General features: G+C 68.8%; 50 protein-coding genes (1 of these 50 only partly in view). 19 read left to right on the forward strand and 31 right to left on the reverse strand.

Going from position 1 to position 56,418, the window contains the following annotated elements:
• The 7 genes from ENSA5_RS06115 to ENSA5_RS37120 all read right to left on the reverse strand — a co-directional run.
• A partial coding sequence (locus tag ENSA5_RS06115) for a hypothetical protein (protein ID WP_146155384.1) occupies positions 1-598 on the reverse strand: 598 nt, incomplete at its 3' end.
• Positions 599-660: 62 nt separating this feature from the next.
• Entirely contained in the window at positions 661-2,172 is a 1,512-nt protein-coding gene (locus tag ENSA5_RS06120) for a hypothetical protein (protein WP_181197426.1), read from the reverse strand.
• A 23-nt stretch (positions 2,173-2,195) separates the two neighbouring features.
• Entirely contained in the window at positions 2,196-3,056 is an 861-nt protein-coding gene (locus tag ENSA5_RS06125) for a hypothetical protein (protein ID WP_106390689.1), read from the reverse strand.
• Positions 3,053-4,489: a serine/threonine protein kinase gene (locus ENSA5_RS06130; protein WP_106390690.1), complete on the reverse strand. Its 1,437-nt coding sequence runs from the start codon at positions 4,487-4,489 to the stop codon at positions 3,053-3,055. Before ENSA5_RS06130 ends, ENSA5_RS06125 begins: the two co-directional genes overlap by 4 nt.
• A complete protein-coding gene (locus tag ENSA5_RS37110) occupies positions 4,486-6,192 on the reverse strand; it encodes a serine/threonine-protein kinase (RefSeq protein WP_106390691.1) in 1,707 nt (568 codons plus the stop codon). Before ENSA5_RS37110 ends, ENSA5_RS06130 begins: the two co-directional genes overlap by 4 nt.
• Before the next feature lie 147 nt (positions 6,193-6,339).
• Positions 6,340-8,394 (reverse strand): CRTAC1 family protein, encoded by a 2,055-nt coding sequence (locus tag ENSA5_RS37115; protein ID WP_181197427.1) that lies wholly within the window; start codon positions 8,392-8,394, stop codon positions 6,340-6,342.
• 178 nt (positions 8,395-8,572) lie between these two features.
• Positions 8,573-8,722 carry a hypothetical protein gene (locus tag ENSA5_RS37120; RefSeq protein WP_181197428.1) on the reverse strand — a complete coding sequence of 50 codons (150 nt, stop codon included), beginning with the start codon at positions 8,720-8,722 and terminating at the stop codon, positions 8,573-8,575.
• Positions 8,723-9,213: 491 nt separating this feature from the next.
• Here ENSA5_RS37120 and ENSA5_RS37125 point away from each other — a divergent pair, with 491 nt between their 5' ends.
• Positions 9,214-10,416: a hypothetical protein gene (locus tag ENSA5_RS37125; protein WP_181197429.1), complete on the forward strand. Its 1,203-nt coding sequence runs from the start codon at positions 9,214-9,216 to the stop codon at positions 10,414-10,416.
• Between the two features lie 16 nt (positions 10,417-10,432).
• The gene (locus tag ENSA5_RS35660) at positions 10,433-11,839 is read left to right on the forward strand and encodes a Vgb family protein (protein WP_181197430.1); all 1,407 of its coding nucleotides are present in this window, start codon (positions 10,433-10,435) and stop codon (positions 11,837-11,839) included.
• Positions 11,840-11,986: 147 nt separating this feature from the next.
• Here the strand turns inward: ENSA5_RS35660 and ENSA5_RS06150 are convergent, their stop codons facing one another.
• The gene (locus tag ENSA5_RS06150; protein WP_106390693.1) at positions 11,987-12,643 is read right to left on the reverse strand and encodes a hypothetical protein; all 657 of its coding nucleotides are present in this window, start codon (positions 12,641-12,643) and stop codon (positions 11,987-11,989) included.
• A 10-nt stretch (positions 12,644-12,653) separates the two neighbouring features.
• Positions 12,654-13,676, reverse strand: a complete 1,023-nt coding sequence (locus tag ENSA5_RS06155) for a YHYH protein (RefSeq protein ID WP_181197431.1) — start codon at positions 13,674-13,676, stop codon at positions 12,654-12,656.
• A 453-nt stretch (positions 13,677-14,129) separates the two neighbouring features.
• Between ENSA5_RS06155 and ENSA5_RS06160 the strand changes: the two genes are divergently transcribed.
• Complete coding sequence (locus ENSA5_RS06160) at positions 14,130-15,209, forward strand: YHYH protein (RefSeq protein WP_106390695.1); 1,080 nt, start codon at positions 14,130-14,132, stop codon at positions 15,207-15,209.
• Between the two features lie 506 nt (positions 15,210-15,715).
• Here ENSA5_RS06160 and ENSA5_RS06165 read toward each other — a convergent pair.
• The 4 genes from ENSA5_RS06165 to ENSA5_RS06180 form a co-directional block, all read right to left on the reverse strand.
• Positions 15,716-16,108, reverse strand: a complete 393-nt coding sequence (locus ENSA5_RS06165; RefSeq protein ID WP_106390696.1) for a VOC family protein — start codon at positions 16,106-16,108, stop codon at positions 15,716-15,718.
• Between the two features lie 309 nt (positions 16,109-16,417).
• A complete protein-coding gene (locus ENSA5_RS06170; protein ID WP_106390697.1) occupies positions 16,418-17,254 on the reverse strand; it encodes a class I SAM-dependent methyltransferase in 837 nt (278 codons plus the stop codon).
• Between the two features lie 71 nt (positions 17,255-17,325).
• Positions 17,326-18,561, reverse strand: a complete 1,236-nt coding sequence (locus tag ENSA5_RS06175; protein WP_106390698.1) for an FAD/NAD(P)-binding protein — start codon at positions 18,559-18,561, stop codon at positions 17,326-17,328.
• 239 nt (positions 18,562-18,800) lie between these two features.
• On the reverse strand, positions 18,801-19,700 hold the full coding sequence (locus tag ENSA5_RS06180; protein WP_106390699.1) for a class I SAM-dependent methyltransferase: 900 nt from the start codon (positions 19,698-19,700) through the stop codon (positions 18,801-18,803).
• 1,148 nt (positions 19,701-20,848) lie between these two features.
• On the opposite strand from ENSA5_RS06180, the gene ENSA5_RS06185 reads away from it, so the two are divergent.
• Positions 20,849-21,838, forward strand: a complete 990-nt coding sequence (locus ENSA5_RS06185) for a hypothetical protein (RefSeq protein ID WP_106390700.1) — start codon at positions 20,849-20,851, stop codon at positions 21,836-21,838.
• An 834-nt stretch (positions 21,839-22,672) separates the two neighbouring features.
• On the opposite strand, the gene ENSA5_RS06190 is transcribed toward ENSA5_RS06185, so the two are convergent.
• Complete coding sequence (locus tag ENSA5_RS06190) at positions 22,673-23,662, reverse strand: ribonuclease Z (protein WP_106390701.1); 990 nt, start codon at positions 23,660-23,662, stop codon at positions 22,673-22,675.
• Between the two features lie 145 nt (positions 23,663-23,807).
• Here ENSA5_RS06190 and ENSA5_RS06195 point away from each other — a divergent pair, with 145 nt between their 5' ends.
• From ENSA5_RS06195 to ENSA5_RS06210, 4 genes are all read left to right on the forward strand, one after another.
• Entirely contained in the window at positions 23,808-25,223 is a 1,416-nt protein-coding gene (locus ENSA5_RS06195) for a dihydrolipoyl dehydrogenase (protein ID WP_106390702.1), read from the forward strand.
• Positions 25,224-25,261: 38 nt separating this feature from the next.
• A complete protein-coding gene (locus tag ENSA5_RS06200; protein ID WP_106390703.1) occupies positions 25,262-25,831 on the forward strand; it encodes a hypothetical protein in 570 nt (189 codons plus the stop codon).
• A 15-nt stretch (positions 25,832-25,846) separates the two neighbouring features.
• Entirely contained in the window at positions 25,847-26,473 is a 627-nt protein-coding gene (locus ENSA5_RS06205) for an SNARE-associated domain-containing protein (RefSeq protein WP_106390704.1), read from the forward strand.
• Between the two features lie 155 nt (positions 26,474-26,628).
• Entirely contained in the window at positions 26,629-27,222 is a 594-nt protein-coding gene (locus ENSA5_RS06210; RefSeq protein WP_146155387.1) for a putative signal transducing protein, read from the forward strand.
• A gap of 26 nt (positions 27,223-27,248) precedes the next feature.
• Here the strand turns inward: ENSA5_RS06210 and ENSA5_RS06215 are convergent, their stop codons facing one another.
• The 4 genes from ENSA5_RS06215 to ENSA5_RS06235 all read right to left on the reverse strand — a co-directional run bounded on the left by ENSA5_RS06215 (position 27,249) and on the right by ENSA5_RS06235 (position 32,611).
• The gene (locus tag ENSA5_RS06215; protein ID WP_106390706.1) at positions 27,249-28,727 is read right to left on the reverse strand and encodes an alpha/beta hydrolase; all 1,479 of its coding nucleotides are present in this window, start codon (positions 28,725-28,727) and stop codon (positions 27,249-27,251) included.
• Positions 28,712-29,881, reverse strand: coding sequence for an alpha/beta hydrolase (locus tag ENSA5_RS06220; RefSeq protein ID WP_106390707.1), 1,170 nt, complete (start codon positions 29,879-29,881; stop codon positions 28,712-28,714). The genes ENSA5_RS06215 and ENSA5_RS06220 overlap by 16 nt, the downstream gene beginning before the upstream one ends.
• Before the next feature lie 53 nt (positions 29,882-29,934).
• Positions 29,935-31,071 (reverse strand): hypothetical protein, encoded by a 1,137-nt coding sequence (locus ENSA5_RS06225; RefSeq protein WP_181197432.1) that lies wholly within the window; start codon positions 31,069-31,071, stop codon positions 29,935-29,937.
• A 106-nt stretch (positions 31,072-31,177) separates the two neighbouring features.
• Positions 31,178-32,611, reverse strand: coding sequence for an Ig-like domain-containing protein (locus tag ENSA5_RS06235; RefSeq protein WP_106390710.1), 1,434 nt, complete (start codon positions 32,609-32,611; stop codon positions 31,178-31,180).
• A 184-nt stretch (positions 32,612-32,795) separates the two neighbouring features.
• On the opposite strand from ENSA5_RS06235, the gene ENSA5_RS06240 reads away from it, so the two are divergent.
• Positions 32,796-34,412 (forward strand): NAD-dependent epimerase/dehydratase family protein, encoded by a 1,617-nt coding sequence (locus tag ENSA5_RS06240; RefSeq protein WP_181197433.1) that lies wholly within the window; start codon positions 32,796-32,798, stop codon positions 34,410-34,412.
• Between the two features lie 15 nt (positions 34,413-34,427).
• Here ENSA5_RS06240 and ENSA5_RS06245 read toward each other — a convergent pair whose 3' ends face one another.
• Positions 34,428-34,958: a hypothetical protein gene (locus ENSA5_RS06245; RefSeq protein ID WP_106390712.1), complete on the reverse strand. Its 531-nt coding sequence runs from the start codon at positions 34,956-34,958 to the stop codon at positions 34,428-34,430.
• A gap of 68 nt (positions 34,959-35,026) precedes the next feature.
• Positions 35,027-35,686, reverse strand: a complete 660-nt coding sequence (locus ENSA5_RS06250) for a sterol desaturase family protein (RefSeq protein ID WP_106390713.1) — start codon at positions 35,684-35,686, stop codon at positions 35,027-35,029.
• 170 nt (positions 35,687-35,856) lie between these two features.
• On the opposite strand from ENSA5_RS06250, the gene ENSA5_RS06255 reads away from it, so the two are divergent.
• Entirely contained in the window at positions 35,857-38,655 is a 2,799-nt protein-coding gene (locus tag ENSA5_RS06255; RefSeq protein WP_106390714.1) for a serine/threonine-protein kinase, read from the forward strand.
• 48 nt (positions 38,656-38,703) lie between these two features.
• On the forward strand, positions 38,704-38,877 hold the full coding sequence (locus ENSA5_RS37130) for a hypothetical protein (protein WP_181197434.1): 174 nt from the start codon (positions 38,704-38,706) through the stop codon (positions 38,875-38,877).
• A 46-nt stretch (positions 38,878-38,923) separates the two neighbouring features.
• On the opposite strand, the gene ENSA5_RS06260 is transcribed toward ENSA5_RS37130, so the two are convergent.
• Genes ENSA5_RS06260 through rpsB form a run of 5 tightly spaced genes read right to left on the reverse strand, consistent with a single transcriptional unit; the run spans position 38,924 to position 42,377 of the window.
• Positions 38,924-39,433 (reverse strand): hypothetical protein, encoded by a 510-nt coding sequence (locus ENSA5_RS06260; RefSeq protein ID WP_106390715.1) that lies wholly within the window; start codon positions 39,431-39,433, stop codon positions 38,924-38,926.
• Positions 39,433-40,002 carry a ribosome recycling factor gene (gene frr / locus ENSA5_RS06265; protein WP_106390716.1) on the reverse strand — a complete coding sequence of 190 codons (570 nt, stop codon included), beginning with the start codon at positions 40,000-40,002 and terminating at the stop codon, positions 39,433-39,435. The genes ENSA5_RS06260 and frr overlap by 1 nt, the downstream gene beginning before the upstream one ends.
• Positions 40,003-40,036: 34 nt before the next feature.
• The gene (gene pyrH, locus ENSA5_RS06270; RefSeq protein ID WP_106390743.1) at positions 40,037-40,777 is read right to left on the reverse strand and encodes a UMP kinase; all 741 of its coding nucleotides are present in this window, start codon (positions 40,775-40,777) and stop codon (positions 40,037-40,039) included.
• Positions 40,778-40,803: 26 nt separating this feature from the next.
• The gene (tsf, locus tag ENSA5_RS06275; RefSeq protein WP_106390717.1) at positions 40,804-41,454 is read right to left on the reverse strand and encodes a translation elongation factor Ts; all 651 of its coding nucleotides are present in this window, start codon (positions 41,452-41,454) and stop codon (positions 40,804-40,806) included.
• 23 nt (positions 41,455-41,477) lie between these two features.
• Positions 41,478-42,377 (reverse strand): 30S ribosomal protein S2, encoded by a 900-nt coding sequence (gene rpsB, locus ENSA5_RS06280; protein ID WP_181197437.1) that lies wholly within the window; start codon positions 42,375-42,377, stop codon positions 41,478-41,480.
• A gap of 339 nt (positions 42,378-42,716) precedes the next feature.
• Here rpsB and ENSA5_RS06285 point away from each other — a divergent pair, with 339 nt between their 5' ends.
• The 4 genes from ENSA5_RS06285 to ENSA5_RS06295 all read left to right on the forward strand — a co-directional run bounded on the left by ENSA5_RS06285 (position 42,717) and on the right by ENSA5_RS06295 (position 47,594).
• Entirely contained in the window at positions 42,717-43,217 is a 501-nt protein-coding gene (locus ENSA5_RS06285; protein WP_106390719.1) for a hypothetical protein, read from the forward strand.
• A 42-nt stretch (positions 43,218-43,259) separates the two neighbouring features.
• Positions 43,260-45,356 (forward strand): tetratricopeptide repeat protein, encoded by a 2,097-nt coding sequence (locus ENSA5_RS06290; RefSeq protein ID WP_106390720.1) that lies wholly within the window; start codon positions 43,260-43,262, stop codon positions 45,354-45,356.
• Entirely contained in the window at positions 45,346-45,471 is a 126-nt protein-coding gene (locus ENSA5_RS39105; protein ID WP_258182753.1) for a hypothetical protein, read from the forward strand. The genes ENSA5_RS06290 and ENSA5_RS39105 overlap by 11 nt, the downstream gene beginning before the upstream one ends.
• Before the next feature lie 188 nt (positions 45,472-45,659).
• A complete protein-coding gene (locus ENSA5_RS06295) occupies positions 45,660-47,594 on the forward strand; it encodes a serine/threonine-protein kinase (protein ID WP_106390721.1) in 1,935 nt (644 codons plus the stop codon).
• A 78-nt stretch (positions 47,595-47,672) separates the two neighbouring features.
• Here ENSA5_RS06295 and ENSA5_RS06300 read toward each other — a convergent pair whose 3' ends face one another.
• Positions 47,673-48,146 carry a response regulator transcription factor gene (locus ENSA5_RS06300; RefSeq protein WP_258182758.1) on the reverse strand — a complete coding sequence of 158 codons (474 nt, stop codon included), beginning with the start codon at positions 48,144-48,146 and terminating at the stop codon, positions 47,673-47,675.
• 192 nt (positions 48,147-48,338) lie between these two features.
• Between ENSA5_RS06300 and tesB the strand changes: the two genes are divergently transcribed.
• The gene (tesB, locus tag ENSA5_RS06305; RefSeq protein ID WP_106390723.1) at positions 48,339-49,214 is read left to right on the forward strand and encodes an acyl-CoA thioesterase II; all 876 of its coding nucleotides are present in this window, start codon (positions 48,339-48,341) and stop codon (positions 49,212-49,214) included.
• A 132-nt stretch (positions 49,215-49,346) separates the two neighbouring features.
• Here tesB and ENSA5_RS06310 read toward each other — a convergent pair whose 3' ends face one another.
• Complete coding sequence (locus ENSA5_RS06310; protein WP_106390724.1) at positions 49,347-50,279, reverse strand: C40 family peptidase; 933 nt, start codon at positions 50,277-50,279, stop codon at positions 49,347-49,349.
• A gap of 56 nt (positions 50,280-50,335) precedes the next feature.
• On the opposite strand from ENSA5_RS06310, the gene gloB reads away from it, so the two are divergent.
• The 3 genes from gloB to ENSA5_RS37135 all read left to right on the forward strand — a co-directional run bounded on the left by gloB (position 50,336) and on the right by ENSA5_RS37135 (position 53,809).
• Positions 50,336-51,205, forward strand: a complete 870-nt coding sequence (gloB, locus tag ENSA5_RS06315; protein WP_106390725.1) for a hydroxyacylglutathione hydrolase — start codon at positions 50,336-50,338, stop codon at positions 51,203-51,205.
• Positions 51,206-51,442: 237 nt separating this feature from the next.
• A complete protein-coding gene (locus ENSA5_RS35670; RefSeq protein WP_146155388.1) occupies positions 51,443-52,408 on the forward strand; it encodes an RpnC/YadD family protein in 966 nt (321 codons plus the stop codon).
• A 387-nt stretch (positions 52,409-52,795) separates the two neighbouring features.
• Positions 52,796-53,809, forward strand: a complete 1,014-nt coding sequence (locus ENSA5_RS37135) for a hypothetical protein (protein ID WP_181197436.1) — start codon at positions 52,796-52,798, stop codon at positions 53,807-53,809.
• A gap of 269 nt (positions 53,810-54,078) precedes the next feature.
• On the opposite strand, the gene ENSA5_RS06340 is transcribed toward ENSA5_RS37135, so the two are convergent.
• The 4 genes in view from ENSA5_RS06340 to larC are tightly spaced (each overlapping or abutting the next) and all read right to left on the reverse strand, a layout consistent with a single transcriptional unit that may run on beyond the window.
• Entirely contained in the window at positions 54,079-54,720 is a 642-nt protein-coding gene (locus ENSA5_RS06340; RefSeq protein ID WP_146155389.1) for a High-affinity nickel transporter, read from the reverse strand.
• On the reverse strand, positions 54,720-55,514 hold the full coding sequence (larB, locus tag ENSA5_RS06345; protein ID WP_106390731.1) for a nickel pincer cofactor biosynthesis protein LarB: 795 nt from the start codon (positions 55,512-55,514) through the stop codon (positions 54,720-54,722). The genes ENSA5_RS06340 and larB overlap by 1 nt, the downstream gene beginning before the upstream one ends.
• On the reverse strand, positions 55,511-56,332 hold the full coding sequence (gene larE / locus ENSA5_RS06350) for an ATP-dependent sacrificial sulfur transferase LarE (protein ID WP_106390732.1): 822 nt from the start codon (positions 56,330-56,332) through the stop codon (positions 55,511-55,513). Before larE ends, larB begins: the two co-directional genes overlap by 4 nt.
• Positions 56,332-56,418, reverse strand: the end of a protein-coding gene (gene larC / locus ENSA5_RS06355) for a nickel pincer cofactor biosynthesis protein LarC (RefSeq protein WP_106390733.1). Its footprint extends 1,131 nt past the window's final position; the window shows 87 of its 1,218 coding nt (coding positions 1,132-1,218); its start codon lies off the right edge, out of view; its stop codon occupies positions 56,332-56,334. Before larC ends, larE begins: the two co-directional genes overlap by 1 nt.

Genomic DNA, 56,418 nt, shown 5'->3' on the forward strand with positions numbered 1-56,418 from the left:
CCCCAACCCTCAAGTCATCCCGATCCAGCAGCACCCCCCCCGCCACAGCCCCGACCAAACCCAGCGACCCAAGCGCAAACCCAACGTACCCAGCCGGCCCCGGCGGCATCGCCCGCGGACCTCGCCCCGCACCCGACTGCCGAACCGACGCCTCTCCACCATCAACCTCATCCCGCGCCACAAGGGCGCGAGCGGCAGCCTTCGGCAGGATCGCCAGCCCCGCGCCAACGAGCTCCGCGGCCGTACAGCGCAGACAAGTACGCGCATCCCCCCGCTCGAGCACATCACCATCGTAGAGCGCGACCGAGTGGACCACATAAACCGGAGCCTTCGGGTTGGGCTGACCGATCTCGACCCGGACAAAGAGCTCGGCCGACTCGGACTCGACGACGATGAGCCTGAGCTCATCGACCGCCGCCGCGAGCTGCCCGTCGAGCTCGACCTCGACCGCGGCCCGCGTGTCCGTCGGCAGCGAGTCGGCGACGAGCTCGACGTGGGCGCTGACCGGCGGATCCTGGCCCCACGCGGGCGATGAGAAGCCCAGCGCGCCGATCAGCGCGGCGGCCAAGACGAGCTCAGGGTCGATCTTCAAAGGCATTGGGGTATCTCCGGCCAGGTGGTCTCAAGGCAGTCAGGTGGTCTCAAGGCAGTCAGGTGGTCTCAGGGCAGTCGGTCGGCGCCGGCGAAGTCCGGCGTGGGGTCGGCGGTCGGGCGCGTGGCCCCGTCGATGTCCGTGCATGGGTCGCCGCTTCGCCAGGTCGCCGCGGTCGAGATCTCGCTCGGGTAGCTGTCGGGGTCGAGGTGGAAGTCGCCCTCCTGGAAGTCGACGAACCAACTGCCATCGAAGTCGACGCCCGAGCTGGCCTCGGTCAGGGTGTCGACGAGGTCGAGGTTGGGGCAGTCGATCTCTGCTTGCTCGACGAGCGAGACCACGATGCTGTTGCGGATCGTCGAGTCGCTGCCCTCGGTGCACACGAAGGCGCGCGAGTCGCCGGACCCCGCCGCGAGCGTGGTGTAGACGACCGACGCCGCGCCCTCGACGACCTCGATCGCAACCTCGTTGAAGGTCGCGCCGCCCACGAAGCTATTCGCGATGCTCAGGGTCCCGCCGTCGTCCACGCGGACCCCGCCGCCGTTGTTGTTGACGATCCTGCACTGCTCGACCCACGCCTGGCCGCCGTCGATGTCGAGGCCGCGGCCGTCGTTTTGGGTCCCCGCGATCTCGACGCCGCGCAAGTACAAGACGCCCGAATCGGTCACGGCGATCGGCACGACGCCCGGGTCCCCGGTCCCTTCGAGGATCGGGCGCTCACCCTCCGCGGCGAAGATCGCAATCGTCGAGTCGACCTCGTTGGATTCCTCGTAGGGGTCTAAGCCGGCTCGCTCATGCAAGATGATCAGGGCCTCGTCGCCGACCTCGTCGAGCGCGTCGCTCAGATCGCAGTAGGGCTTCGCCGCGCTGCCCTCACCGTCGCCGCAGTCGAAGTCACCGTCGACGTGAACCACCGCAGCGGGGTCGAAGCAGCTCCCGACCGCCAGGTGGCACGCGCTGTCCGGGCATTGATCGTGAGCGCTGCACCCCACGCAAGCGTGGCTTTGCGGATCGCAGACCGGGGTCAGCCCCACGCACAGCTGCGCCTTGGCTTCGGTGCACGCCACGCACGCGTCCGCGAGGCAGACCGGCAGCTGGGGGTCGAACTCCGCGCATGCGCCGTCCGGGTCGTCGGTGCCATCGCAGCCCACGCATGCGCCGGTGTTCGGGTCGCAAAAAGGAGCCGCATCGTCGGTGCAATCGGCCGGACCCACGCAGGCCGCGTCGCCGTCGCCCGTGTCGCCGTCTTTGTCACCCTCACCCTCACCCTCGGGCGTGTCACCGTCGCCGTCGCCGGCCGTCAGACACCAATCGCCGATCGTCGCGTCCTCGTTACCTCCACACGGATAGTGGCAATCGGCGGCGGGCTGCTCGGCCACGCAGCCGTAAAATTCCTCCGATGAGGCGTCGCAGGCCGCCGACGTGCAGAACCCTCGGGCTTCCCCATAGCGCTGCGCGCAGCTTCGATCGCCCTGGTCGTAGCGGCAGTGCTCGGGGTTCGGCTCGGAGGTCACGCACGCCGAGGCCACGAACCCGAGCGAGAAGCCAACACACAAGACCAACATGGATTGCTTGAACATGACGAACGCTCTCGAGACTTGGACTAAAATTTCCCCGTGACGCCGAGACCCACGCCAGCGCGGCTGAACACGGGGTAGACGCCGGCCTCCTGAACCCGCCCCTGCCTGCGTTTTTTCGCTTGTCGGCCGAGGTCGACGGCCAGCATCGTGACCCCCGCGACCAGGGCCGAGCCCCCGACGCCAAGCAGCGCGTAGCCCGGGGACAAATGGTCCGTCGTCTCACGGAGCTCGCGCGCGCTCGGCTCGACGATCACGCCGCGACCGAGCTCGATCCCGGCGCCGATCAGCGCGCCAACCCCCAGCCCGGCGATGATCGAGCCCGAGACGCCCAGGCCCGTGATCCTCCGGGGCTCGCGGGGCTCGCCGCGGTCTCCGGCGCCGAGCGTTTCGTCTGCGCCGCGCTCGGGCCGAAGCACCTCGACAGGCTCGACAGCCTCGAATTGCGCGACCTCGGCGACGAGCGCCGCGAGCAGAGCCGGCGTGTGCTCGTTGAGCACAGGCAGCAGCCGAGCGTCGACGCACATGTGACAGTCGACCCACTCGATCGCGGCTTCACGCCGGTCGCCGTCGATGAACTCGAAGTGGATTCCATAGTCGTACTCGCCCGAGGGCAGCTCACGAAAGCGAAGCTCGAGGGTCACCGCGGCGTCGCCACCTTCGACGATCTCGAATTCAGCCTGCGCGATCCGGGGCCCAAGCTGCTCGCGGATGGTCTGGTCGAGCCCAATGCCCTTGTCGCCGAGCTCCTCGACGTCGATCTCGAGCTTCACGGTCCGGGCTTGGGGCTCGGCGGTCGGCGCCGCGGCGAGGCCTGGTCGCGGGAACATGAGCGCGACGCACACGCAAGCGCCGCTCGCAATCAGGGTTTGTATCTGCTTGTTCATTTGGGCTCCGGACGGTCGAGCTTCGTAATCGCTTCGCAGGCGTCGGCGATCGACCGAACCTTGGGATCGTCCGAGGTCGCGCCGAGCCTGGCGCACTCTCCCCAGCGACCGAGGTTGAACAGCGCGGCGGTCCGCAGCCGCGCGCGCTCTCGCTTTGACGCCCAGCACGCGCCGCGCTCGGTGTGCGCGAGGACCTGGCGCCACCGCCGTCGATCGAAGGCAGCGCGAGCTCGATCCCGAGCGCGCTCGCAAGTCGAAGCCCGCGTCGAAGCCTGGACCGGCGCCGAGCTGAGCTGGACCTCGGGCGCGGGAGCGGGCGCGAATCGGGGCGCGGGCGCCCACGGCTGTGACGGGGTGTCGGCCTCGGCGGGCCACGGCATGTGGTCCACAGTGGAGCCTGCCTCGCCGGCGAGCATCATCCATCCGCCGCCGACGGCGACCAGCAGGCCCACCGCAAGCGCGAGCAGGCCCCGTCGAATCCGGGGGGCCGGCGTTCGCCTCGACGGCGGGCGGGAGCTCGCCGCCGTGCTCGCGGACGCTGCCGGTCCCCGGCGAGGGCCGATCGCTGCGAGCCGTGCGATCACCTCGGTGATCGACGGACGCTCACCCGCGTCGCGGAGCGTGCAGTCATGGACGAGCGCCGCGAGGGCCTCGGGCACCTCGTAGGCCCAAGCGTGGATCCGGGGCACCTCAATGCCGGCCTCGCGCTGCGCCCGGATGAACTCGTCGCGATCGGAAAATTGCCGAAAGGGGTTGCGGCGCGTGATGAGCTCGAACAACAGCGTGCCAAAGCCAAATACATCCATCGCTGTTTCGGCCGGGGCCCTCGCGGCCTGCTCGGGGCCCATGTAGCCGATGGTTCCGGGGGTCTCGTGTATGCCCGTCAGGCGCCCCGGCGCCCCGGCGCCCAGCTGCGGCGCGCCGAGGTCACCCGCGTGGCTGAAGTCGAACAACTTGACCGTTCCGTCGGCGAGCATGAAGAGGTTGCTCGGCGTGAGATCTCGATGAACGATGCCGCTTTGGTGGCAAGCCGCGAGCGCGGTCGCGACCTGCCGGGCGATGTCGATGACCCGGGCCGCCTCGAGCTTGTTGCGCACGAGCAGCCAGTCGAGGACCTCACCGTGGAGCAGCTCGGTCGTGAGCCACGGCCAATTGTGATCGCGCATCCTCCCGGAGTCGCTGATCTCGACGATGTTGGGGTGACCGTGGAGGCGGCGGAGGTACGCGCCCTCGTCGATGAGTCGCTGCTCTCGCTCGGGCCGGCCGAGGTAGCGTGGGACGAGCAGCTTGAGCGCAACCTCGACGCCGAGGAGATGATCCCGGGCGCGAAAGACCCCGCTCATCCCGCCTTCGCCGAGCTTGGCGAGCAGGTCGAAGCGACCGCCCCCGGCGCGCTCGCCGACCTCCGGGAGCGCGGGCACTCCTTGGGTCATCGGGCCGAGCCTCCCGCGCGCTTCTTGGTCGCGATGCTGGTCGGGCCGAGGCGGACCTCGTAGTAGCTACCCTTGGGCAATTCCTCGATGGTCAGGCTGCCGGGCTCGAGCCAGGGGTGGCGCTTGGATTCGCGCCAGCGGACTTTGTATTTTCGTGGATGCAGCTTCGTGATCGCAACGTGGTTGTAGCGGAGCGGGCGCGACCCAACCTCAATCTCGGCCGAGGCCACGCCCGAGATCACGAAGGTGACCTCGACCTTCCGTGGCTTTGGTTTTGGCTTTGGCTCGGGCTCGGACTCGGGCTCGGACTCGGACTCGGACGTTACGGCGGGCTCGGGCTCGATTGGGGGCCTGGCCGCGGGGTCGGGCTCCGGCCGCGCCGTCGAGGTCGGCGGCTTTGACCCTGGTCCGTCGAGGTCGGGCGGATCGAACTCGGCGACGATCGCCGCGGCCGCGCGTTGGTCGACGAGCGCGCTCGCTGGTGACGCCGTCTCGTAGCGCGACGACCTCGGGGTGACGAACAGGCCGATCGTGATCCCGAACAGGAGCAACACGGCGGCGCCAAATCCATAGATGAGCCCGAGCGGGCGGGGCCGAGCGGGTCCAGACTGGGCGGGCATCTCGGTCGCGGCGGCGGCCGGGACCTGCTCGCCACCGGAGGTCCCGGGCGCCGCCTCCGTTGGTTCCTGACTTGGCGGCGGGCGAGGTGAGGTGCGCTCGAACACGAGCGGTGGCGGCGTCCAGCCGCGATATTTGCGTTTGTTCCCGCGCGCGCGCGACAGCTCCTTGGTGTTGACCAGCTCGGTCAAGCCCGAGCGTCGTTCGCCGACGAAGCGCTGGTAGAGCTCGCGCAGCTGCTGCCCGGCGAGGTGGTAGCGCGTGGTCTTTTGCAAGATCAGCGCGCGGGCATCAGCGGCGCGCGGTCGATCGTCAGGTTGGTTGGCCAGCATCTGGCGGCGGAGCTGATCGACCCAGGCGGGCGTCCCAGCCCGGTTCAGCTCGGGCACGTGTCCGTCCAAGACCAGGGTCTGGAGCCGCACGCGATTGCACCCATCGAGGAATCGGGCCCCGGTGAGCAGCTCATGGAGCACGACGCCGAGGCTGTAGATGTCGGTCTCCCGCTTGGCGCGACCGCTGAGCTGCTCCGGCGACATGTAGCGGGGGGTGCCGATCGAGCGCGACATGGTGCCCTCGACGGTCGCGGCGAAGCGGGCGATGCCGAAATCGGTCAGCTTGACCTCGCCGCTCGACGAAATCATGATGTTGCTCGGTGTCACGTCGTAGTGGATGACGCCCGCGTCCTTGCCTGCGACCGTGCGTTCGTGGGCGTACTCGAGGGCGGCGAGGACCTCGCCGACGACGTGGAGGCAGACGTCGAGCTCGAGCTGGACGCCGATCTTGTCGACGAATTCCCGGAGGTTGACGCCGTCGACCCACTCCATCACGAGGCACGGGGAGCCATGGACCTCGCTGGTGTCCGTGACCTTGACGATCCGCCCGTGGTCGAGCTGGGCGGCGATCCGGGCCTCATTGAAGAAGCGCTGCCGGTTGTCCTCGGTCTCGGCGAGGGCTGGATGCAAGACCTTGATCGCGCAGGGCATGATCATGTCCTCGCGGCCGAGGCGGACGCCGCCCCAGACTTGCCCCATACCGCCGCGGCCAAGCTTGTTGATCAGGCGGTAATTACCGGAGACATCTCTCATGACATCAAGAGTTACTCACGCCGGGCGATGGCCTGGCGCGGGGATAGTGCACGGCGCGACCTGAGCTTCAGCGCTTCGATCGCCGTATTGGATGGTGACGCGAACGCGGCGTCGGGGCTCAACGAGCCCGCCGAAACATCTGCGTACCTACTGATCCGCCAGGGTCGCGCGCTCGCCCTGGGTCACCTGATAGCGATGCCCGCCCGGGAGCGAGAGCTGCTGGGTCGTGAGCTCGCCGTCGGGCCAGCGGATCTCGACCTCGGCCGCGCACGCGGCCCCGAGCCCAAAGTGGAGCACGAGGTCGTCCTGGGCCCCGTAGTGGCCGTAGCCGCCGCCGATCTCCTGCGTCTGGGTGACGTCGCCCGCGGTCACGCGCACCCGAGCACCGATCGCCGCGCGGTTGGCCGTCACGCCCTCGAGATCGAGCTGGATCCAGTTGCCGCCGTCGCCGTACACGTTCTCGAACATGCGCACTTGCGGGGTCGCGTAGCAGTCGTTGGGCGCGTTCGCGTCGCAGCGCGCCCGCGAGTGTCCGACGATCAGGTCGAGGTCGCCGTCGCGGTCGAAGTCGGCGGTCACGACCCCGTGCGAGCGGTTGTGCTCGAAGGCGTCGGCGGTCGAGACCGCCTCGAATTGAAGCACATCGCGCTGGTGAAACAAGAGCCCGCGGTTGCCCGCGTAGTCCGAGCCGCCGACGTAGACGTCGCGCCAGCCGTCGTTGTCGAAGTCGAGGGTCGTCAGGCTCATGTGGCCCTCGTCCCAGGAGTTGCCCGTCACGTGGTCGACGACGATCCCCATCGCCTCGCGCCCCGGTCGCTCGAAGGTCACGTCGGCGGCCCCGGTGTTGATCAGCGCCTCGCTCATGTCCGAGCCGAGCCCGGCCCACCAGTGGCGGATCTCGCCCGTATAGAGGTCCATGTCGCCGTCGTTGTCGAGGTCGGCGCAGGCGGTCGCGCCGCTGTTGCCGCCGAGGCGGTAGGGCTCGCGGTCGGAGTTGTGGTTCCAGTTCGGCGTGTCGCAGGCGATCGCGGGTGAGGGCACGTCCGCGCAGCCCTCGGCCATCGGGTTGGACTGGCAGTAGCAGCGCGCGAACTGGTTGCTCTGCCACTCGTAGTTGTCGTCGCGGGCGTAGCCGGACTCGACGTTGCGGTTGTCAAAGGCCACGAAGCCGCCCTCGTCGTCGAAGCGGCCCTGCCACAGGTGGTTGGTCGAGCGGCCGTAGGATCCGGCGAGCAGCTCGGTCCAGCCGTCGCCGTTGAGGTCGCAGGCCAGCGCGCTCCAGGCCCGGCTGTGGACCGCGCCCGCGTTGAGCTCTTCGAGGGAGTTGGAGCCGTAGGTGCTGAGGCCCGAGCCGGCCGTGGCCTGGACGAAATTACCGTCGCCCGTGCCGTAGTAGAGCTCGTCTTGGATCCCGTGCTCGGTCACCCAGATGTCGATCCAGCCGTCGCGGTTGACGTCGACGAAGGACGCCCCGGCGACGATGTCCTCGCTGCTCGCGTGGCGCAGCTCGCTGTCGACGTTGGCGAGCACGTAGGTGCCGTCGCCCGCGTTGAGCATCAGCTCGCTGGTCTCGCCGAGGCTAGCGATCGGATCGGAGGTCGTGATCCCGGTGAAGATGTCGAGGTCGCCGTCGTTGTCGACGTCGGCTGACGCGACGATCTCGGCGGGCCGACCGATCCCGGGCCCGAGGTCCTGGCGCGGCGTGAGCACGCCGGAGCTCTCGGTCACGTCCTCGAACCCGAGGCCCTCCATGTTGCGCAGCAGCCAGGTGTGGCGGGTGCCGGCCCCAAAGTCGTCGCTGCGGGTCCCGCCGCGGCGCACGAAGAGGTCGGGCCAGCCGTCGCCGTCGAGGTCGGTGACGCTCAAGCGCACGCCCTCGACGCCCGTCAGGTTCCACTCCTCCGTCACCTCTGCGAAGGCCTGGGTGCCCGGCGACCAGGGATCTGCGGCGCCGCAGGAGGGCTCGACGCAGGTCCCGCTCGGCTCGTCGCAGTAGGCGTCGGCGCCACAGATCTCGCCCTCTTCGGTGCCGCAATGGCACTCGCCATCCTCGCCCCTGACGAGCCCGACCCCGCAGTCGGTCTCGCCCCCCGTCTCGGTCGCGGCGGTGTTGTTTGAGGTCTCGGTCTGGGCGCCGCCGGGCCCTGTGCACGCGAGGGTCAGCAGCGGGAGCAATGCAAGGGGCGCAAGTCGAAGGGACACCGCGGGATTGTCCCATGTTTGCCCCGCGCACGTGTCGCGCAGGGGATCGCGGGTTCGCGACTCGGGATGATGTCCGCGAGCTGCCCGGACTCGAGCGCGAGGTGGCGTCCGCCGTTCTGGGCCCGGACACGAGTCGAGATCAGGTCGCGGGGTTGACGCGCGGGCGAGAGGCCGCGCTTCAGTCCTCGTCGGGGGACTCTTGGACCCGGAGCGAAACCAGGAACTGAGCGAGCGCCTCGAGTTGGTCCTCGGTGAGATCGGCGAGGGCGTCGAGTTGATAGCAGAACTCGCGACGGAGAAACGCGACGATACGATTCGCGGAGGACAACCGCGAGCATTCTCCTCTCCACTCTCCTGCTCGATCCCCTCGCACCAGACTTGTGCGCTGACGTCCATCTGGACGCCGACAACAGGACGCCGACAACAAGCCGATCTCCGCCAGGACCGGGACCGCGCTGTCTCGTTTCTGCGCCCAAACCGGGCCGGACGCGCCCACCTGGGATGACGATGTGTGCTGCACCTTCGGGGGTGCGGGCGCCCGCCAAAATTGCGTAGCCGAGCGCTTGTCCGTACACCAAGCGACAATACGCGACGCGCTCGTGCGTCCGTGTGCCAAGAGCAGACGCGACCCCCGCCATCCGCTCGATGTCGGCGATGCCCCGGGTCAGGAAAAGGATGCGCTGGCCGGTACATGGCCCGAGAACCGGCCGCGTCGCAGGATCGAAGCCGATCGTGGCGCGCTGGCTTTGACAGGGTATCGGCGGCTGATAGTCCAAGTATGCGAATCGCGCAATTGCTACGCGCATGTTTGAGAGTGTCATGGCCCGAAACGTCATCAAGATCAATCTGGAGCTCGAACGCATTTACTGCCATGAAGAAGGAGACGGCTGGGGGAGCGCGGAGCCCTATTTGTGGGTCGTGTTCTTCAAGCTCGATGGGGAGACGGTGCAATTGACCGAGTCTCTGACGCTGTCGGGAACGGCGGTCACGCACGACACCCCGGGCAGCCACGGCAACCTCGGTGACGCCGAGGTCGGCGTGGGCGACGAGGTCACGATCCCGGCCGCGCTCGGCGAGTGGGAGACCCTCCTCAAGCCAATCGCCACCCCCGTTCGCCGGGCGAACGCGGCGGTCGATCTCGGCGGGGTCGTCGGGGCCGTGGTCATCTTGATGGAGGAGGACAACGTGACCGACGAGGGCGCCGAGGCCGGACATCAGGCCCTCAACGCGGCGGTCCGCGACGCCCTCCAGGCCGTGATCGACACGCGCAGCCTGACCAGCGAGGACCAGAGCGAGGCCGAGCTCGACGGGCTCGGCGGCGCGATCGAGGCCAAGGTCCGCGAGGCGGTCATCAACCAGCGAGACATCTTCGAGGAGCTGTGGAGCTGGCTCAACCCCGACGACACGATCGGGACCAAGGTCTTCATCTTCGATCACGACGAGCTCGAGCCCGGGACGACCAGGAGCTTCTCGCATCGCTGGCGAGACGAGGGCGACTGGGAGATCTGCGGGCACATCACCTCGGCCGCGCTGTGCCCAGCCAACGCGCTCGGCGACCTGGCCACGCGCGAGCTCGCGGCCGCCGAGCTCCCGAGCGGACTCGCGGACATGCGCGCGTTTCGAGATGGCGTCTACCGTGAGATGCCGGGCCTCGCCCGGTGGTTCGCGCTGGTCGAGCGTCACTCCACGCGAGTCGTCCGGCTCGCGCTGACGCGGCCGGAGCTGATGGTCTCGGCCCGCAAGATGCTCGAGTGGGGTGTGCTGATCGCCCGCGATCAGGAGTCGACGCTGTCGGTCGAGCACGTCCGCCACGCCGAGCGCCTGCTCCTGGCCCTGGCCGAGCATCGCAACCGACGGGCGCGCGTCGACGCCCGGCGGGCGCTGTCGATGCTCGCAACGCTCGAGGGCAAGACCCATCAGCAGGCGCTGCAGCTCCTTGCGGGGACCGCGCCCGTCCGCCGTCCGAACATCGCCATGAAGCTGCGCGCGCGAAGTCTGGCCTTGCCGAAGCTGGGCGCTTGACCCCTATACTGCGGCCATGTTCTGGCCTCGACTGGACCTCGCTTGCCTGTGTCTCGCCCTCCCCCTGGCCGCGTCGTGTGGCGGTGACGGCAGCGGCCGCAGCAGTACCGGGGTGGAGTCGGGCGTGAGCCTCAGCGGCGTCGAGACGGGGGAGGGCGTGGGCGACGGAGACGGTGACTCGGGCGACGGAGACGGCGACGGGGACCCCGGTGATGGCGATGGCGACCCGGGCGACGGCGATGGCGATGGGGTCAAGTTCGATGTCAACAGCCTGCCCGACGGCGACGGCGGCAACTGTGGCGGCGAGGGCATGGGCGGCGACTCGGCCTTCTCCTACATCTGGATCGCCAATTCGACCCAGGGCACGGTCTCGAAGATCAACACCGTCGACGGCGTCGAGGAGGGCCGCTACTGGACCACGCCCAACGAGGGCGACGGCAACCCCTCGCGGACCTCGGTCAACTTGCTCGGCGACGTCGCGGTCTCGAACCGCACGCCCGGCAGCGTGACCAAGGTCGCCGCGCTCGAGGAGCGCTGCGTCGACGCCAACAACAACGGCATGATCGACACCTCGACCGGGCCCGACGACATCCGCGCCTGGGGCGAGGACGAGTGCGTGCTGTGGAACCTGCCGATCCCCTCGCTCGACTACAACCACGGCCCGCGGCCGACGGCCTGGGAGGGCGGCAAGTTCGAAGGTGGCGACGACCCCTGCGCCTTCGACGACAACCCGCGGCTGTGGGTCGGCTACAAGAACAACGTGACCGAAAAGGGCATCTTCTTGCGGATCGACGGCGCGACCGGGCAGATCCTCGACACCGTCGAGGGCCCAACCTGGGTTGGGATCAGCGCGATGGGCCCCTACGGCGGGGCGGTCAACGCCAACGGCGACTTCATCGTCACGGGCTTGAACTACGGCAACGCGATCCGGATCGACGCCGACACCCTCGAGGTCACCGAGATCGCCGACGTGCCCCAGACCAAGTACGGCATGGGCCTCGACAAGCACGGCAACATCTGGGTCGGCGGCTACCAGGGCTCGGTGTTTCACTACGACTTCGGCGCGGACTCGTGGACAACCTTCAACGACGTCGGCGGTGGGCGGGTCAACGGCATCATGGTCGACCGCGACGGCTACGCGTGGGGCGCGGGCAGCAGCCCCTGCCGCCTGGTCCAGATCGACACCGAGGCCATGCAGACCGTCAACGGCAACATCCCGCTGCCCGGGTGCGGGAGCCCGTGGGGCATCAGCATCGATCGTGACGGGTTCGTGTGGGTCGTCGACATGTCGGCCAACGTCGCGTTCAAGGTCAACCCCGACACCTACCAGGTCGAGCTCACGGTCTCGGGCCTCATCAACCCCTACACCTACTCGGACATGACGGGCGCGGGGCTCAACCTGGTCGTGAATCCGCCGGGCTAGCAGCCCGGGGTGCAATGCCTCGCGCCGCCTCGCTTGGCCTTTTCGCCGATGGCTTTGTCGCCAAAACTTGCAGTACGCCCGAGCGCGGCGATCAGTTTGGAGTCGCCTGGCGTCGGCGTCGGCGTCGGCGGCCTCGCGGGGAGCCTCTCAGGGGTGATGAAGCTCGCTGAAGCAGGCCAGGGCCACATGCGCGACGCCTGCTTGGTGCTTCGGTGACCTCGAGCGCTCGGACGTGCGGAACAGCGAATGGACCGCTTCGGCCAGCCGCCCGCTCATGCTGGCGCTGGCGGCGGTGTTCGGCCGCGCCGAAGCCAGCGCCAGGCTACCGCGAAACTGGTTTTTTTCCGCGAGCACGATGTGGTCGTGAGAGGTCTGGGTGACCAGGCGAAGCACGTTGTGCTGGTTAGGCTGTTCACGCATCACATCGATGTGCGCGTACAGACGGGCCGCCCCTGCGGGGGGGCCGGGGATAGCGAAGCTCACGTCGCTTTGGTGGGCGGCGAGCGAGACCGTGGCTTCACCGAGCGCGACCGGCTGATCGTCGTAGCGAAGCTCGATGCCCTCGCGCAAGGCGGTGAGCACGTGGTCCTCGTAGTCCTCGAGGGTCATGTCTTGGAACGACGCGTCGGGGAGCCGCGCTTGCATGACGTGATGCATGCCATCCGTCGACATGTGGACGTCGAGGTGGCTCGCCTCGGGCCCCTCGATGAGCTCGAAGGAGGCGATGTTCGGGGCGTGGGCGGCAGCCTCCGAGCTCAGGCCCAGGGCGCCGAACATGGCCAGTACGCTGAGAAATCGATCCATGACAACGGCCTCATTCGATGCTCAAGGTCATCAGCGCCGATGCGCCCATGATGCAGGTCGGGAGGTTGGGTGCCTCCTCGTGGACCGCGTAGTAGTGATAGATCCCGTCGGGAAAGTCCTCGGTGACGCCGAATTTGCCGTTGCAGGCGTCGAGGTCGTCCGGGACCGTGCCGTCGACGAGCGGCGAGTAGATCGGGTAGCCATCTTTGGCGAATCCGACCAAGCCCTCGGTCTTCTGAGGGATGTCCGTGCAGCTCACTTCGGTGATGTCGAAGGCGTCGAGGACCGACTGAGAGTTCTCGGCGGTGAGGTGCCAGTGCCAGTAGCCGGCCGGATCCCCGTGCCCGCCGCAGGGGTCGAGGGAGGGGATGTTTCCACCGGCCGCGCCGGGGATCGGCGGTCCGTCGACGACGGACGGCGGGTGGCCGGTGAGAGGCATTCCATCGATGAGCGAGACGCCATAGAGCTCGACGATCTCGATCTCGTTGGGCGTGTCGAGCAGCTCGGGATCGACCGGGATCAGAAAGGTCAAGGTCAGGTCCATGGTCGCCATGTTCAGGCAAGACGAGTCGCCTGGCATGCCGTTCATCGCGATGTTGCCTTCATCGTCGACGATGTCATAGCCGTCCGCCTCCATCGCGTTCCAGAGCGTGTCCTTGAGCACCTGAAAGCCGGGGTTGGTCGGCCCGTCATAGACGCCGACGCCGCCGATGTCATCGATGGTCTCCGGGCAAAAGGGCCCGGAGGAGTCCTGGTAATTGGAAAATGAGATCTGGTAGCACTGGGTGTTCGAGCCGTTGTCGAGCTCGCAGTCGACGACGGTCGGGCTGACCGTGAACAGGTCTTGGTCGAAGAACTCGGGGAGCGACGGGTTGCCGTCCGCGCTGCCGGTCTCGGTCTCGGTCTCGGTCTCGGACCCGGTCTCGGACCCGGTGGTCGTGTCGGCCTCGGCACCGGAGCTGTCCCCGCAAGCGCTGGAGAGCAGGAGGAGCGACGAGACGAGGAGGAGGAGAGGGCTGGATCGATCGGGCATTGGTGGGAGCTGCTTGGGTGACAGTGAAGACCCCCAGGTATGCAACTCGTGGACCATGAGGGGGCGAGGGGGCGGTCACGAGGTCTGGGGCTCTGCGGGCGCGAGCGAGGACGGACCGAGGGTGCCACGGCCCGGGGCTGCGGATAACGCATGCTCCATTTGCAGGGGTGCAGTTTAGGCATGAGCACTTCGGCCCGGCTCAGGGGTCTTCCACGCTTTGCCGCGGAAGACCCCTGAGCCGGCCCTGACTGTCACGTATGGCGTGCTTGGCGCATTCGTGGCGCCTGGCGCGACCGGACGAAGATACAGGAGAAAGAAAGCGGAGAGGCGGGGGCGCATCGGGGAGGCACATATTCTGCATATGAGAAGCCGGATATGACCTCTACGCCTTTTCCGAGTCCTGGCGTTCGACGCGACCTCCATGCGCCGCGCGGCCAGCTTTTCACCCTCGTCATGTCTCTCGCGCTGCTCAGCGCCTGCAATGGCACCCCTGCCGACGACAGCGCGGCCGAGAGTGAGACTGGCGAGACCGGTGGCGAGCAGCTCGAGGGTCTCGACCCCGAGAACTTCCTCGAGGGGGGCCTCGACGGCGCGATCACGGAGGTTCAGTGCACGCTGAGCAACGGCGAGACGACCACCTGCTACAGCATCCCGATCGCGGGCGCCCCGGCGAACCACGACGTTGGACCCTTCTGCCCGCGGACCATCGATGATGGTCCGGAGGCTGTCGGCATCTGGCTCGATTCGGGCGAGGTCTTCGACGTCGACGGTGCATTCATCGTTGGCTTGGCCGAGTACTACATGGACGATGTGTGGCAGCTCTACGATCCCGACACCGGCGAGGTCTACGTGACCGATAGTCAGGATTCTTGTGAGGCCGCGGCCAAGCCCGACGTCGAGGAAGAGTACAATAACCATTGTGTCGAATGTTCGCTCGACTACTACGGCGGGGGAGTCTCGGACACTGTCTTGATCCCCCAAGTCCCGGTCGCCCGCGAAACACCCGGGGAGATCGACGGCGTAAACAGCGTCGGGGTTGCCCTCAACGGCGTGACCCTCGATCCCCCGGCGCCGGTCGATGCGATCCTCGCCGCCCACACGATCGCCGCGTTCGACGACTGTGGCGGCCACGTGAACCCTGTCGCCGGCTACCACTACCACGCGGCGACGGGGTGTCATGCCGAGGTCCCGGCTGAAGATCACGCTCCGCTCATCGGCTATGTCAGCGACGGCTACGGGATCTATGCGATGTCCGATGAATACGGGGTCGAGCCCGATGATCTCGACGAATGCCGGGGTCACAGCGACGAGAGCCGCGGCTACCACTACCACGCGGCGAGCCCGGGCGAGAACATGTTCATCGGCTGCTTCCACGGCGAGGTCGTCGATGATGGTGAGGGTGGTGGAGGAGGTGGTGGTGGTGGGATGGACATCCTCGACTGTGCAGATGTCCCTGAGGGAGCCCCCTGTTGCGGCGATGGGCTTTGCGATGGTGCTGAGACCGCAGCCAACTGCGCGGAGGACTGCGCGTGAAGGGTCGTCGCCGGATCGCCACCGGGCTCGCCGCCGGGCTCGCCGTCGCGCTCAGCGTGCTCCCCGTGCCGTCATTCGCTCATGATGGTCACTCCAGCCGTGCGGCCTGGGACGCTTGCGCCAAGCACACGCTCGGCGACGACTGCGAATGGACCGACGAGCACGACTCCCGGTACATCGGCACCTGTCGGCGAATTTCGAGCAGTCTCCTTTGTGTCCGCAATCGGCCGATCCAGCACGAGGCCGAGGGGGCTCACGGTCATGACCATGACCACGGTCATGACCATGACCACTCGGCCCAGCGAGACTCGAGCGCGGGGCTGGGCGCCCTCGGTCTGCGCGGAAGCACGATCTTGACGTTGTCTGTCGCGCTCCTGAACGCGCTTGGGGTACCTCTGCCCCGGCTCTCTACAGAACCCCTCTAGCAGCCCGGGCTGCTAGGGCACGAAAGACCACATCGTGCGCCTTCGTGCCCCATCGTGGCAGGGAGGGCTACCCTCGAGCGCTCACTCTCCGGAGTGGCAGACGGCTTCGATGTTGTAGCCGTCGGGGTCGAGGATGAACGCGCCATAGTAGTTGGGGTGATAATAGGCTCGCACACCGGGAGGCCCATTGTCGCGCCCTCCTGCCGCGAGGGCCGTCCGATGGAAGGCGTCCACTTCGGCGCGACTCGCTGCGAGGAACGCAATGTGCGTCGGCGCGATCTCTCCCTCGCTCGGAGCGATCCAGAGATCCGGCTTGTTCGTGCCAAACCCGCAGGTAACCGGTACGCCGAGGGACTTGACCGTCTCTCGCGTCAACTCCACCACGAGGCCATAGCCGATCGGCTCGAGCACCGTGGTGTAGAACGCCTTGGACCTGGCGTAGTCGCGGACGAGGAGGGTGTAGTGGTCGATCATGCGCCGGCCCCATATCACGACCGACAAGCCGGGGCCTAGCAGCCCGGGGTGCAATGCATCGTGTCGCCTCGCGCCGGAACTTTTGCCGAGGGCTTTGTCGCCAAAACTTGCAGTACGCCCGGTACAGCGGCGTTTTGGCTTCGCGCCCTCGGCGAAAATTCCGGCGCGAGGCGACACGAGGCATTGCACCCCGGGCTGCTAGCGACGTGGGCCACCGGGCTTTGATGAGCGCCGGTCGCTCTGAGCGCGAGTGCGTGGAGATGTGCTCACGCCGGCGACACACGTCCAGTGCGTGGCCGGTTGTGCATGTCAGCGGCGCCGCCCGAGGGCGAGCCACGCGGGCATCTCTACTTCTTGCCGACCGCTGCCGAGTTCGCGCTCCAGCCGAACTCGAATTCGTGCACACAGGTCGTCAAACCGGCCCGGCTCGAGCTGGTCCGCGGCAATCGCGAGCGCAACGTGGGATCGCTTAATTCCCTCCCACAGCGCGTCGAGCGAGGGCGTCTCGAGCACATGAACGACCGGGTGAATCTCGACCTCGAACCCGGCCTCACGCATCTCGGCTTCGAACACGTCTGGATCCGCGAGCGCCAGTCCGCCCGAGCTGGGGCTGGCGATCTCCTTGCCCAACTCGGAGTTGACGATGGTGAACGCGACGATGCGGTCTTGGGGCTGCCAACTCGCAACCACCGCGCGCGCTCCCGGCCGTAGGACCCGGGCGAGCTCGGCGAAGCCGCGTCCTCGATCGGGGAACAGGAACAGACCAAACATCGAGAACCCGAGGTCGAAGCTGGCATCTGCGTAGGGCAGCGCCTGACCGTCGCCCTGTTGCAAGCTGAGATTCGCGAGCTGTTGCTCATCTGCCTGCTGACGCAGCGCCTCGAGCATCTGCGCAGAAAAATCGAGCGCGTGGACCCGAGTGATCCGTGCGGCTTGCAGCGCGAGCGTGCCGGGGCCGGTCGCGACGTCGAGCACCTCGTCGTGCTCGCTAATCTTGGCCAGTCGAAGCGCGTCGGCGGCGTAGCGGCCGGCATGCTCGGCGATGAAGCCCGCATAGTCCGAGGCCACGCGATCCCACGATGACGCGTGGTTGATGAGGCTGAGATCGAGTCCAGAGGGCTCCGGGGGGGACGAGCTATTGACCACGGCGTGACGCTACTTCGTCCGCGGTACACATGCAAGTGAATTGCATGTTGGCCGCGGGCGGACGAACGAACTCAAACGGTTCCCAGCCGAACAACCTGGCCCCGCGGAACCGACCTGCGCTCGCACAGGTGCTCGAGCAGACGTTCGCTGGCCATTCGTGCGCCCGAAACGTTGCGCGCTGCGGGCCCGAGTTCGAGCTCGGCGAGGCCTCCGCTGACATGGATCCGTGGGTGCCAGCGCAGCGCGCGATCGACGATCGGATAACCACACTCCGCGCAGGGGAGCCCGAGCTCGGCGATGCTCTGGTCGAGCCAGGCGCCGGGGCGGGCCCGCGCGAAGCCAGTCGCGAGCACCACTCGATCGGCCGATCGGATCGGGCCGGCTTGGGGCCACAACTCGACGCCGCCGTGGCGCGCGACACGGGCATCGATGATCTGGGCCTCGTGGACCTCGACCCGACCGCGACGCTCGGCCCGGCGAAACTCGCGCAGGACGTCACGTGGAACGGTCCCGCGGTTGCGCGCCGCGTCGATCATCGCCCGCCGCCGGCTCATGTCGGGCTCGCGCCGAAAGCCGTCGAGGTGCAGCGGCCCGAGCCAGCCGGGATCACTGTCGAACTGGGCCTCGCGCAGGGGCTTGCGGGTCAGCAGCGTGACCGGACTGGTTCGATTGCGGCTCTGCGCGAGCGCGAACTGAACCGCCGAGATCCCGCCGCCTACGACCACGAGCTGGTCCGCGTCCGCGAGCGTCGACGCGTCGAAGTCGTCGTCGAACACGTGCGCGAGGCGGAGCCCGTCACGGGCGAGGGCTTCGGCCCAGGCTGGCCGCGCGAGCCGATCGGAGCCGAGCGCGAGCACGACTCGGCTCGCGGTGATGGTCTCGGTCTCGGTCTCGGTCTCGACCTCGACCTCGACCTCGAGCCGATCGCCGCGCTCGGTCAGAGCGACCGCGCGTCCACGAATGCACAGCTCGGCGATCCGCTGGCTGGCGAGCAGCGCATCGCAATGCTCATCGAAGAGCCGCCGCGACGGTCGGTTGTAGGGCGGCCGAAACTCGCGCTTTTGGTTGTAGCCGCGCTCGCGTGCGAAGTTGCTCAGGGAGAACGGAGGCCCGTCGAGGTGATGGACCGAGGGCGACCGCATGAACCGCATGCCGACCGTCGCCGAGCACTGCCGCCAGCGCGCCAGCGGGTTGGGATGCGGGTCCAGCAGCCGGATCCGATCTCGCTCGACGCCCGCACGGCTGAGCAGGGCGAGCGCGAGGTGAACACCGTGGACTCCAGCGCCGATGATCAGCCAGTCGAGCATCGAGACTGACTTAGCTCGTTTTGCAATCGAATTGCAAGATGGAGCTGCAAGTCAGTTGCAAGACACGGCGGCCGCGTCGGCGCAGTCGTCGCACAGGCCGAGCCGCAAGTCGGGGCCAGGGGCCTACGACCGAGGTTCGAGCAGGGCCTCGGCGTCAGCAAGAGCAAGCCCAAGGCCAAGGACTTCTTCGCGCGCGGCTGTGAGCTCGGCGGCGGCCGCTACTGCGAGTGAGTTCCCGATCAGGGGGCGCGCGTACCCAGGCGAAAGACCAGGACGACCGCGCTGCGGGTGATCCCCTTGTGCCAGCTGAAGCGCCTGGCGAACATGCGCATCAAGAACTTGGAGATGCGGGGCAGGTACTTATTATTGAGGAAATCGTCGCGCAACAACAGATTGTCCTCTTCGAGGAAGACGTACTCGCCGTCTCGACCCCAAGCTTGGATCTCGGCCGGGTCTTCGTTGGTGAATTGCATCTCGACGCCATACTTGGCGACGACCTTCTGCGAACTTTTGATCTTGAGCTTGCTGTAGGTGTCGAAGATGAAGATGCAGCCCGGGAACTGGGCTTTGAGGGTCGAGAACAGGTCCTGCAGCTGCGCCTCGCTCAGGTAGGGGGTGAGCCCCTCGGCGACGAAGATGAAGGGCCGCGCTCGATGGTCTGGCTCGAGCTGCTCGATCCAGGCGTGCTGCGAGAGGTCCGAGCCAATCATCGCGTAGTTCGTCCTCTCCTCGTAGAACTCGTGGCGCAGGGCGATCATGTCCGGGAAGTCGACGTCGTAGAAGGGCAGGCCGGCGTCGATTCTGGACTTGTAGCGCTCGCAGCGGTCGCTCAGCCCACAGCCAAAGTGGACGACGACCGGGTCGTCGAGCTCGGCGAGGTACTTGTCGAGCAGGTCCTCGAAGGACTTGGCACGGACGACTAAGAAGACGGAAGAGGTCATCATCCGCATGAGGGCGGAGCTGGCCTCGGTCCTCGCCTCTGCGTCCGAGAGCCGCTCGCAGATGTCACGGGCCTTGCTGAAGTCGAGGAGCCAGTCCTCTCTCGGCACCTTCTCGGCGTGGAAGGCTTTGGGCTCGAGCACCATCAGCGCGGTCGCGGGCGCGCCCCGGATGTGGTCGACTTGGACTTTGTCGGTCATGGATCCCTGGGGAACGCTAGCTATGGATGCCGAGCGTGGCAAGCTCAGGGCAGCTCATGCGCTCGCAACCACAAACTGCCAACCCACTCGAGCGCAGCGATGAAGTATCGCTTGCGATGCCACTTCGGCTCAGTCCGTTAGGCGAGGGGGAGCTCGCGCCCCGTGTCCCCAGCTTGTTCATCGTGTGTGGCCGGGCCGCTCGTGAATTCGTGGCCTTCGATCGGGAGCCGTCCCCGTGCGTGAACTCGACGAGCCCAAGTTTCACGATGGCGTCGTGTGCCGCGAATCAGATGGAGGCGCTCAGTCTGTGCCCACAGCTACCGTCTGATGTCCAAGGGTCGTTCGCAGCCTGCACGATGTGAGGGGGTGCCGAGGCCGCAAGGGTTGCGATGTCGTCCGGGAGCTGCTCGAGTGCTGCGATGCCCTCGAACTCCTGGCCCCAATTGCTCGCGGTTGGCACGGGCCGAAGGTAGTATGCGAGGTTCTCGCGCGGCGCAGCGCGGCGAGCTGCTCGGGGTCCATGCGGTGCGTGCCCGAGTGCTCGGCGATCATGCGAGTCCTTCAGCCAACCTTGCCCAGCAGGTGATCGTCAGTCGTCCAGTACACCGGCCGGCGATCGCTCAGCGCGGAAACAAACACGTCGGCACGGGCGAGCACGAAGCGAACGAGAACCGGCGAGAACCGGACTCAGAGTCTTCCTTTGATCCTCAGATCACCCAGGAGGTCCGGGGAGCTGAGGGGCGGACTCCCGAACCTGGCAACCGGGGGATCTGGGCTCGAAACTCCGTTCTAAGCCTCATAACACCGTTTTGAGTCGCACGCAAACTCGGGAGAACCGGACTAGTGGAGAACCGGACTCAGAGTCTTCCTTTGATCCTCAGATCACCCAGGAGGTCCGGGGAGCTGAGGGGCGCGGGAGAACCGGATGGGCGCGGGAGAACCGGACTCAGAGTCTTCCTTTGATCCTCAGATCACCCAGGAGGTCCGGGGAGCTGAGGGGCGGACTCCCGAACCTGGCAACCGGTGGATCTGGACTCGAAACTCCGTTCTAAGCCTTAGAACGACGTTTTTGAGGTTCATCGGAATACAAACACACACGAACTGCAAGAATCCCTGCAACACCAGGCGCCGCGGGCCGAGAACCCTGCGTGGCCACCTCCGCCCAGAAGCAAGCCAGCGCCGCCCGTCGGGCGAAAAACCGAGCCCGCGGCCTCGCCCGCGACTACCTGCGTGTTCGCGCTCGGCCGATCTATCGCGGTGGCCGCTACAAGATCACCAGGCGCTGCATCGGCCGGCTGTTCCTCTTCTCTCCAGGATACAAGCCTGCCGAGCTCACCAACTTCCTCGGCTACTGCCTCGCCTACGCGGCGACGCGCTACGGCATCCAGGTCCACTCGAGCCTGTGGATGTCCAATCACCACCACACCGACCTCACGGATCCTGACGCCAACCTGGTGCCCTTCAAGCAGCTCCTGCACAGTCTCGTCGCCCGGGGTCGCAACGCCCAGCTCGGACGCACTGACAGCGTTTGGAGCGGCGACGGCCCATGCGACACGCAGCGGCCGACCGACGACGAGTCGCTGATGGACCTCGTCTACACGCTGACCAACCCGGTCGAGGCCGGGCTCGTCAAGTGGTCGCGCGACTGGCCGAGCTTCACCACGATCGGCTGGCGCTTCGGCGAGACCCGGACCTTCAAGCGGCCGGATGGGATCTTCGACGAGGACGGCGACATGCCCGAGGAGGTCTCGCTGACCCTGGTCCGGCCGGCGATCTTCTCGAAGATCGATGACGACGCGTTCTACGACAAGTTGATGGACGCGGTGCGTGAGCGCGAGCTCGAGATTCATCGATACATGCGCAAGGTCGGGCGTCGGTTCATGGGGCAGCGCAAGCTCGCCCAGCAGCGCTGGAATCGTGCGCCGCAGAGCTTCGAGGAGCGGTTCACGATCACACCGAAGCACGCGGCCTCGTGCCTGAGGCTGGTCTTGAACGAGGTGGCGCGGGATCGGGAGTGGGAGCGTGACTACGCGGCGGCGCGGGCGGCTCTACTCGCGGGTGAGCCGGCGGTGTTTCCTGCGGGGACTTATTGGATGCGGCGCTTCGCGGGTGTTGATGTGATCGCGCAGGCGCCGTAGCGGGTGGAAAATAGAGAGATGGCGGGGTCGCGCGAGCCATCCTGCCGGGGTGTATTGGTTCGGCGGCGTTGAGACCCAGCTTGAGGGGCGAAACAACACGATTGTCGAGCTTCGATCATCGAAAGTGGGCGTGTATTTGTGGCTTGAGGAGCGTCGGACGAGCAACCCGGGTCTCTAGATGACTGGGTTTTGTCCGGCGCTCGCAAAGACTCCCCGTCCGGATGCCCCGCGGATTTGCGGGGACTTACTGGATGCGGCGCTTCGCGGGTGTTGATGTGATCGCGCAGGCGCCGTAGCAGGTGGAAAATAGAGAGACGGCGGGGTCGCGTGAGCCATCCTGCCGGGGTGTATTGGTTCGGCGGCGTTGAGACCCAGCTTGAGGGGCGAAACAACACGATTGTTGAGCTTCGGTCATCGAAAGTGGGCGTGTACTTGTGGCTTGAGGAGCGTCGGACGAGCAACCCGGGTCTCGAGATGACTGGTTTTTGTCCGGCGCTCGCAAAGACTCCCCGTCCGGATGCCCTCCGGATCTTATCGGACGAGCAACCCGGGTCTCGAGATGACTGGTTTTTGTCCGGCGCTCGCAAAGACTCCCCGTCCGGATCGCACTGGATGCGCAAAGACTCCCCGTCCGGATGCCCTCGGTCTCTGAGGGGCGAAACAACACGATTGTCGAGCTTCGATCATCGAAAGTGGGCGTGTATTTGTGGCTTGAGGAGCGTCGGACGAGCAACCCGGGTCTCGAGATGACTGGGTTTTGTCCGGCGCTCGCAAAGACTCCCCGTCCAGATGCCCCTTTGAGCTGGTCGCGGCGGGCGTGCCCCCTGCGTAGGTTTAGGAGCCGCTCTTCTTCGACGACTTCTTCGACGACTTGGGCCGGGCGCGCTTGGGCATCTTGAGCACGTCGAAGTCGCGGGCCGCGACGATCTCGCCCTCGGTAAAGACCTCGCGGGCCTCGGCCAAGAACGGCGCCGTGCGTTCGTAGCGGCGCGAGAAGTGGGTCAGGACCAGCGTCTTGACCCCGGCTTCCTTGGCGATCTGCGCGGCCTGCTCGGCGGTCAGGTGGCCGTTGTCCCGGGCCCGGTCGGTGTCTTCGCGCAGGTAGGTCGACTCGCAGATCAGCATGTCGGCGCCACGGGCGAGCTCGAAGGCGTTGTCGCACAGGCGGGTGTCCATGACGAAGGCCACGACCTGACCGCGGCGGGGCACGCCGACGTCCGCGAGCTCCACGCGCCGACCCTCGACCTCGACGGAGCCCTCGCGCTGGAGCTGCTTGATGACCGCGCCGCGCAAGCCGGCGGCCGCGAGCTTGTCGGGCAGCAGGGTCCAGCCGGCCTGCTCTTCGACCCGGTAGCCGAGGGTCGGGACGCCATGGCTGAGGCTCAGGACCTTCAGGGCCAGGCCCTTGCCGCCGACCTCGGCGCTCCAGACCTCGTTGAGCTCGGTCTTGCTCTGGGCCTCGGCGATCGGGTGACCGTGGACCTCGGCGCGGTCGTGGTAGATCGAGGCCCGGCGCAGGCGGCGATAGAATTTTTCCCCGCTCGAGGGGAAGAACACGTGCACGGGGTGGGGGCAGCCGTCGAGCGAGAGCAGCTGCGAGATCCCGGCGAGGCCGAGGCAGTGGTCACCGTGGAAGTGCGTGATGCAGATCTTGGTGATGTCGGTCGACGACACGCCTGCGTGGATCAGCTGACGCTGCGTGCCCTCGCCGGGGTCGAAGAGGAAGCCTTCACCGTCCCAGCGCAGCAGGTAACCGTTGTGGTTGCGGTAGCGCGTGGGGACCTGGCTGGCGGTACCGAGTACGACGAGCTCACGGACTGACATGGGGTGCTCCGGGTGCCCGAACGCGGTCGAGCCGGCTCGGGGGGCGGGAGCATAGCCGCTGGCTCGCTCGGCGCCAGCGGGTGATCCGAGATGATCGCAAAGACCGACGTATCTTTGCGCGAGCTTGGGCGTAGAGTGCAGGAACATGAGCGAAGCAGTCATCCACGCCGATGTCGCGGTCATCGGGGCCGGCTCCGCGGGCCTGGTCGCGCGCCGACACGCGCTGCGCAGCGGGGCCAAGCGCGTGCTCCTGATCGAGGGCGGGCCCTACGGGACGACCTGCGCGCGCGTCGGTTGCATGCCCTCGAAGCTGCTGATCGCCGCGGCCGATGCGGCCGAGCAGCTGCGCTCGGCCAGGATGTTTGGGATCGAGGCCGGGAGCGTCGAGATCGACGGCGCCGCGGTCATGGCCCGGGTTCAGCGTGAGCGCGATCGCTTCGCCGGGTTCGCCGTCGAGTCGAGCGAGGCGATCGACGCGTCCGATCGCGTCCGCGGCTGGGCGCGCTTTGTCGGGCCGCGCAGCCTGGTCGTGGACACCGCAGAGGGCTCGGTCCGGGTCGAGGCCAGGGCCGTCGTCGTCGCAACCGGGTCCACGCCCTGGGTCCCGCCGGGGCTGCGCGGGCTCGGCGATCGCCTGCTGACCAGCGACAGCGTGTTCGAGCTGCCGACCCTGCCCCGCTCGCTCGCGGTCGTCGGCGCCGGGGCGATCGGGCTCGAGCTCGGCCAGGCGATGCACCGCCTCGGCGTCGAGACCATGATCTTCGCCAAGGGCAGCCGCATGCCGCTGGTCTCGAGCGAGGTCATGCAGGGCGTCGCCCGCGAGCTGTTCGAGGCCTCGCTGGCGCTGCACCTCGGCGTCGCGGATGTCGCGGGCGAGCGACTCGAGGGCGATCGTGGCGTGCAGCTGCGCTGGACCGGGGCCGACGGCGGCGCGCGCGAGGCCGAGTTCGAGTATGTGCTCGCTGCGACCGGTCGTCGCTCCCAGCTCGATCGTCTCGACCTTGGCCAGGCCGGCGTCGAGCTCGACGCCGAGGGCAGGCCGACAAGCTGGGATCTGCGGACCACGCAGATCGCCGACGCGCCGATCTTCATGGCCGGAGACGTGACTGGCGTGCGCACGATCCTGCATGAAGCCAGCGCCGAGGGTCGGATCGCCGGGAGCAACGCGGCGCGCCACCCCGACGTGCGTGCCCACGATCGCCAGGTGCCGCTTCGGATCATGTTCACGGATCCAAACATCGCGGTCGTCGGCGAGATCCCAGGCGACGCAGACGAGCGCGCGTGCGCCTTCGGCGAGGTCGACTTCAGCAACCAGGGCCGGGCGCGGATCATCGGCCATGCCCACGGTCGGGTGCGGATCTACGGGCGCCGAGAGGGCGGCGAGATCCTCGGCGCCGAGATGATCGGCCCCGGCGCCGAGCACATGGCGCATTTGCTCGCGTGGTCGATCGAGCAGGGTCTGAGCGCGCAGCGGGCGGTGGAGATGCCCTACTACCACCCGGTAGTCGAGGAGGGGCTGCGGACCGCGTTCGGCGAGCTGGCCAAGAAATGCAGGGCGTGAGCCCCGAGAGCCCCGAGGCCTGGGGGTACAGTCCACCCATGCAAACGCATCACTGGATCGTCGCGTTCACGGCCGCGCTCGGGCTCATGGCTTGCGGGAAGGGCAAGCCGGGAAGCGAGCACGCGGACGCGCCAGCGGCGAGCGTTGGCGCGACCCAGTCCGAAGTCGCGCCGATCGAGGTGACTGGCGTCCGCCTCGAGGTCACCAACCCGTCGATCTCGCCGGACGACCGCGTCGACCGGGTCTGGGTGCTCGAGGGCTCGGCCGTCGAGGGCTTCGACGCGCTCATCGCCGAGCTGTTGAGCCAGACCAAGGTCAACGATCGGATCACCCTCGGGGAGTACGTCCACCTGGTCGAGGCCCGAGACCAGGCCGCGCTCGCCGAGCTCCGTGCCCACGCGCCCCCGGCCAACGTACCCCTCGACGGCGCTTCACGCCGCGAGCTCTCGCTGCTGCGCGGAGGTCAGGAGATCTTCGAGTTCGATTGGGACATGGCCTACTCGGGCGCGCTCGTGGACGAACTCGAGCAGCTCGTCGTCAAGCGGGGGACGCTGAGCGAGACACGCCCCGCCAAACTCGACGAGCGCGAGCCCGTCGAGCCCGAGTGACCACCGTGCCGCCCAATGAACGAGGTGCCCGACACCCCCCACTCGCGCAAGCGCTGGATCGCGGCCTTCACCGCGGTGATGGCCGCGCGGGGCCTGGGCCTCGCCTTGTTTCCGGTCTTGTTGGTCGAGGCGCCGGTCGTGTTGATCCTGCTCAGCCCGATCCTCGGCCACCTGGTGTTGACCGGCGCGCTGTTGCCAGCGTGGCAGTACTTCGCGGCCGCGCTCGGGGGCTCGATCATCCAGAGCATCGTCGCCTATCGCTTTGGCGTGGTTCTGGGCGAGCGCGCGCAGGTCTGGCTCGAGGGGCGGGGCGCGGCGACCCACGCCGCGACCACGCGGATCCTGGGCTGGATGAAGCGGGCGGCGCCGGTCGTGTTGATCGCGATGGCGGGCACGACGGTGTGCGCGCTCGCGGGCGTGTCGCAGGTTCGGGCGCGGGTGTTTTATCCGGCGATGATCGTGGCTCAGGTCGCCTGGGTCGGGGCGTGTTTTTGGTTTGGCGTCGCGGTCACCGATCAGATCGAAGTGGTGCTCAGCTTCGTCGAGCTTCACGTGCTCGAGCTGACCGCGGTCGCGCTGGCGCTGGTTGGCGGGAGTCAGCTGTGGAAGCGCTGGCGGCAAAAACGAGCTGCAGGCGCTTGATTTAGGTCTAGCAGCCCGGGCTGCTAGCACCCCGGACTGCTAGCGCGGCGATCGGGCGCCGCGCTCTGCACGCCCTCGCGCCCTCTACTCGAGCCAGCCGCGAGCACGGCCTTCGAGCGCTTTCGCGGAGCGGAGCCAGCGAGTAGCGTGCGTCGGTGAGCGACGCGTTGGTGGCTGTCTGCACGTGTACTGACTTGGCTCAGGCCCAGTCGATCCGGGCCTCGCTCGAGGCTCGCGGCGTCCCCACGCTGGTCGACGGCGAGCATCAGCGCAACGTGATGGGCATGTTCGGCACCGTCGTGGATCTGCGGATCATGGTCCCGCGCTCGCAGCTGCGTCTGGCCCATGCGCTGGCCTCGGAGATCATCGAAGACCTTCCGCCGCTCGAACTCGACGACGAGGAGCCCGAGTCCAGCGTGCGCGAAGCTTCGCCCCTGCGTCGGCCGATGCCCGAGGATCTTCTGCCCCCGGAGGACGAGGCTGAGGCCGACGAGTACGAGTACGAAGACGAAGACGAAGACGAAGAGTCCGAGGAAGAGAACGACCGGCAGCTCGCCAGGATGCGCGACCGCAACACCTTGATGTGGCGCCGTCTGCTCGTGGGTGGCTGGACCGCGATGGCGCTGTTGAGATTCGTCTTCACGGGCTCCCTTGTCGCGCTTGTCTCCCTCGCTGTCCTCGCCGCGCTCGTCTATTGGCGGGTGCTTCCGCTGACGCCGGCTCTCGAGGGCGGGGCTGAGCGGGGCTGAGCGGGGCTGAGCGGGGCGAGGCCGCCTCAGTCGTCCCTAGCGAAGGCCGGCCGCGAGATCGCGCTTGCGCAGCCAAGATCGAGCGCGCTCTCGGGATCGTCGAGAAAGCCCCGAACCAACTCGTTGACGCAGCCCGTCGCGTTCGAGGTCCCATGCGCGACATTCTCAAAGGTCACCACGACCGCGTTGCTCAGCGTGTCGGCAGCCGCCCGCGCGGCCGAGGGCGGCGTGGCCGGATCGAGCTCACCATTCATGACCAGGACCGGGACCTCCGACCGAACCGGCTCGCGCCAGTCGGCCGGCAGCGCGACCTTTGGCCAGCTCGGACAGACCTCGTCCAGCTCGACGATCGTCGCGTCGCCAAATGACGACGCCGCGGCCACGCGCCGATCTTCATCATCGAGAAAGGGCAGATCTTCGCTGCACACGATCGACAGGTGCATGCCAACGTAGACGTGGCTGTAGATCGCAACCACAAAGCGCACGACGAAGCTCATCAGCGGCTGGTAGTCCTCGCGCGCGGCCGCGGCCAACATCGCGGGCAGCTCGGCGGTCCACCCGGCGTCGTAGAGGACCAGGCGCACGCCGGTCACGAACAGGTCGCGGTCGAGCTCGACGCTGTACTGCTGGCCGCTGCGCGGGTCGACGACCTCGACCGAGGCCGCCGCGTGCTCGAGCCGACGGATGACCGCCTCGAAGGCCTCGCGTCCCTCGGGCAGGAGCTCGGCGCAGCTTGGATCGGCCGCGCAGTCGTCGAGCGCCTGGTCGAGGGCGTACTCGGTCGCGGCCGGAAACTCGCGCAAGAAGGGGGTGTCGGGTCGCGCGACCCCCCACAACATCGCGCTGCGGGCGTGCTCGCCGTGGCGGCGCAGGTACTCGAGCGCGGCCCGGGTCCCGTAGGACACGCCCCACAGGTTGATCGTCTCGTAGCCGAGCGCGGCCCGAAGCTGGTCGATGTCGGCCATGGCCTCGGTCGTCCCGTAGAGCGACAAGTCGGCGTCGAAGCCCGCGCGGCAGCTGTCGAGCATGGCCCGCTGCGAGGGCGCGGTGATGCCCTCGAGCATCCCGGGCAGCTCGCTGGCCAGACACTGGAGCCCGTTGGAGGAGCCGGTCCCGCGCTGATCCACGAACACGATGTCGCGGGTCTGGTTGACGCCCGCGAGCTGGGTGTCGGCGAGGCCGACGAGCTCGGTCGCGGCCTGGCCGGGGCCGCCCGCGAGCACGAACACGGGGTCCGGCTGGGCCGGGCCGGGCCCGGTCGCCGGGAGCACGACAAAGCGCAGGGGGATCGTGCGGCCGTTGGGCGCCGCGCGCTTCTCCTCGACCTCGAGGTCGCCGCAGCGCGCGTGGGTAGGGAAGTCCTCACCACACTCGAATTCCGCGAGCGGCAAGGCGGCGTCCGCATGTTGGCGTTGACCCGCTGGCTGCGAGGTCCGCGTCGTCGGCTCGGACCGACAGCCGAGCACGAGCGACAGCGCCAACGAAGGGATCACGGACGCGCGCATGCGACCGCTCGAGGCGTGACCACGCCGATGTCACGCAAGAAGCGACCGACCTCGCGATGGTAGCGCTTCGACTGCAGCTGCCACGCGTGACCGCCAGGAAAGCGAAAGTGTCGGGGCCGATCCCAGTGCTCCCACAGATCCCGGGTGTGGTCGGCGGTGACCAGCGTGTCGCCGAGCCCGGTCACGATCATCCGTCGGCCCCACGGGACCTTGGGTCGGTGGGTGAGGGGCGAGTGCAGCGACCAGAAGTGATGAAAGCGCTCGCGGGTCATGCCGAGGCGAAGCGCGCGCTGGTGGAGGGGGTCGTCGCCAGCGTGATCCCACAGCAGGTGGGCCATCGAGGCCGGCGCGAGCACGGGGATCACGAAGTCGAGGCGCTCGTCGATCGAGGCCATGAGCGCCGAGGTGTAGCCGCCGAGCGAGGAGCCCATCATCCCGACCGGGGCCTCGTTGCGGGCGAGGATCGCCGAGATCAGCGTGCGCAGCTCGATCGCCGTCTGGATGAAGGCCTCGTTGGTCCGGACGAGATCTGCCGAGGGGTGCAGCTGTCCGCCGAGCCGCGCCTGCGAGGGCGTCCGCCGGCCGTGGAAGGGCGCGAGGTAGAAGTAGACGTCGAGCCCGAGCTCGTGAAACAGGTAGGGGACGTCGTACTCGTAGCGGTGCATCCACCACGGACCGACGCCCCAGCCGTGGGTCAGCAAGATCGTGGCTGGCGCCGGATCGAGGTGGCGCCACGACCACATGTGGCCGGTCGCGATCTCGGGGTAGCTCGCGTACTCGCTCGCGTACTCGGGATCGCATGGCTGGTAGGGCGTGGCGAAGCACAGGTGCTCGTCGATCCCGACCTCGCGGCGCAGCCGGGTCAGGGGCTGGCGCTGGACCACGCGCAGCTTGGGCAGCTTCGGCGGGAGCCCGAGCAGCCGCTCGGGATCGGCGAGCAGCTCGGGGTCGACGTAGCGCTGGAGACGATCGACGACGCTGCGAAAGCTGGCCTCGCTCGTCGGCACGTCGTTTCCGAGGAACAGCCGACGCAGCGCGGCGAGCAGGATCTTGTCGGCCGCTCGGGTTGCGAACGCGACGAGTTGCTCGGGCACGGCCGGCGGCGCGTGCATGCTGACCACCGGGAGCTTCGAGCTCTCGCGCGCTTGGCTCATCGCCGATCAGTCTATGACACTGGCGCGTGCGCGCGGCGCTCGGTTGGCGCAGATCAGCCGACGGGCGGGATTTCGTCGCACTTGGCCGCGATGACGTCGGCGAGGGTGTCGGCGAGCAGGGCGTTCATCTCGGCGGCCGCGTCCGCGGGCGGGAGGTTGTCGTCGGGCAGCTGGGCGACCTGCGGGACCTCGCTCATGCCCTCGAGGAAGTCGTCGAGCGGGAGGTTGCCCTGGGCGTTGCACGGCGACTCGAGCAAGAAGCCGCCGCCGATCACACACTCGAGCCCGCCGCAGCCCTGCTTGGCGGCGGCGACCTTGTTGAGCATGGCCTGACCGCCGGACATGCCGTCGATCACGCTCGGGGTCTGGTCGGGCTCGTCTTGCATGAAGAACACGAGCAAGACCGCGCCCTCGTCGCGAACGAAGCCCGCGTTGGTCGCGTCGTTGGCCGGATCGAAGGCCCAGCCCGCGGGCGCGGTCGACATCTCGATGTTCGAGCCGCCCGTTCCGATCGCGGCCGCGTCGGAGAACCAGGTCTTGAGCGCCTCGGTCTGGGCCGCGTCGCCGATGTCGAAGGAGAAGTAGTACTGACCGCCGCCGGGGTCGAAGAGCCGACCCTGGGCGCCGTTCTTGCCCGTGTCTTGTTGGTCCGGCGTGATGTAGAAATTCTCGCTCGGCATCCCGTCGCCCGTGAAGGTGCACTCGCCGTTGGTGATGTTGGTGGTGCCCGATCCGGCGTAGCCCATCTCGGTGCTGGTCACGCCGACGTGGACGTTGGTGCCCTCGGGCAGGGCGGCGGAGAGGGTGTCGGCGAACTGCGGAAACGCGAGCCCGAGCGCGGCCTGGTAGCCGCCCATCGAGACCGAGTTGTCGATCACGAACAGTAGATCGACGTAGTCACAGTTCTCGTCGCTGGGGCCGTCGTCGACCCCAGTGTCGGGCGGGAGCGTGTCGAGCTTGACGCCGCCATCGCTGTCGCCGTCGCCGTCGCCGTCGCCGTCGCCGGGGTCGCCGTCACCGTCGCCCTCACCCGAGTCGCCGTCGCCGTCGCCGTCACCGCCCGTGCTCTCGATCCCGTCGGCCGACTCGATCCCGGTGCCGGTGAACAGGTTGCTGGGATCCTCGGTCGGCGCGCAGGCGAGCGCCGGGAGGAGGGCGAGGAGGGGCACGGGGGCTAGACGGTCACGCATGGAGGACTCCTAATTTCGCTCGACACCGAGCGCCGAGATTATCGACGAAATCTCAGTTGTTTGCTGAAGCCGAAGCGAGGGTCATGCGAACTACGCGATCTACTTGCTACGTCTGATCGCGGCGGCGCACGAGCGGCAACCCGAGCAGGAGCATGAGCATCCACGCTGGCTGGCGCGGGCCTTCGCTCGCGCAGGCGCAGCCCGAGTCGGCGTCGTCGAGGCCGAAGCCCGGGGGCAGACCGCCCGAGTCGCCGATGCCCGAGTCGCCGGAGTCGCCGCCCGTGTCGCCGCTCGTGTCGCCGCCCGAGTCGCCGCCCGTGTCGCCGCCCGAGTCGCCGCCGGAGTCGCCGTCCGTGTCGCCGCCGGAGTCGTCGCCCGAGTCCGCGCCGCCGTCTCCGGGCATGCCGCCCGCTTCGACGCTGATCCCGACGATGGGGCTCATCGCCGCGTTGTCCCACTCGTCGGCTGCGATGCAGTAGAGCTCGTAGTCGCCCTCGGGGATGTTGGTGACCTCCCACGAGTAGGGCTCGCTGGTCTTGGTCCCGCCCATCTGGGCGCCGTCGATCCACAGCTGGACCGAGCTGACCTCCTGGTCGTCGCTGGCCTCGCAGGTGATCGTGAAGTCGGCGCCGATCTCGAACACGTCGCCGTTGTAGGGGTAGCTGACGACCACGCTGGGCGGCTGATCATCGGGGTCGCTGGCCCCGAACATGCCGAGCAGCTCCTGGTAGGAGTTTTGCTGGCCGTCGGGGCAGTGCTGGGCATGCTGGGCGCCGCAGGTCATGCCGCCGACGACCCCGACGCAGGTGTCGGTGAAGCTCGGGTTCCCGCCCTGGCTGGTCGGGTTCATGATGTCGGAGCTGTCGCCGATGTGCTCGAGGCCGTAGGCGTGGGCGACCTCCTGGCTGATCGTCGTGGCCTGGACGTTGGCGCCGAGCGAGCCGCCGAGCTGGGTCGCGCTGTGGAACGCGAACACGACGTTGCTCGGGGTGTTGTTGTTGCAGTCGAGCGGGGCGATGCCGAGCACGCCGTTGCCGAAGGGGTGGTTGGCGGGCCCGGTCATGCACATGGTGTAGGGGCCGCTGCCCGGGCGGCTGTCGGTCACGACCGTGTTGAAGGGGGCCCAGTCCTGCTTGGTCGCGTCCATGACCGACTGGCGCTGGGCCGCGGTCCCGCCGTAGGACGGATACTGGCCCGAGAAGCCGTACTGACACGCGATCCACGACGAGTTGGCGACGGCGTCGTCGTTTCCGTTGCAGATCAGGTTCTCGCCGTCCATGTTGACGAAGATGTAGTTGGGCTCCGCGCTCGGGGTCGGCGGGGGGCCGCCGCCGTCGACGATCATGTGCGCGGGCATCGGGACCGAGAGGCGCGTGAGCTCGGACGGCTCGACCTCGCTCGGCTCGCCGAGCTGCGCCGCGCCCTCATCCGGTGGTGACCCGGCGAGGGCGTCGTCGGCCAGGAGAAACGCGAGGCCAATGACCCCGCTCGCGGCGACGAGCGCCGCGAGTCCGATGTGGCGGTGCAATTGACTCGACATGACCAACGACGCTCCAGATCTGCGAGGGCCAATCAAACCAGTCCTCTCCACTTGAGTACCAGCAGGAAGCCGTCCAGAGCAACAAGGATTGCCCCGTCGTGGGGAGACTGGGTTATCGACTGAAGATCTTGTAGACCACCATCCCGGATGTACCCGAGTCGCCGCAAAACAGAGACGCGCGCCATTGGTTAATGAGCGAAATGGCTCGGCGGCGATCGCCGTCGCGGGCGGGACGGGTTTCATCGGGCGCCATGTCGTCGCGCGCTTGCTCGCTGCGGGTCGCCGGGTCGTGGTCCTGGCTCGGGGTCGACGGCCGCTGCCCGCGATGATCGAGGCCGCCGAGCTGCGCCCCTGCGATCTCGGGGCCGAGATCAATGCCGAGCTGCTCGCCGATTGCGAGGTGGTGGTCAACCTCGTCGGGATCAAGCGCGAGACCGCGACGATGAGCTGGGAGCAGGCCCACGTCGAGCTGCCGACGCGGCTGGCCAACGCGGCCGCGCGCGCCAAGGTGGCGCGGATGATCCACGTGTCGGTCGCAGGCACCGAAGGCGCGAGCCCGAGCGCGGGGCCCTATCTCGACACCAAGGCCCGCGGTGAGCACCGTTTGGCGGGAGAGGCTCCGCTCGCGGTCACGATCTTGCGCCCGGGCGTGGTCTACGGCCGCGGCGACGACATGCTCCGCAACCTCGCCGACTCGATCCGCGCGGCCCCGGTGTTTCCGGCTCCGCGGGCCGGTCGAGCACAGGTCCAGCCGATCGCGGTCGAGGATGTGGCCGAGGCGGTCCTGCGCTGCATCGAGGGGCCGGCGACGCGCGGGCGCGCCTACGATCTCGTCGGCCCCGAGCGGCTCGAGCTGCGCGAGCTCGTGCGACGCGTGGCCGCGTCGGGGCCCGTCGGCCGTCGCTGCCTGGTCGCGCCCGCGCCCGCGTTCATGCAGCGCGCCGTCGCGGCGGTGCTCGAGCGCGTGTCCGAGGACCCGCTGATCACCCGCTCGCAGCTGAACCTGCTCGCGCACGGGGTCGTCGGGGATCCCGAGCCCGCCCGCGACGAGCTCGGGCTCGCGCCCCGGGTCCTCGACGACGCCGCGATCACCCACGCGCTCGCGGGCTTCGAGCCCCGGCTCCCGAGCGTGCGCCTGGTCCCCGACCCCGCCGCGGCGCGCAGCCTCGGCCTCGCGGCGCCGGGCGCGAGCACACCCGCCTGGATCTTCGCGAGCTTCGCCGTGATCGCCGTCGTCGCCTTGCTGCTCGGCCCGCGGCTGCCCGGATCGATCTGGCTGCGGATGGCCGCCCTCGAGCTCGGGCTCTCGGCCCTGGCCTTTGGGCTGCTGCGCCTGCGGTGGGTCGAGCTGTGGCGCCCGAGCCCGTCGGCGCTGGCCTGGGGCCTCGGGGCGGGGGTCTTCTTGTGGGCCGCGGCGTTTGGGGTCGCGGCGCTGGCGTCCGCGCTCGCGCCCGGGCTGTGGTCCGAGGCCAGCTCGCTCTACGCGTGGGCCGAGGAGCTGCCCCTCGCAACCTCGCTCGGCCTGCTGACCTTGATCGTGGCCGGCGAGGAGCTCGTGTGGCGCGGTGCGCTGGGCGTGGGCCTGGCCGCGAGGATCGGCGCGTGGCCGGCCGTGGCGGTCTCGGCCTCGCTGTTCACGCTCGCCCACCTGACGACCGGACCGCCCGTGCTCGCGCTCGCGGCCGCCCTCGCTGGCGGCGCGTGGGCGTGGCTGGCGATCCGTACCCGCTCGCTGTTCGCCTCGTTCGTCGCCCACCTGACGTGGGACGTGACGATGCTGTGGCTGACGCCGCTGACCTGAGACCCTGCTCCGATCTTACTCGGACAGGTGGCAGCTGAGGCAGCCGAATTCGCCCTTGCCCGTGGTCACGTCGGTCTCTTCGCCGAGGAGCTCGGCCATGGTCGGGAGCACCGTCGAGACCATGAACTTGGTCATCTCTTCGTCGAGATCCATGCCCGACTGGATCGGGTTGTCGGGGTTGAGCGGCGTGAGGTCGTTGGGCATCTCGAAGTCGACCTCTTTGTAGTCCTCGCCGTGGCAGTTGGCGCACTTGAGGCCCTCGATGCCCTGCTGCTCGAACGCGTCCTTCATCACCGGGAGGACCTCCGTGCCCATGAACGTGAGCTGGGCGTCGCGGTCCATCTCGGCCCAGGTCGCCGGCTTGGCGTCGGCCTCACCGGCCTCGTCGCCCTCGGGGGTCCCGCTGTCGGCGACGTCGCCGCCGGAGGTCGTCGCGGGGTCCTCGGTCGCGGGCTTGGGCTTGCTGCAGCCGAGGAAACCAAGGCTCGCGGTCAGCAACAGCGTGAGGGAGATCGTGAGGTTCGAGGGGAGGTTTCGCGTTCGCATGATCAGCTGGTGAGGTTCGAGGGGGTCCCTGTGGCTACCACGAAAGCCGCGTCGAGCGCGAGGGGCACTTACCTCTCCCAGGTACCAAACAGCCAGTCGGCGAGCGGAAGCGCGAAATTGAAGTTGGCCCGGCGCATCTTGGTCGGGTCGTGGTGGAGCCCGTGGTGTGAGCGCGCAAACCCGATCAGCGGCAGGCGGCCGAGCGCGCTGTCCTCGGGCATGTGCGCCGAGAGATGGGCCCACTCGTAGATCAGGTAGTAGGACACGATCGCGGCGTAAAAGAGCAGGGCGAGGTCGCGCCCGAGCAGCCAGTAGACGACCAGCGCCATCGGCACACCGATCAGCCCGACGAAGAAGAGCGAGAGCCAGGCCGGAAACAGCGTGGCCTGAAAATCGTCGCTGCTGTCGACGGCCATGACCTCGCGGGAGAAGAAGCGGTGGTGCTGGCTGGTGTGGCGGCGGTAGAGACGCCCGAAGCCGAACCCGAGGTGGTGCATCGGTCCGCGGTGGGCGGCGTACTCGATCAGGTTGGCCATCACCCACGCGCCGGGCACGATCAGCAGCTCGATCCAGCGGAAGGACTCGATCATGGCCAGCGCCGCGATGATCGCGGTCACGCAGATCGCGGTCAGCGTCGCGAGGTGCAGCCAGCCTCGGTAACCCGAGCCGACGACTTCGGCGCGGTAGTCTTCTCGGTAGGCGCGGACTCGGTCGGGTGTGAGGGCCACGGCTAAAGCGTAGCAGCCGCGCCGTCGATCGATTGGGGCATTTCGACCCAGTCAGGCTGGAGCTGGCGACCTGCGTGAGTTGGCGATCGCGCCTTTCAAAACTTTCATGACGGCTCGGCGAGCTTGGAGCACTACCACCAAGCCGGGCCGCTCGCGCTCGGTTTGGTCCCATGCACGCGTTGTCCTCGCAGTCGTACTCCAGCAGTGAGGTCGTCACCGAGATCGCCGGGGGTACCTCCTACGATGGCGAGACCCTCGGCAGCAGCACCTTGACCGAGCTGCGTGGGTCCGAGCTCGACCGGGCCGTCACGCCCGGGTCCGAGGTCGGCCGCTACGTGATCCTCGAGCGCCTCGGCGCGGGTGGCATGGGCGAGGTGTTCGCGGCCCGCGACACCGAGCTCGACCGGGACATCGCGCTCAAGCTGATCCGGACGCGAACTTCGGGCCGCGACGGCGCGGCGCGGCGCGAGTGTGAGCGCCTGCGGTCCGAGGCCCAGGCGCTGGCGCGCCTGTCTCACCCGAACGTCGTACAGGTGTTCGAGGTCGGCGATCACTGCGGTCGCACCTTCTTGGCGATGGAGCTCGTGCACGGCCCGACGCTCGGCGAGTGGACGCCTGGATCGCTCGCCGAGGCGGTCGAGGTCTACGCGCAGGCCGGGCGCGGGCTCGCGGCGGCCCACGCGGCCGGCCTCGCGCATCGGGACTTCAAGCCAGGCAACGCGCTGCTCGGCGCCGACGGTCGGGTTCGCGTGGTCGACTTTGGCCTCGCCGTCGCCAAGCACCTCGTCCACGAGGTCGCGTCGACCGTCGGTGACGACAGCGACGACGGCGACGACAGCGGCGACAGAGGTCCGCTGGGGTCGGGCTCCCTCGCGGGCCCCGGGACGCTGCCCTACATGGCTCCAGAGCAGGCGTTCATGGGCAAGGGCGGGGCCGCGGGCGACCAGTTCAGCTTCTGCGTCGCGCTGTTCGAGGCGGTCTACGGCGCCCGGCCCTTCCCGGCCGTGGGCGTGATGGAGCTGCTCTACAAGCTCGACACCTGCACGATCGAGTACCCGCCGAGTCCGCCCCCGGTGCCTCGGTGGTTGCGGCGAGTGCTGCAAAAGGGGCTCGCGCGCCGACCCGAAGACCGCTTCGAGAGCATGGACGCGCTGGTCGCCGAGCTGACCCGCGACCGTCGTCGCCTTTGGCGCCGCGCGACCTTCGCCGCGATCGTCGCCGGGGTCACGGCGCTGACGATGTCGATCGCGTCGGTCGGCGGTGAGGCCGAGCTCGCTGCGGAGGCGCCCGAGGCCGAGCTCGCCGGGGTCTGGGACGATCAGCGTCGCGCCCAGCTCTCGCTGGCCTTCGAGCGCGTCGAGGGTTCGTGGGCCGCGGGCAGCGAGGCCGCGGTCCTCGCCGGGCTCGATCACTGGTCGCAGCGCTGGTTGAGCGCGGCCCGAGATCGCCACGGGCTCGAAGATCCGCTCGCCGGTCGCGCGGTCACGATCTGTCTCGCGAGCCAGCGGACTCACGCGGGCGTGACGATCGACGCGTTGATCCACGGCGACGCGGTCTTGCTCGAGGGCGCCGTGGCGGCCGTCGACGCGCTGCCCGAGCCGGGCCGCTGCGCCGCCGCGCCCCGGGTCCTCGGTCCCGGCTCGCTCGCGCTCGTCGAGCCCGAGCGGCTGGTGTCCGAGCTGCGCGAGCTGGCCAGCGCCGCGGCCCAGCGCGGTCTGGGCCACTACGAGCTCGCTCGCGCGGGTGCCGACGCGGTCCTGCGCCGGGCGCCAGGCGGCGGGCCGGTCGAGCTCGCGGCCCTGCGCCAGCGGGGGCTCGCCGAGCTCGGCGCGGGTCGGCGACAGGCCGGGATCCGCGATCTCGTCGAGGCGACCACGCTGGCCGTGCGCAGCGGCGACCGCCGAACCGAGGCCGAGGTCTGGGTCGACCTCGCGTGGGCCAGCCGCGAGCTCGACAACCTCGCGCTGCGGCGCGAGCGGCTGGGCTACGCGCGGGCCCACGTCGAGGCGCTGCTCGCCGCGGGCGACTCGAGCGAGGCCGACCGCCACGCGCGGATGCTCGACTCCCGCGTCGTGCTGGCGACGGCCCTCGATCGCCTCGACGAGCCCACAGCTGCAGCTCACGAGGGCGAGGCCGAGGCGCTGCTGCTCGCCGGCCTCGACCAGCTCGAGGCGATCGACGCCGGCGACTCGACCCTCGCGATCGACTACCTCCACGCGCTCGCCCGGGCCCGCGACGAGGCCGGCTTGCTCGATCAGAGCGAGCTCGACTACCGCCGCGCCCTCGCCCGGGCCGAGCGGGTCCGCGGTCAGGATCATCCAACCAACGCGCGGCTGTGGTACGACGCCGCGGCTTCGGCCCACGAGCGCGGTGAGCTCGAGCTCGCCCGCGAGCGCTTCGGCCGGGCCCGAGACATCCGCCGCGCCGCGCTCGCCGTCGACCACCCCAAGCTCGCCCGCAGCGAGCTGGGCCTCGCCGAGCTCGAGTTCTCGGTTGGCGACTGGGCGGCCGCGCGGCGCCACGCCGAGCTCGCGCTCCACTCGTTTGAGCGCGCAGACGACGACAACCCTGCCGGACTCGCCGAGACCCTGCGTCTGCTCGGCCAGCTCGAGGCCCGCGAGTCTCGCTGGGGCGAAGCGGTGGGGGACTACGAGCGCGCGCTCGAGCTGATGACCCGGCCCGGGCTCCAGCGCTCGCTCGTCGAGCTCGAGCTCGGCAAGGCGCTCGCGGCCCTCGGTCAGCACGAGCGGGCCGTCGAGCTCATGGACGCCGCGCTGCCGCCGATCGCCGCGCGCCTCGGCGCGGCCCGCTGCGACCAGATGATCCCCAGCTACGAGCGCCACGCCGCGTCTGCGTCGAGCCTCGGCCGTGACGCGGCGGCCGTCGCGAGCCTCGAGGCGGCGCTCGCTTGCAGCGACAACCCCGAGACCCGCGCGCGGCTTCAGACCAGGCTGCAGCGCGAGGGCTAAACCGAAGAAACACCGCACCGACCGGGCGCGAGCCCAGGAGACACACACATGACCGCGACACGCACCACGACCACGACCTCGACCTCGACCACGACGACCACCACCTCCAGCGCGTCGGCGACCGAGGTCGCGTCCGGGACCGACTCGGACACGACCCGCGCCGACGAAGACGACGACGATCCCAACGGCGGGATCATCATCATCGGCCGCGACGGCCCCTGAGCGGGGCTGAGCGCGGCTGTGCGCCGCTGCCCGAGCTCAGGCGAGCTCAGGGCGCGCCGCCGCCGGAGTCCGAGGGCACGCACACGTTGGCGAGGCACTCCTCGCCCGAGGCACAGTCTTCGTTCGTGGCGCAGACCAGCGCGCACAGGCCGAAGTCTCCGAAGCAGACCTGCCCGTCAGGGCAGGGGTTTTGCTCGCTGCACGCGATCGTGCAGACCCCGGAGTCGCTGGGATCTTCGCCGGGGACCGCGAGCGACATGCACTCTTGCGGAGCCGGGCACACGTCCTCGGTGGTCGGGCAGACGCTCGAGCAGTAGCCGTTGAGGCAGACCGGCGCCTCCTGGCTGCACTCGGCGTCGTCCTCGCCGCCGCACGCCTGCTGGCACAGGCCGCTCGCGCACTGCTCGCCGACCCCGCACTCGCTGTCGCTGCTGCACTGAAAGCGAAAGGTCGAGGGCTGGGCCGACTCGATGAAGCAGCCGCTGGCGCCGAGGGTGAGGCCTCCGAGGGTGAGGCCGAGAGTAACGAGTGTGAAGGCGAGCCTACGCGTGCGCATCAGTCGTCCATGATCTCGGCTTCTTTTTGCCCGACTGCCGTGTCGATCTGCTTGGCGAAGGTGTCCGTCAGGTCCTGGACCTGGTCGAGGCCACGCTTGAGGGCGTCCTCGGACAGCTCCTTGTCTTTTTCGGCCTTCTTGAACGCGTCGTTGGCGGTCCGTCGGGCCTTGCGGATGGCGACCTTGGCGTCTTCGGCCGCGCGCCGGACCTCCTTGACGAGGTCCTTGCGCCGCTCTTCGGTCAGCGGCGGGATCGGGACCCGCAAGACGACGCCGTCGGAGCTCGGGTTGAGCCCGAGGCCGGCGTTCATGATCGCTTTTTCGACCGCGGAGATGTTGCCGGCGTCGAAGGGCTTGACGATCAGGAGCCGGGCGTCGGCGGCCGAGACCGTCGCGACGTCGCGCAGCTTCATCTGGCTGCCGTAGGCCTGGACGCGGACGCCGTCGAGCAGGCTCGGGCTCGCGCGGCCGGCTCGGACCCGAGACAGCGCGGTGCCGAACGAGTCGCGGGCTCCCTCCATGCCCTCCTCGGCGTCCATGAGTACTTGATCCTCGTCGAAATCAGCCATCGCCCTTACTCCTGATTTGCGCTCAGATTTGCGGTCAGCCTCGTGGCCACTTGTAGGCCTCGGGCGCGACGAGGGTGCCGAGCGTCTGACCGCAAACGACGCGCTCGATGTTGCCGGACGCGAGCATATCAAACACGACGATCGGCAGGTTGTTCTCCTTGCACAGCGAGATCGCGGTGCTGTCCATGACGTGGAGGCTGCGAGACAGGACCTGGAGGTAGTCGAGGCGGTCAAAGCGGACCGCGTCGCTGTGCTTCTCGGGGTCCTTGTCGTAGACGCCGTCGACCCGGGTGGCCTTGAGCAGGACCTGCGAGCCGACCTCCATCGCGCGGAGGGCCGCGGCCGTGTCGGTCGTGAAGAAGGGGTTGCCGGTCCCGGCCGCGAAGATGACCACGCGGCCCTTCTCGAGGTGACGGGTCGCGCGCCGCCGGATGTAGGGCTCGGCGACCTCCTTCATCTCGATTGCCGAGAGCACGCGGGTGTCCACGCCCATGCGCTCGAGCCCGTCTTGCAGGGCGATCGCGTTCATGACCGTGGCCATCATGCCCATGTAGTCGGCGCTGGCGCGGTCCATGCCCTTGGCCGAGGCCCTGACCCCGCGAAAAATATTGCCGCCGCCGATCACGACCGCGGTCTCGACCCCGAGCGTGACGACGGCTTTGATCTCTTCGGCGATCGTGTCGAGGATCGCCGGGTCGATGCCATAGCCGGCGTCGCCCTGGAGGGCTTCGCCGGATAGCTTGATGGTGACGCGCTGGAACCTGGCTTTGGACATGCTGGGCTCGGGCGTCATCGGTTGGCTCAGGAGGCGGCGACCTGCGCGGCGACCTCGGCCGCGAAGTTCTCTTGCTTCTTCTCGAGCCCTTCACCGAGCTCGAAGCGGACGAAGCGGCGAATCTTCACGTTCTCGCCGATCTTGGCGACGAGCTCGCGCTGGACGTCCTCGACGCTCTTCTTGTCGTCCTTGACGAACTTCTGCTCGAGCAGGACGGTCTCGGTGTAGTACTTGTTGATCTGACCGTCGACGATCTTGTCGACGATCTTCTCGGGCTTGCCGCTGTTGAGCGCGCGGGCCTTGAGGATCGCGCGCTCGGCCTCGACCTTGGCCGGATCGACCTCGTCGCGGCCGACGGCCTGGGGGTTCATGGCGGCGATCTGGAGGCAGACGTCGTGGCAGAAGTTCTGGAAGTCCTCGAGCTTGGCCACGAAGTCCGTCTCGCAGTTGACCTCGAGCAGCACGCCGACCCTGCCGCCGTGGATGTAGCTGACGACGGCGCCCTCGGTCGCGGCGCGACCGGCCTTCTTGGCGGCCTTCGACAGGCCCTTCTTGCGCAAGAACGCGACGGCTTTATCCATGTCGCCGTCGGTCTCTTTGAGCGCCTTCTTACAGTCGAGCATGCCCGCTTGCGTACGCTCGCGGAGCTCTTTGACCATTCCTGCGGTGACCTTCATCGTTGTCTCGCTTCTCGGCTGAACTAGTTGCTGGGCGTGGGGGGAGTGGGAGGCTCGGCGGCGGGCGCCGCTGCGGCCTCGGGTTCGGGGGAGGCCGCGGCCTCGGGCGTCGGCAGCTGGGTCCGGCGCGAGACGAGCTCGACCTTGGGCCCGTCGCCCCCGGTCGTGACGCGGATCGGCGCGGGCGCGGACTCGATGTCGGCCTCGGCCACGGCGCGCTGCTTGCCGAGCTTCATGCCCTCGGCGGCGGCGTCGGCCATCTTGCTGGTGATCAGCTTGATCGAGCGGATCGCGTCGTCGTTGCCCGGGATGATGTACTGGATCTTGCCCGGGTCGGCGTTGGTGTCGGCCAGCGCGATGACCGGGATCTTGAGGCGGTTGGCCTCGGCCACGGCGATGTGCTCTTTGGCCGGGTCGATCACGAAGATCGCGCCGGGGAGCTTGGGCATGTCCTTGATGCCGCCGAGGTTGCGCTCGAGCTTGGCGCGCTGGCGCTCGAGCTGGAGGACCTCTTTTTTGGTCAGCTTCTCGTAGGTGCCGTCCTCGGACATCTTCTCGATGTTGCGCAGCTTGTCGACGGACTGGCGGATGGTCTTCCAGTTGGTCAGCGTGCCGCCGAGCCAGCGGGTCACGACGTAGTACTGGCCGCAGCGCCTGGCCTCGTTGATCAGCACGTCCTGAGCCTGGCGCTTGGTCCCGACGAACATGATCGGGTGGCCCTCCGACGCGACCGAACGCACGTAGGCGTAGGTCCGTCGCATGAGCTTGGCGGTCTGCTGGAGGTCGACGATGTGGACGCCGTTGCGCGCGCCGAAGATGTACTGCTTCATCTTCGGGTTCCAGCGCTCGGTCCGGTGGCCGAAGTGGACGCCGCACTCGAGCAGCTGGCGGATCGTGATGATCCGCTTGGCTTCGTCCATCATCTGCACCCCGATGTCGTCGGACTTGGTCTTGGGCTTGGTCTCGGTCTCGGTTTCGGTCTCAGTCATTGTGTGTTCCTCGCGTTGGGCCTCTGCCCCCTTCGTCGGAGTTGCCGACTGACCGCGGCGTTCGAGTTGCCGGGGCCAGCACGCAGGCGCGTCCTCCAGGAGCATGGGGATTGGGTAAAAGGCGGCGGTTGGTACCACGGGCCGTGGAGGGCGTCCAGCACTGGTGAGGGGTCGGCGAGAGCTCCGGTGGGCGCGACTAGCGGAGGGGTGGGGATCGCGTGAGCCCGGCCACGTATAGTCTGCGCGTCGTCCAGCTGCTACGGTCGCTCCGCCATGAAGCGCTTGAGTACGATCCTCGCCGGGCTTGGCGCGCTGACGCTCGTGGGTAGCGGCTGCGCGGGGCTGGGCTCGCCGACCAGCTCGACCGCTCACCTGATCGATCTCGACCAGCCGCAGCTGCGGCAGTTTGCGGTCGCGAGCACGACCGACTTCGAGCGTGACGTGCGGCTCGAGACCGGCGAGCGCAAGAAGTTGACCCCGGCCCTGTTTGGGGTCGGCGTCGTCGCGGGCACGATCGGGGCCGTCGGTGGGGTCGCGTTCGGGGTCGCGGGCTTCGTGACTCGCAACCAGCTCAACAACGGCTACGGGGTCGACGGCCTCGATCTCGACGAGCGCGATCGCCTGGTCTCGCGGGGCGAGGCGTTCAACACCGCCGCCCTCAGCCTGACCGCGCTCGCGGTCGTTGGCTACGCCCTCGCGCTCGTGACCTACGGCGTCGACTGGAACCGCTGCGGCCCGCTCGCCCCCAAGAAACGCCACTGCGCCACCAACTGAGCCCGAGCGCCGGCCGTGGTGAAAGTCCGAGCGCCGCGATCGTTGCCATCTAGCAACGACGGCTCGCCGCTTCACCACGCCCGCAACGGTCCCGAGGCGGGCGCTCCGGTTCGCGTCCCGAAGCGGCGACCGTCCGCGCGACCCGAGGCCGGCGAGCCGCTCTCGTATCGCGCGCGCCTGCTCGGCCTGCTCGGGTTGATCGCGCTCGTACACGCGCCGCTGCTGCGCTACGGGCTGATCTACGACGACGGCTGGACCTTGCGCAGCAACGGCTTCTTGCGCCGAGGTCAGTTCGAGCTCGGCGTGCTGCTCTCGCCCGAGGCCGCCGCGCGCCACATCCCCGACGCGACCCGACCGACGCTGGTCGCCTTCGACGCCCTGAGCTTGCGGGTGCTCGGGCTCGAGCCCTGGGCCCACCACGGGCTGTCGATCGCGCTGCACCTGGGGGTGTGTGGGTTGCTCGCGCGCTTGCTCCGAGCGCTCGGGGTCGCCGAGGGGCCGCGGCTCGCGAGCGTGGCGTGCTTTGGCTTGCTGGCGATCCACGCCGAGGCGATCGCGGTGGTCTCGTTTCGCGAAGATCTGCTCGCCGCGGCGCTCGGGCTCGCGGCGATGATCGTGGCCGTGCGCGCGATCGAGGCCGCGCGCCTCGGGGCCGCGCTGGCGTGGGGCGGCGCGGCGCTGGGCCTGGAGGCGCTGGCCTGCGGCGCCAAGCTGTCTGCGGCCCCGCTCCCCGCGATCCTGCTCGCGCTCGCGTGGCTGCGACCGGGCCAGGGCTGCGCGCGCCTGGCTCGAGACCGCGGCCGCCTCGCCCTGGTCGTCGGCCTGCTCGGCGTCGGCGTGGCGCTGGCCCTGGCCCAGACCTGGATCGTCCACGGCGGCAGCCCCTACGGCGGCGACAACCCCCGGATCCTGGCCCACCGCATCGGGCTGGGGCCCGTGCTCGCGGCGTCGACCAAGATTCACGTCGGCTACCTGCAGCAGATCTTGATCCCGCTGGGCCTCTCGCCCGAGTACGTCGATCGTGGCGCCGGCTGGCTCGAGCCCGAGACGGTGCTCGCGAGCGCGACCCTCGTTGGCCTCGTGCTCGCCGCGATCGCGGTCCGGCGTCGGGCGCCGCTGGCGAGCTTCGCGGTGCTCGCCTGGCTGCTGGCCTGTGTGCCGACCAGCAACCTCGTCGGCCTGCCCAACATGCGCGCCGATCGCTTCATGTACCTGCCGAGCGTCCCGCTGTGCGTCGCGCTTGCGATCGCTTTGCTCGCGCTCGGGCGCCGCCTCGCCGACTACCTGCCGAAGCCCGCCGAGTCGGAGCTCGCGGGCCCCGATCTCTCTGCCGGCCTCCCGCTCGCCGTCTTCGTGTTGATGCAGGGATCATTCGGGCTCGCCGAGGCTCGGGTCTACGTGAGCAACACCACGCTCTGGCACGAGGCTGCTCGCCGGGCGCCCGAGTCTGCCCGCGCCCACGCCCTGCTCGGGCTCGAGCGCGTCGGCGAGGTTCGGCGCGGGGATCAGCTCGCGCCCAAGGTCGAGGCCGCGGCCGAAGATGCGTGTCGCCGGGCGCAGCGACTCGATCCGGTCTACGAGCTCCCGCAGCTGTGTCTCGGGTCACTCGCGATCGTGCGTAAAGATTGGGTCGCAGCCTACGAGCACCACGCGCGGGCGGTCGAGCTCAGCGTGGATCGCAACGATCGGCCGATCGCCGCGCTCGCCCAGCTGTCTCTCGATCTGCCCAGCGAGTGGTTCGACGCGCACCCGGAGCTGGGCGATCGACGCAGCCTCTCGATCGCCTGGCTCGAGCGCGGACTCAGCGCGTATCCCTACTCGCCCGAGCTCCACGCGGCCGCGGGACGGGTCTACCACCGCCTCGGCCAACCCGAGCGCGCCCTCGAGCTGTACCGCCGTGCAAGGTCGCTGCGGCCCGACCGTTGGGAGACGGTCGCCGCGGGGGTGGAACTCGCCCTCGATCTCGGCGATGCTGCTGCAGCCCACCGGACCTGGTGGTCCGAGGCCAAGGTGCTCGGGCGCGCCGACCCGGCCACCCGCAGCCGCCTGAGCCGGCGCCTCGCGGTCGCCCGCACCGACCCTCACTTCTCTCTGTTACACTCCCTCCTCGATCCTGGAGTCTTTCCTTATGAGCCGTAAGAAGTTCTACGCCCTGCTGGTCATCGCGGCCTTGTCCATCGCAATTGGCGGCGTCGCCTGCGGTGACACCATCGAAGATCTCGACAATCTCGACGAGACCTACGGCGCGACCTGAGCGGGCACGCGGTACTCGTAGCGCGTGCTCGAAGTTCGTTCCGGGTCATGCACGGCAGGGACTCCGGGCGCGCGGTACTCGTACCTGGCCGGACGGTTGGGACGAGGATTCACGTGGCGGGCCATCGGGCTCGCCTTCGTCGTTGAGCCTCCGTGGGCGGCCCGTCATCGGTGGTAGGCTTCGACCGCATGTCGAGGGAGGCCGAAGCGACAGCGAAGCTCGCTCCGTGCCCGCACTGCGGTGAGGTCCATGACCAGGACTCGCTGCGTTGTTCGTCCACGGACATGATGCTGCCGCTCGAGGGTCGGCGCCTCGACGGCAAGTTTCGCTTCTTGTCGGTCCTCGGCAGCGGCGGCATGGCGACCGTCTACCTCGCGGTCAACGAGCGCGTCGATCGTGAGGTCGCGATCAAGTTCTTGCGCCCCGAGGTCGGGCGCGAGCCCGAGGCCGTCGCCCGATTCCGCAGCGAGGCCAAGGCGGCCGGGCGCATCGGCAACAAGCACATCTGCGAGATCCTCGACCTCGGCGACTCGCCGATCGGCCCCTACATCGTGATGGAGCGCCTGCGGGGCATCGATCTGGCCGCGCTGATCGCCCGTCAGGGTCGGCTCGCGCCGGGCTACGCCGTCCGCGTGGTCCGCCACGCGCTCGAGGGCCTCGTCGCCGCCCACGCGGCTGGGATCGTCCACCGCGACCTCAAGCCCGGCAACATCTTTCTCCATCAGACCGACGACGGCGACACGATCGTGAAGCTCATGGACTTCGGCGTGTCGAAATTTCTCGATGGCACGGGGGAGGCCAAGACCGCCAGCGGGATCTTGCTCGGGACGCCGGAGTACATGGCGCCCGAGCAGCTCGAGGGCGCCCACAAGCTCGGCCCCGCGGGCGACATCTGGGCCATGGGCGCGATCTTGTATCGGGCGATCAGCGGCCACCAGGTGTTCTCGGGCCCGAACCTCGCGGCGGTCATAAAGTCGATGGCCCTCGACGAGGTCACGCCGCTGTCGCGCCTGGTCGAGGGCGTGCCGCCAGAGCTCGAGGCCGTCATCCACCGCTGCCTCCAGCGTGACATCGCGGCCCGCTACGACAGCTGCGAGGCGCTCTCGGCCGAGCTCGCGCCCTTCGAGGAGCTCGACGTCGAGGTCGTCCCGCTCGTGCAGCCCCCGACGAATTTGCCGACCTCCTCGGCGCCGCTCGACGGGGACGGCTCGTCGGCGGGCGCGTCGGGACCGGGTCTCGGCGGTGAGCTCGACCGCGACCTCGGCCAGGACCTCGGTCGAGATCTCAGCGCAGACGCCGGGTCGCGCGAGCCGCAGACCGAGGTCTGGAAGGAGCGCGGCCGCCAGGAGTCGCTGCCCGAAGCGTCCGCCGCGTCCTCCGCACCCGCCGCATCCGCCGATGATGGCAAGCCGGGCGTGAAGATCGTGGTCGGGGTGGTGCTCGCGGCCGCGCTCGCCTTCGGCCTGTTTCGCCTGTGGCAGGCGCAGAGTCAGACCACGGCAGCGCCGACCCCCGAGCCGGTCGTCGCGGGTCAGGGCCCGTCCGCGACCGAGACCGGCAAGACGCCCCTCGAGCTCGCGGGCACAGGGGAGACCGGCGCCAGCGAAGGCACCCAGGTCGGCGAGCTGGTCGACGAGGGCGAGCTGGTCGACGAGGGCGAGCTGGTCGACGAGGGCGAGCTGGTCGACGAGGGCGAGCTGGCCGACGAGGGCGAGCTGGTCGACGAGGGCGAGCTGGTCGACGAAGACAGCGGCGAAGCTGAGCGCGAGAGCGACGGGGGTGCCTGGGTCGCGGGCACCGAGCGCCCGCCGCCGACGGGGACCTTCCGCGCCGACGCTTACATCGCGCCCAACACGCCGTCGAGCAACACCGACCTCGCGGGCGCCAAGAGTCACTGCGCGGCGCTGGCCGCCCAGGCCTTCGCGGGTGAGACGGGCTGGAAGCTGGCCAACCCCGCGCAGCTGGGCAAGTTCATCGGCAACAAGAAGGTCAAGCGCGGTCGCTACTGGACCACCGCGCTCAACAAGGGTCGCGCGTGGACCTACGCGATGCCGAGCGGCAAGAAGAGCTCGGAGGAGGCCAGCCGCAAGATCGCCCGGCCGCTGTGCGTGACCAAGTACTGAGCTGTGAGTCCGGCTCGAGGGGGTGGCGCTAGCCCTAAATCGAGCGCTGAATTGAAAAAGCTGAATGATTTAGGGTTGCTAGCGCGGATTCGTCAGCGATTCGATCATTGCGTTGAGCGGACGCAATTGCAGCGGCTTGGTCATGTAGCCATTTGCACCCAGCGCGACGGCGCGATCGCGGTCGGCGAGCGAGGGCTCGGAGCTCAACATCAGCACGGGAGCGCTGGCATGGACAGCATCGTGACGCAGGTGGCGCAGCAGCGAGAAGCCGTCGACCATCGGTGTATCGACGTCGAGCACGACCAGGTCGAAGCGCTTGCCCCGAACCAGCTCCAGCCCCGCGTAGCCGTTGGTCGCGACGGTGCACTCGAAGCCCTTGGCCTCCAGCGCGCGCATGACGCGATCTGCGATGAAGCGGCAGTCGTCGACGATGAGCGCCCGCGGCAGCGGATCCATCTGCACCGCCTCTGAACCCACACCAGGTGCGGCCATGGGAACAGGCGCAGAGCGCGGGCGAAGGAGGATCGGGACTGGAATCGAACTGTTCATCATGGCCACCCCGTTCATAGTGTCCTAAAGACCAATTATTAGGTCAAGTATTTTAGGTAATCCAAATTGCAAAATAGATTGTATTTAAAATTACGGCACGGAGGCATTTGCGGCTAAAACGCGCCTGTGTTGCACGTTACGGGGCGAAGAGCTCGGCTGGTCGGTGTGGGTTTGGCCGCACATACTCTCGCGTGAATGAGCCAGGTCCTAGATGAACTCGTCGAGCTGCTCACGCTCGAGCAGATCGAAGTCAACCTCTTTCGCGGCCAGTCGCAGGATCTCGGCTGGGGCACGGTCTACGGCGGCCAGGTGCTCGGGCAGGCGCTGTCTGCCGCGGTCCAGACCGTGCCCGAGGAGCGCGCCGTGCATTCGCTGCATGGCTATTTCTTGCGCCCGGGCGCCGTCGATCGGCCGATCGTCTACGAGGTCGATCGGATCCGCGACGGGCGTTCGTTCACGACCCGGCGTGTCGTGGCGATCCAAAACGGTCGGGCGATCTTCAACCTCGCGGCCTCGTTTCAGGTCGACGAGCCGGGCTTCGCTCATCAAGACGCGATGCCCGAGGCGCCCGCGCCCGAGGGCGTCCCGACCGAGCAAGAGCTGGCCCGCGCCTACGCCGACAAGCTGCCCGAGTTCATCCGCGCCCAGGCGCTCGGCCAGCGCCCCTTCGAGATCCGCCCGATCGAGGATCCGAGCGACCCCTTCGAGCCCGAGCCCCGCGAAGCTCAGCGGATGTTCTGGCTCAAGGCCACGGGCACGCTGCCCGATGATCCTGCGCTCCACCGCTACCTGCTCGCGTATGCCTCGGACTTCTCCTTTCTGACCACGGCGATGCTGCCCCACGGCGTCTCGTGGCTGTCGCCGGGCATGCAGGTCGCGAGCGTGGACCACGCGATGTGGTTTCACGAGGACGTGCGCGTCGACGAGTGGCTGCTGCACGTGGTCGACAGCCCCAAGGCGCACGGGGCCCGAGGGTTGGTCCGCGGGCGGGTGTTCACCCACGATGGGCGGCTGGTGGCCTCGACGGTCCAGGAGGGGTTGATCCGGCGGCGCGACCCGGCGTCTCGGTAAGGCGGGAGCTGGGGCAGCTATCGAGAGCGGTCTCAACGACGGGGGCGCGCTGCCGGTCGTGATGGTGTTCGCCGCGGTCGCGGTCGCGGCCGGCCACGCGCATCGATCACGCTCGCATCGCAAGCTGAGCCGTCAGTCCGGGCGTCGCCGCGGGAGCTCGACGTGCGCGCGCCCAGCCTGGCCAAGCGCCCACGAGACGAGGCGCTCGATCGAGACCCTGTGCAGCCACTGCGCGTCGAGCTGAAACTCGACCTGCGGCTCCTCGATGACCGCCGCGCGCGAGCGCGAGGCGTGGATGATCGTGCCGCTGTCGCCGACGATGCCCACGTGGAGGCGCTGCATGGCCCGCGAATGGATGAAGATCAGCTCGCCAGGCTCGCCCTCGGCGGTCCCGCAGGGCTGGCCCCCGTCGCCGACCGCGAGCTGATCATGGGAATTGCGCGGCAGCAGCAGGCCGAGGGCGCGCTCGTAGGCTCGCTGGACGAGCGCCGAGCAGTCGATCCGGCGGGGACTGGCGCCGCCGAGCAAGTAGGGGGTGTCGAGGTAGGTCCGCGCCGCCGCGCAGATCTCGAGCCCGGCCGCGGCGCGGGTCCGCGGCGACTGCAGCGGCCGCGCGGGCCCGGCTTCACCGAGGAGCCCGCTCGCCCAACCGACGGTCCCGTCACGCGCGCGCAGGAGCATCCCGGGCCCGTCGTGGGCGAGGTGGCCGACCGGTCCATCCGCGGGCTCGAGCTCCGTGGCCAGCGAGCGCCGCGGCTGGGACGGGTGCTGGGCCCACAGCTCGAGGCCGACGCGCGGGACCGCGTACCACTCGCGGACGCGCATCGGATGCAGCCGCAGGTCGAGCTCCATGTCGTCGAGGAGCATGGGAGTGAGCGCCTCGACGATCCGCCCGCGGAGGCTGGGGACCGCGATCTCACCGCTGACGATCAGCGCGGGGCGGAGGGGTTCGAGCTCGAGCTCGAGCTCCATGTGGGTCCAGCCGTAGCGCTCGCGGAGGCGCCCGCGCAGCGCATCGAGGCGCTCGCGGATCGCTCGGAGGTAGACCGCGAGGCGCTCGTCCACGGGCGCAGCCTACCTCTCGCGTGTGGCGCTGTCAGAACGAGTTATCCTGGCCGCTGATGCAGCACGTCGTGAGCTCCCCCAAGCCGCCCTTCGCGGCCATGTCTGGCGCCGCCGAGGTCCATCAGGTGCCCGTGTGGCGCGACAACTTCTCGTGGATCCTCGTGTGCATGCAAACCGGAGAGGCGGCGGTCGTCGATGGGGCCGAGGCCAAGCCCGTGCTCGACTACGTCGCCGCGCACGATCTGAACCTGACCACGATCCTGACGACTCACACCCACCCGGATCACATCGGCCTCCACCGCGAGCTCGATCGACAGGGCAAGCTCGCGGCGCTGCGGGTCGTCGGCAACCGTGACCTCGCTGGCGTGATCCCCGGTCTCACGCAGGGCGTCGGCGAGGGCGACTCGGTCTCGCTCGGGCAGCTGCGCGGCCGGGTGATGCTGACCGAGGGCCACCTCGACGGTCACATCAGCTACTCCTTCGACGATGTCCTGTTTTGCGGCGACACCTTGTTTGGCGCCGGGTGCGGCTATCTGTTCGACGGGCCCCCGGCCAAGATGCAGGCCAGCCTCGCGCGCTTCTCGAAGCTCGACGGTCACGTCCGGGTCTGCTGCGCGCACGAGTACACCGAGGACAACCTGCGCTTCGCGTGGTCCGTCGAGCCCGACAACGAGGCCCTCGCCGCCCGGATTCGCGCGGTCTGGGCCCTGCGCGCGCGGGGGGAGTCCTCGGTGCCCTCGACGATCGCCGACGAGCTGGCGACCAACCCCTTCATGCGTTGGAGCTCGGACACGATCAAGGCGAGCGTTCACGCCGCGCTCCCCGACGAGCCCCTCGACACCCCGGCGCAGGTGTTCGCGGCCACGCGCAAGCTCAAGGACCTCAAGCACTACAAGCGCGCGGACGACTCGGCGTTGCCGAGCTAGCCTTAAAGGGGCCTTTCAAAAAGGCCCCTCGCTGCGGCGGCGAAGCCCCCTCCGCTCAGCCCAAACGCTCGCCTTGCGGCGAGTAGCCGTCTTGAAGGGGCCTTTCAAAAAGGCCCCTCGCTGCGGCGGCGAAGCCCCCTCCGCTCACCCCAAACGCTCGCCTTGCGGCGAGTAGCCGTCTTCAAAAAAAATGCGAAGGCGCTGCAACAGCGATCTGCGTGGGCCGACAACGCAGACGTGCCGGGCACGCTTCACCAGGGGGTCCTCTCTTTGTTCCGGGATGATCCCTGGCTCGGCTTTGATCTGCTCCAGATCGACCGGCCCGTAATTGGGACACCCGTCGACCGCCGGGGCGAGATCGACCGCGACGCCAAGCAGCACCTCCGGATCAAGTCGCGCTACCCGGACCTCGTCCTCGTGCATCAAGTCGAAGGGCAGCCCGCTGCCGGCATCGTGATCTGCGTCGAAGCCCAAAAAGACCCAAATTTGCGCAAGCGCTGGCGAATTCCCAGCTACCAGGCCAGCTTGGCGGAGGACTACGAGCTCCAGACCTGGGTGTTCGTCGTGTCGTTCTCGTCGAGGATGTCCGAGGCATTGAAAGCCTGGAGCCTCGGTTCGCCGCCCCGGGTCGACGCGCAGGTGCTCGATGTCGACACGGTGCCGCGGGTCGCGTCGCTCGAGCAGGCGCTGAAGCGGCCCACGGCAGCTGTGCTGGCTGCGATCCTGCACGGATACGAGGGCGACCTCGAAGCCGCGCGGCTCGGCGTTCGAGCTTGCCGGGAGCTTTCCGAGAAACAGCGACGGCGCTACACTGCAACCATTCTCGCGGCGCTGCCCGAGCGCGAGCGGGAGATCCTGATGGGAGAGCTACCCGTGGAAGAACAAGATGAGCTGTGGGAGATCGAGCGAGAGAGCGGAACCTACAAGGTCGGGCTTCGCGCCGGACTCGAGCGAGGGCGGAGCGAGGGCCTCGAGCGAGGGCGGAGCGAGGGTCTCGAGCGAGGGCGGAGCGAGGGTCTCGAGCGAGGGCGGCGGGTGACCTTGGTCGAGATGATCCTGGCGATCCTCGAGGTTCGAGGTGTCCCGCAAGATCCCGCCAGCGAGGCAAGGATCCGGGGCTGCGAGGAGCTGCCAACCCTGCAGACCTGGGCCCGGCGTGCCCGTGAGGTGGCGCGGGCGTCCGAGCTGTTCGATGAGGCGTAAACCAGGGGGGGCGGCTGATGAAGGCCGGCCAAACTACCCGGGTCTAGCCTGGGCCGCCGCGGGTCGGCAGCTCTGCAGCTCGGCGCCGCGGCCACCCACGAGTGTGCCCTAACCCACCGTTGCCAAGACCAGCCAGATCGCGCCAACGACGATCGCCACAATCGAGGCCCCGACCAACACCCACCGGCGCACCCGCTCGCGCGAGCCGGGCAAAACGCTCGCCTGTCGGCGAGTAGCCGTCTTGAAGGGGCCGTTCAAAAAGGCCCCTCGCTGCGGCGGCGAAGCCCCCTCCGCTCACCCCAAACGCTCGCCTTGTGGCGAGTAGCCGTCTTCAAAAAAAATGCGAAGGCGCTGCAACAGCGATCTGCGTGGGCCGACAACGCAGACGTGCCGGGCACGCTTCACCAGGGGGTCCTCTCTTTGTTCCGGGATGATCCCTGGCTCGGCTTTGATCTGCTCCAGATCGACCGGCCCGTAATTGGGACACCCGTCGACCGCCGGGGTGAGATCGACCGCGACGCCAAGCAGCACCTCCGGATCAAGTCGCGCTACCCGGACCTCGTCCTCGTGCATCAAGTCGAAGGGCAGCCCGCTGCCGGCATCGTGATCTGCGTCGAAGCCCAAAAAGACCCAAATTTGCGCAAGCGCTGGCGAATTCCCAGCTACCAGGCCAGCTTGGCGGAGGACTACGAGCTCCAGACCTGGGTGTTCGTCGTGTCGTTCTCGTCGAGGATGTCCGAGGCATTGAAAGCCTGGAGCCTCGGTTCGCCGCCCAGGGTCGACGCACAGGTGCTCGATGTCGACACGGTGCCGCGGGTCGCGTCGCTCGAGCAGGCGCTGAAGCGGCCCACGGCAGCTGTGCTGGCTGCGATCCTGCACGGATACGAGGGCGACCTCGAGGCCGCGCGGCTCGGCGTTCGAGCCTGCCGGGAGCTTTCCGAGAAACGGCGACGGCGCTACACTGCAACCATTCTCGCGGCGCTGCCCGAGCGCGAGCGGGAGATCCTGATGGGAGAGCTACCCGTGGAAGAACAAGATGAGCTGTGGGAGATCGAGCGAGAGAGCGGAACCTACAAGGTCGGGCTTCGCGCCGGACTCGAGCGAGGGCGGAGCGAGGGTCTCGAGCGAGGGCGGAGCGAGGGTCTCGAGCGAGGGCGGAGCGAGGGTCTCGAGCGAGGGCGGAGCGAGGGCCTCGAGCGAGGGCGGAGCGAGGGACTCGAGCGAGGTCGGCGGGTGACCTTGGTCGAGATGATCCTGGCGATCCTCGAGGTTCGAGGTGTCCCGCAAGATCCCGCCAGCGAGGCAAGGATCCGGGGCTGCGAGGAGCTGCCAACCCTGCAGACCTGGGCCCGGCGTGCCCGTGAGGTGGCGCGGGCGTCCGAGCTGTTCGATGAGGCGTAAACCAGGGGGGGCGGCTGATGAAGGCCGGCCAAACTGCCCGGGTCTAGCCTGGGCCGCCGCGGGTCGGCAGCTCTGCAGCTCGGCGCCGCGGCCACCCACGAGTTGCCCTAACAGCCCGTGGTGCAATGAATCGTGTCGCCTCGCGCCGGAATGTTCGCCGAGGGCGCGAAGCCAAAACGCCGCTGTACCGGGCGTACTGCAAGTTTTGGCGACAAAGCCCTCGGCGAGAAGGCCAAGCGAGGCGGCGCGAGGCATTGCACCACGGGCTGCTAACCCACCGTTGCCAAGACCAGCCAGATCGCGCCAACCACGATCGCCACAATCGAGGCCCCGACCAACACCCACCGGCGCACCCGCTCGCGCGAGCCGGGCAAGCGCCCGACGATCGCCGCGAACAACCCCGCGAACAAGCCCATCGCGACGATCGACCCGACCCCAAACCCGAGCAGGTAGCTGAGCCGGGCGCCGGCGGTCAACGCCAAGGCTGGGAGCACGCCATACAAATGCGAGCTCCCGGCGACCCCATGGAGCAGACCGATCCCGAGCGCCGACCTCCCGCCACGCGGATGCTCATGCTCATGCCCATGCCCATGCTCATGCCCGTGCTCGTGCTCGGCCGCCCCGCGGGCCCGCCACAGACCCCACGCACCGACCGCGATGATCGCAACCCCGACGACGCGCTCACCCCACGCACCGACGAGCTCGAGCGGGATCACGCTCCCGAAGGCCAGCAACAACAGCCCGACAAGCCAGACCCCGCTCGCGTGCCCGAGGCCCCACGCAAACCCGACCCGCGCCCCGTCGCGCTCAGTCTCGGACTCGGTCGCCAGCGGCGTGATCGCGGCCAGGTGGTCCGGCCCCGACACGACGTGCCAGCACCCGAGCAGCACCCCCGTGAGCGCCGCGAGCATCACGCTGAGTCCTCCGCTTCGCCGCCGACCCGGTTGATCAAGGTCGCCGCGTAGGCAGCTCCAAAGCCGTTGTCGATGTTGACGGTCAGGACCCCCGCCGCGCAGCTGGTCAGGCACGACAGCAGCGCCGAGAGCCCCTCGAAGCTCGCGCCGTAGCCGGTGCTGGTCGGGACCGCGATCACTGGGCAGTGCACGAGCCCGGCGACGACCGAGGGCAGCGCGGCCTCGAACCCGGCGACGCAGATGATCACGCTCGCGCGCTCGAGCGTCGGCAGCTCGGCGAGCAGGCGGTGCAAGCCGGCGACGCCGACGTCGGCGAGGCGCTCGACGGGGTTGCCCATGACCTCGGCGCAGCGCTGGGCCTCGTTGGCGACCTTCTGATCCGAGGTCCCGGCCGAGAGCACCAAGATCGTCCCGCGCTGGCGAAGGCGCGCGTCACGACGCAGCCCGAGCAAGCCCGCGGCCTCGTCGAAGAACAGGGCCGCGCGCGCGTCGTCGGGCAGGGCCTCGCGGACGGCGAGGTGGGCGGCCTCGTCGGTCCGCGTGCACAGGACGTTGGCGTTGCGCCTGGCCAGACGGGTGAAGATCTCGCGGATCTGCGCGGTGGTCTTGCCGGGGCCGTAGATCACTTCCGGGAACCCGCGCCGGGCCGCGCGATCGTGGTCGATCCGGGCCCACTCGAGGTTCTCGATCCGCGCCGCGCCGCGCTCGAGCTCGGCGAGCGCCTGGTCGCGATCGATGTCGCCGGCGAGCAGCGCGTCGAGGATCGCTCCGGTCGCGTGGGATTCGCTCATGCGTGCTCTCCCGAGGCTGGCGCGAGCACGTTGAGCGAGCCCGAGCGAAAACCCGATAGATCCAGGGTCACGACCCGATAGCCGGCCCGCTTGATCGCGGCGATCAGCTCGACCCGCAGCGACAGCGCCCGCTCGAGATCTTCGAGGGCGAGCTCGAGCCGCGCGAGCTCGCCGTGATGCCGGACGCGAAAGCCCGAGAAGCCCAGGCTGCGCACGCCGGCCTCGGCCTGCTCGACCCGCGCGAGGACCTCGGGGTCGACCCGGGTCCCCGCGGGCACGCGGCTGGCCAGACACGGCGCCGCGGGCTTTTGATGGTTGGGTAGGCCGAGGCTTCGCGCGAGCTCGCGGATCGCCGCCTTGCCGAGCCCGGCCTCGATCAGGGGCTTGCGGACCTCGAGCTCCTTCGCCGCGCGCAGGCCCGGGCGGTGACCGCCGAGATCGTCGAGGTTGTCGCCCGAGGCCACGGCCGCGTAGCCCTCGTCATGCGCGATTTCACGGAGGCGCTCGAACAGCTCGGTCTTGCAGTGGTAGCAGCGGTCTCCGGCGTTTTGGCGATAGCCGGGGCGCTCGATCTCGTGGGTCTCGACCAGGCGATGGCGCAGCGCGAGCGAGCTCGCGAGCTGCTCGGCGTGCTCGCGCTCGCTGCTCGCCAACGAGGGCGAGACCCCGGTCACCGCGAGCGCCCGCGGACCGTGAACGCGGGCCGCGACGACCGCGACCAGGGTCGAGTCGACGCCGCCGGAGAACGCGGTGATCGTCGGGCCGTAGCCACGCAGCACGCCCTCGAGCCGGCTCAGGTCGTCGGGTTGTGGTTCCATCAGCGCTTCGATGCCTCCCGCGCGAGCGCTGCCACGGCCTCGGCGACCTCGCGCAGCGGCAGCTGACGCGCGCGGGCGATGCGAGC

It is taken from the genome of Enhygromyxa salina, from assembly GCF_002994615.1.
GTDB classification, from domain to species: domain Bacteria; phylum Myxococcota_A; class Polyangia; order Nannocystales; family Nannocystaceae; genus Plesiocystis; species Plesiocystis salina_A.

What these genes read in the sequence shown, in the direction of transcription:
- ENSA5_RS37125 (WP_181197429.1), top strand. Translation starts at nt 9,214, where the DNA reads ATGGCCCGAAACGTCATCAAGATCAATCTGGAGCTCGAACGCATTTAC.
- ENSA5_RS06340 (WP_146155389.1), bottom strand. Translation starts at nt 54,720, where the DNA reads ATGCTCGCGGCGCTCACGGGGGTGCTGCTCGGGTGCTGGCACGTCGTG.
- tesB (WP_106390723.1), top strand. Translation starts at nt 48,339, where the DNA reads ATGAGCCAGGTCCTAGATGAACTCGTCGAGCTGCTCACGCTCGAGCAG.
- ENSA5_RS06150 (WP_106390693.1), bottom strand. Translation starts at nt 12,643, where the DNA reads ATGGATCGATTTCTCAGCGTACTGGCCATGTTCGGCGCCCTGGGCCTG.
- ENSA5_RS06225 (WP_181197432.1), bottom strand. Translation starts at nt 31,071, where the DNA reads ATGCGTGACCGTCTAGCCCCCGTGCCCCTCCTCGCCCTCCTCCCGGCG.
- larE (WP_106390732.1), bottom strand. Translation starts at nt 56,332, where the DNA reads ATGGAACCACAACCCGACGACCTGAGCCGGCTCGAGGGCGTGCTGCGT.
- ENSA5_RS06200 (WP_106390703.1), top strand. Translation starts at nt 25,262, where the DNA reads ATGCAAACGCATCACTGGATCGTCGCGTTCACGGCCGCGCTCGGGCTC.
- tsf (WP_106390717.1), bottom strand. Translation starts at nt 41,454, where the DNA reads ATGAAGGTCACCGCAGGAATGGTCAAAGAGCTCCGCGAGCGTACGCAA.
- ENSA5_RS06165 (WP_106390696.1), bottom strand. Translation starts at nt 16,108, where the DNA reads ATGATCGACCACTACACCCTCCTCGTCCGCGACTACGCCAGGTCCAAG.
- ENSA5_RS06190 (WP_106390701.1), bottom strand. Translation starts at nt 23,662, where the DNA reads ATGTCAGTCCGTGAGCTCGTCGTACTCGGTACCGCCAGCCAGGTCCCC.
- ENSA5_RS06235 (WP_106390710.1), bottom strand. Translation starts at nt 32,611, where the DNA reads ATGTCGAGTCAATTGCACCGCCACATCGGACTCGCGGCGCTCGTCGCC.
- larB (WP_106390731.1), bottom strand. Translation starts at nt 55,514, where the DNA reads ATGAGCGAATCCCACGCGACCGGAGCGATCCTCGACGCGCTGCTCGCC.
- frr (WP_106390716.1), bottom strand. Translation starts at nt 40,002, where the DNA reads ATGGCTGATTTCGACGAGGATCAAGTACTCATGGACGCCGAGGAGGGC.
- ENSA5_RS06120 (WP_181197426.1), bottom strand. Translation starts at nt 2,172, where the DNA reads ATGTTCAAGCAATCCATGTTGGTCTTGTGTGTTGGCTTCTCGCTCGGG.
- ENSA5_RS06260 (WP_106390715.1), bottom strand. Translation starts at nt 39,433, where the DNA reads ATGCGCACGCGTAGGCTCGCCTTCACACTCGTTACTCTCGGCCTCACC.
- ENSA5_RS06295 (WP_106390721.1), top strand. Translation starts at nt 45,660, where the DNA reads ATGTCGAGGGAGGCCGAAGCGACAGCGAAGCTCGCTCCGTGCCCGCAC.
- ENSA5_RS06205 (WP_106390704.1), top strand. Translation starts at nt 25,847, where the DNA reads ATGAACGAGGTGCCCGACACCCCCCACTCGCGCAAGCGCTGGATCGCG.
- ENSA5_RS06245 (WP_106390712.1), bottom strand. Translation starts at nt 34,958, where the DNA reads ATGCGAACGCGAAACCTCCCCTCGAACCTCACGATCTCCCTCACGCTG.
- ENSA5_RS06125 (WP_106390689.1), bottom strand. Translation starts at nt 3,056, where the DNA reads ATGAACAAGCAGATACAAACCCTGATTGCGAGCGGCGCTTGCGTGTGC.
- ENSA5_RS06180 (WP_106390699.1), bottom strand. Translation starts at nt 19,700, where the DNA reads ATGACCGACAAAGTCCAAGTCGACCACATCCGGGGCGCGCCCGCGACC.
- rpsB (WP_181197437.1), bottom strand. Translation starts at nt 42,377, where the DNA reads ATGATGGACGAAGCCAAGCGGATCATCACGATCCGCCAGCTGCTCGAG.
- ENSA5_RS06195 (WP_106390702.1), top strand. Translation starts at nt 23,808, where the DNA reads ATGAGCGAAGCAGTCATCCACGCCGATGTCGCGGTCATCGGGGCCGGC.
- ENSA5_RS06155 (WP_181197431.1), bottom strand. Translation starts at nt 13,676, where the DNA reads ATGCCCGATCGATCCAGCCCTCTCCTCCTCCTCGTCTCGTCGCTCCTC.
- gloB (WP_106390725.1), top strand. Translation starts at nt 50,336, where the DNA reads ATGCAGCACGTCGTGAGCTCCCCCAAGCCGCCCTTCGCGGCCATGTCT.
- pyrH (WP_106390743.1), bottom strand. Translation starts at nt 40,777, where the DNA reads ATGTCCAAAGCCAGGTTCCAGCGCGTCACCATCAAGCTATCCGGCGAA.
- ENSA5_RS06215 (WP_106390706.1), bottom strand. Translation starts at nt 28,727, where the DNA reads ATGCGCGCGTCCGTGATCCCTTCGTTGGCGCTGTCGCTCGTGCTCGGC.
- ENSA5_RS06255 (WP_106390714.1), top strand. Translation starts at nt 35,857, where the DNA reads ATGCACGCGTTGTCCTCGCAGTCGTACTCCAGCAGTGAGGTCGTCACC.
- ENSA5_RS37110 (WP_106390691.1), bottom strand. Translation starts at nt 6,192, where the DNA reads ATGAGAGATGTCTCCGGTAATTACCGCCTGATCAACAAGCTTGGCCGC.
- ENSA5_RS37130 (WP_181197434.1), top strand. Translation starts at nt 38,704, where the DNA reads ATGACCGCGACACGCACCACGACCACGACCTCGACCTCGACCACGACG.
- ENSA5_RS06300 (WP_258182758.1), bottom strand. Translation starts at nt 48,146, where the DNA reads ATGATGAACAGTTCGATTCCAGTCCCGATCCTCCTTCGCCCGCGCTCT.
- ENSA5_RS06130 (WP_106390690.1), bottom strand. Translation starts at nt 4,489, where the DNA reads ATGACCCAAGGAGTGCCCGCGCTCCCGGAGGTCGGCGAGCGCGCCGGG.
- ENSA5_RS06160 (WP_106390695.1), top strand. Translation starts at nt 14,130, where the DNA reads ATGTCTCTCGCGCTGCTCAGCGCCTGCAATGGCACCCCTGCCGACGAC.
- ENSA5_RS39105 (WP_258182753.1), top strand. Translation starts at nt 45,346, where the DNA reads ATGAGCCGTAAGAAGTTCTACGCCCTGCTGGTCATCGCGGCCTTGTCC.
- ENSA5_RS06285 (WP_106390719.1), top strand. Translation starts at nt 42,717, where the DNA reads ATGAAGCGCTTGAGTACGATCCTCGCCGGGCTTGGCGCGCTGACGCTC.
- ENSA5_RS35660 (WP_181197430.1), top strand. Translation starts at nt 10,433, where the DNA reads ATGTTCTGGCCTCGACTGGACCTCGCTTGCCTGTGTCTCGCCCTCCCC.
- ENSA5_RS06220 (WP_106390707.1), bottom strand. Translation starts at nt 29,881, where the DNA reads ATGAGCCAAGCGCGCGAGAGCTCGAAGCTCCCGGTGGTCAGCATGCAC.
- ENSA5_RS06175 (WP_106390698.1), bottom strand. Translation starts at nt 18,561, where the DNA reads ATGCTCGACTGGCTGATCATCGGCGCTGGAGTCCACGGTGTTCACCTC.